Origin of the sequence: Martinezella multihospitum, from assembly GCF_900094585.1 — a bacterium.
Classification (GTDB): Bacteria; Pseudomonadota; Alphaproteobacteria; order Rhizobiales; family Rhizobiaceae; genus Rhizobium; species Rhizobium multihospitium.
Map to the genome: position 1 here is coordinate 1 of NZ_FMAG01000006.1, position 55,541 is coordinate 55,541.

Here is a 55,541-nt window from a genome sequence, read left to right on the forward strand (position 1 = left end):
TGCATGAGCTCAAAGCCCTTGTTGATGTCTTCGAGCGGCATGGTGTGGGTGATCATCGGATCGATCTGGATCTTGCCCTCCATGTACCAGTCGACGATCTTCGGAACATCGGTACGGCCACGCGCGCCGCCGAAGGCCGTGCCCATCCACGAGCGGCCCGTCACCAGCTGGAATGGACGCGTCGAAATCTCCTGGCCGGCGCCGGCAACGCCGATGACCACGGACTTGCCCCAGCCGCGATGGCTTGCCTCCAGTGCCTGGCGCATCACCTTGGTGTTGCCCGTGCAGTCGAAAGTGTAGTCGGCGCCGCCGATCTGGTCGGCCCCACGCTTCGTCATGTTGACGAGATAGGGCACGATATCGTCGCCGACCTCCTTCGGATTGACGAAATGCGTCATGCCGAAGCGCTCGCCCCAGGCCTTCTTGTCATTGTTGAGATCGACGCCGATGATCATGTCGGCGCCGGCAAGCTTCAGGCCCTGGATGACGTTGAGGCCGATGCCGCCGAGACCGAAGACGATGGCGGTTGCCCCCATCTCCACCTTGGCGGTGTTGATGACGGCGCCGATGCCTGTCGTCACGCCGCAGCCGATGTAGCAGATCTTGTCGAAGGGGGCGTCGGGATTGACCTTGGCAACGGCGATCTCCGGCAGCACCGTGTAATTGGCGAAGGTCGAGCAGCCCATATAGTGATGGATCTTGTCCTTGCCGATCGAGAAGCGCGAGGTGCCGTCCGGCATCAGGCCCTGGCCCTGGGTCGAGCGGATCGCGGTGCACAGATTGGTCTTGCGGCTGAGGCAGGACGGGCATTCGCGGCATTCGGGGGTGTAGAGCGGAATGACGTGATCGCCCTTCCTGACCGAGGTTACGCCCGGACCGACATCGACGACGATGCCGGCGCCTTCATGGCCGAGGATGGCGGGGAACAGGCCTTCCGGATCGGCGCCCGACAGGGTGAAATCGTCGGTATGGCAGATGCCGGTCGCCTTGACCTCGATCAGCACTTCGCCGGCCTTCGGCCCCTCCAGCTGAACCGTCATCACCTCCAGCGGTTTGCCTGCCGCAACCGCGACTGCTGCTCTTACGTCCATGGCTTCATCCCTTCCTGCTATGATTTTGTTCCGGGCAACATTGGCATGGCCTCATAGAGAGACTCAAGCCAAAATCAGACACTTAGCGTCGCAATTATTATGTTTTAGCCGAGCAATCGCCACGCAGATTTTTCCATATGGCTGCGATGGCGAAGCTTCTCGATCAGGCGAATTCCATGATCACGGCGTCAACGGCGAGGCTTTCACCCGGCTTGGCATTGATCTTGCCGATAACCAGATCGCGTTCGGCTCGCAAAACGTTTTCCATCTTCATCGCCTCGACGATGGCGAGCGTTTCACCGGCCTTGACCTCCTGTCCCTCAGCAACGGCAATCGCAACAACCAGGCCCGGCATGGGGCAGAGGAGGAGCTTTGATGTATCGGGCGGTAATTTGACCGGCATCAGCTTGTCGAGTTCGGCCTGACGCGGCGTGAACACCCTAGCCCGCACAGAAATACCCTGCCAATCGATGCGCAGACCATTGAGCACGATGCGGATCTGAGCCGTCAGCTTGCGGTCGCCGACAGTGCCGACCCAAATGGAATCGCCCGGGCGCCAGTCGGTCGTAACCGTCACGGTTTTGCCGCCGATCTGCATGTCCATCTCGAAGGGAATGGTCACCACGCCTTCAAGCAATGTCACGGGCAGATAGTCCGCACCGAGCTTGACGACCCAGCTCTCCCGCAGCGGCGCGGCCGCGGAACGCAGCCGATCGCCATAACGTTCACGACGGTTGGATTCGATCAGGTTGCTGGAAAGGGCGATTGCCGACAGCAAAGCGGTTTGGTCCTCGTCCGGCGTCACCGGCGCGAAGCCATCGGGATATTCCTCGGCAATGAAGCCCGTGGAGAGGCGGCCCTCACGCCAGCGCGGATGCTTCATCAGCGCGGAGAGGAACGGCATATTGTGCTCGATGCCGTCGACAACGAAGCCATCCAAAGCTTCGCCCATTGCTTCGATGGCCTCTAGCCTCGTCGGAGCCCAGGTGCAGAGCTTGGCGATCATCGGATCGTAATACATGGAGATTTCGGCACCTTCGAAGACGCCGGTGTCGTTGCGCACGACCGATTTCTCCGTCTTGCCCTCGCGTGGCGGACGGTAGCGCGTCAGGCGGCCGATCGAGGGCAGGAAGTTGCGATAAGGATCTTCCGCATACAAGCGGCTTTCGATCGCCCATCCGTTGAGCTTGATATCCGCCTGCTTGAACGGCAGTTTTTCGCCGGCGGCAACGCGGATCATCTGCTCGACGAGATCGATGCCGGTGACAAGTTCCGTCACCGGATGCTCGACCTGCAGGCGGGTGTTCATTTCGAGGAAATAGAAATTCCGGTCGCGATCGACGATGAACTCGACCGTGCCGGCACTCTGGTAATCGACGGCCTTGGCAAGCGCCACGGATTGTTCGCCCATGGCCTTGCGCGTCGCTTCGTCGAGGAACGGCGAGGGCGCTTCTTCGACGACCTTCTGGTTCCGGCGCTGGATGGAGCATTCGCGCTCGCCGAGATAGACGACATTTCCGTGGGCATCGGCCAACACCTGGATCTCGATATGCCTGGGGTCGACGACGAATTTCTCGATGAAGACGCGGTCGTCGCCGAAGGAGCTTTTTGCTTCCGAACGGGCGCGCTCGAAACCGTCGCGCACCTCATCCTTGCTCCAGGCGATGCGCATGCCCTTGCCGCCACCGCCGGCGGACGCCTTGATCATGACGGGATAGCCGATCTCGGCAGCGATCCTTTCCGCATGATCCGCGTCATCGATGATGCCGAGATAGCCCGGAACGGTGGAAACCTTGGCGGCATTGGCGAATTTTTTCGATTCGATCTTGTCGCCCATGGCTTCGATCGCCTTCGGCTTCGGGCCGATGAAGACGATGCCTTCCTTCTCCAGCGCCGCACAGAAGGAGGCGCGCTCAGAGAGAAAGCCATAACCCGGATGGACCGCCTCGGCACCGGTCTCTTTGCAGGCGGCAATGATCTTGTCGGCGACGAGATAGCTTTCGGCTGCGGGCGCCGGGCCGATATGGACTGATTCATCGGCCATTTCGACATGCAACGCATCCCGGTCGGCATCGGAATAGACGGCGACCGTCAGAATGCCCATTCGTCGCGCGGTCTTGATGACGCGGCAGGCGATCTCGCCGCGATTGGCGATCAGGATTTTCTTGAACATGCAATCTCCGCCCAAATACCCTATTCAGTCAGTGTTTTAGCCACAAATTGCACTGCGGGTCCATGTGCAAGATATCTGCGCTCACGCGGTTTTTTCCAATCTCGATTGGACACGCTCCCGCCAGATGATGAAGAGGCCGGAGCTGACGATGATGGCGATGCCGATCCATTTGGAAAGATTAGGGAAATCGCCGAATATCGCGTAGCCGAGGACGGTGGCGGAAATGATTTCGAAATATTGGAACGGGGCAAGCAGCGAAAGCGGCGCCAGCCGGAAGGCTCTGACGACGAGCATATGCGCATAGCCCGATATCGAACCCAGAATCAGCAAAAGGACGAGCCCAAGCGTGGAGGCGGGCAGCGAAGGTTCGAAATCGGCAATAGCGGCAGATGCTCCCGCCAGCAGGGTGACCGACATGAATAGCGTGCCACCTACGCCGGCCATGACCTGCATCGTCATCGGCGAATCCGCCTCGCCGACCGCCCGGTTCATGAACAGATAGAGCGCGAAGAGGAAAGCGCAGGCAACGGGCAACAGCGCCTTCAGTCCGAAAATCTCGAAACTCGGCTGGATGACGATCATCGCACCGACGAAGCCGATGACGATCGCCAGCCAACGCCTCCAGCCGACCTTGTCTCCGAGAAACAAGGCCGAAAGCGCTGTCAGCATAAAGGGTTCGACGAAGTAGATCGCGAAGACATCGGCAAGCGGCATGTATTTGACCGCTGCGAAGAAGAGCAGACTGGCAGCCCCGTGCAGCGCGCCCCGCAGCAGGTTCATCCAGGGGCGCTTTGCCGAAAAGGCCGACCGTCCGGCGACGGTCGCCAGCAGCGGCAGCATGCAGACAAGTTGAAAGAAGAAGCGATAGAAGGTCACCTGACCGGGCGACATGCCTTCGAAGCTCGCCATGTATTTGGCGATCGCATCCATCGTCGGCAACAGGATCATGGCGCTTGCCATGATCGTCATGCCTCTAAGCGGATTTTGCGGCGTGGAAACGGCGGAAGAAACGGACATGCACGAACATCAAACACAGGAACGGCATGCAATCAAGGCGCGATCAGGAGTGGGTTGGAAGTCTCGACGAGAGCTCAGCGGAAAACGTCACACTTTTCCAATTGGGACAGATCGCCATGGCGAGATGACGCCCTTAGACCTATCTGGAGCTTTGGAAACAGCTAAAACATGAATGCGCGGCACAAAATTGCCGGCGCGACCAGGAAAGGGATCGCACCGATGTTCAAACCAGAACAAGAGACGACCGTTTTTTCGGACGAAGGCGGTGATACGCTTGGAGGGCGCTTGTCCATGGCGCGCGACGCCGCGGGAATCAGTCTCGAAACGCTGGCCAGGCAGCTTGGCGTCAGCGAGGAGACAATGCTCGCGTGGGAATCCGATCGCGCCGAGCCCAATCCCTCCGCGCTGGCCAAGATGTCGGCTCTTTTCGATGTTTCTCCAGTATGGTTGATGACCGGATCGGGCGACGGGCCTGGAGAGGACAGCGACGAGCGTGCCCTGGAAGCCGTCAGGAACGAACTTTCGCGGCTGCGAACGGCCTATCAGGAGATGGGCCGGCTGATAGAGACGACGACAAACCAGCTAGAACGCCTCGACCATCAGATCAGGCTGCGCAATCTCAGCAAGGATGTGGCGCATTGAGCGCTCCGCCCTTCGATGTTCATGGCGCCGCGCTGAGCCTCTCTAGCTGAGGCGGGCGATCGTATCGTCGAGGTTGTCGATTGCGAGCTGCTCGCGGGCGATCATGCCGTCAAGATCGATATCCTGACTAGCCCCTTTTGTATTTGCGTCCTGCATCTTCATCGCCAGCAGTTCGTTGCGATGGGCGATCTTTTCGCCTCTGATTTTGATAAGCTTCAAGCGAAAATCATCATTCATCTCCAATCCCTCCGTTGGAATGAGTTATCCGCTGTTTCGAGCTGTCATTCGTTTTCCAGGCTTATCTCGGCCTGTCTCAATCGTGCCCGCGTCCACGATAAGTGGTGGGAACGCCGGCCTCCTCATGGCATTGCGCAAGAATTTCCAGCCATGCTGCCAGTCCGTCCGGCACTTCGGCATTCCCAGCCTCCATAGCCTCCACCCATGACAGGTCGCATTGCAGGGCGCTCGCCAGATTGATCGGCGTCCAGCGGATATGCAAAAGGCATTCGGAAAAGCGTTCTGGCGTCATACATCCTCCTATCTCAGAAGAAGTTTCACGGTGCCAGAGGGGCGCGCGAAGTCAAGTGATCATGAAAATCCGGCCGCTTTTGCCATCAAAGGCGAGGAAGGCGAATTCGCTTGGATTTCAGTCTCCGCTTTGATTATTTTCGTTTCTCCCGTTTTGGATGAAGCCGCTTCGCTCACACGGCTGATATGCCGATGGTCGGTAGCGCGTCTGCTTGCTGTCCCCAAGCACACCTCTGCCGGCCTCATCGTTATGGTGGAAAGGTCCATCAACGAAGTCAGGTTAAAAAGGGCATGATATCGACGCCGTCGCCGGGAAAGACGGTAATATGGGGGTGGTCCTGGAAAAGCCTTGCGGCGGATTCTGCGGTTTCAGCCTCGACCACCAGGTAGCCGCAGAATGGATTGACCGCGTCGGCGACGCCGTTCCTGGTGATGCGCGTCGTCTTTCCCACCATGCCGCCACGATCAAGGATAGAGGCAGCGTTTCTTTCCTCCCATGCCGACCACTGTGCGATGCCGATAGCATCGACAGCATCCTGCTCCGCTTTGGGTAGGCTTCGAAAAGACGCGAGGTCTTCAGGCTTCATGGTGTAAACGGCAAGGAAACGGGGCATGAGCCACCTCCAAGGTTTTCAATGATTGCCAGCTTACACGCCGCGCGCCTGAAAACATCCATGGAATTCTATCGTGGTGCGAAGCATCGAATGGAACACGACCCGCGTTTTCGTCACCGTCGTCCACTGCCTTCACTTCCCGCCGCATCATCCTGATGGACGGGCAGGGCATTTACATCACCCTAAATCGGAGACCGGATTCCGTCATCGCTATCCGCGAGAAAGCGAGAGCGGCCCCTAAACGAAAGAACCCGTTCGCGAAAGCCCTGGAACTCTTCGCCAGCCACTTCCCCGTCGATGTTATGGTTTCCGCATGACCGACTCGCTTCACATCTACACCGACGGCTCCTTCAACGCCGCCTCCCGCTCCGGAGGATGGGCGTTCGTGGTCTATGAAGGCGACCGACAGTTATATGCCGGTTGTGGCAAGGAGGCCGGCACATCGAACAACAGGTTCGAAGTCCTCGCGGTTCTGAACGCAATGGCCTGGATCGCCTCGGAGGCTTCGGCACAGCCGGTCACGCTCCGGACGGACGCCGCCTACGTCATAGAAGGCTGCTGTCGGTGGAGAGCAATCTGGCGCACCAACGGCTGGAAGCGGATTACTCCGAACCCGCACACTCGACGCCGTCGGATCCACGACATGGAGATCTGGCAACAACTCGACCGCCTGCTCGAACAGCATCCGAATGTGGTTGTGGAATGGTGCAAGGGGCATTCAGGAGCCGCAGGCAACGAGCTCGCCGACATCCTTGCGCGCGATGCCGCGTGCTCAGCGGTGACTTAGCCGGCGCCCCTCAGTCGCAGAGCGCGATCTGCCGCTTGTAGATGATCGGGTCGCCCTTGGTACGAGCAGTTTTCCAAATTCTGTACCCAGGACTGAAGATCCATTTGGAGGGCTGCAACACGAGCGCCCAAAAGGCGCAGACCTTTGTCATTTCGCCAAGGGCCAAAAACAAAAAACCCGGCCAAAGCCGGGTTCTTGGTGCGGTCGAGAAGACTCGAACTTCCACGGGTTGCCCCACAGCGACCTCAACGCTGCGCGTCTACCAATTCCGCCACGACCGCATCGTGGTAGGCCAGATTGCTCCGGCGCGGCTGCATGTAGCAAAAGCATTCGGGGGGCACAAGAGCGATATGTCAGTTTTTTTAAATTCCTTCACAGCTCCTCCGATCGAGCTGGTCCGGATGCGGCGGAAACGCCTTACATGTTTGAATTCCCGCCCGAATAGCGCCATATGTGGACAACCCACCGGCGCGCAGGTTTTCCACACATGCGGCCGGCGCGGCGCGCAAAGGACTGCCATATGCTTCGCACCGAACTTTCTCACCAGATGTTTCCCGTTCAAGGCACGCCGCCCGTCCGCTGGCGGATCAGCGATGGTCTTGTGCCATATGAAGAGGCCGTAGCCACGATGGAGGCGGAAGTGGCAGCGATTGCCGAGGGGCGGGCGCCGGAGCTCGTCTGGCTGGTCGAACATCCGCCACTCTATACAGCGGGCACCAGCGCCAATGCCGCCGATCTGATCGAGCCGGATCGATTTCCGGTCTTTGCGACCGGACGCGGCGGCGAATATACCTATCACGGGCCGGGTCAACGCGTGGCCTATGTCATGCTGGACCTCAAGTGTCGGCGGCAGGATATCCGTGCCTTCGTCGGCGCGCTCGAAGAGGTCATCATTCGCACGCTCGAATCGATGAATGTGCGCGGCGAGAGGCGCGAAGATCGGGTCGGCGTCTGGGTCAGGCGCCCGGAGAGGCCGATTCTGGCTGACGGCACCGTGGCCGAGGACAAGATTGCAGCCCTCGGTATCCGCGTGCGCAAATGGGTGACGTTTCACGGCCTTTCGCTGAACGTCGACCCCGATCTCGGGCACTTCACCGGCATCATTCCTTGCGGAATCTCGGCCTATGGCGTCACCAGCCTCGTCGATCTCGGCTTGCCGGTCATGATGGCGGATGTCGATATCCGCCTCCGTGAGGCGTTCGAACAAGTCTTCGGTGAAACGATCAATGACGTGTGAAGCCGATCGGTGATCGCCTGAAGACGATCCCGGATGCTACGTTGAATTCCAATGCTAAGCAGGACAGGTCAGGCGGCCTGTCCGATCCATTGCGAAAAAGCTGCTATCGCTCACAAGGAAAGGTCTTCGGCGTCCTCTGCCACGGGCACTTCCAATTCATCCAAAGCGCGCCGTTTCGATTTCTCCAAAAGATCTATTTTGTCTTCTGCCTTGAGAAGATCATGCAGTTTCTGATCGCTCAATATATTGTCGTGATTGTTATGCGAGGTCATGCGGGTAACTCCTTGACCTCTGCAGGCGAGAGTGCGTTGTCTCTCTCAGCCGTTGGCGCCTACGGATTCGGTAGCCGACGGTAAAAATAGCCTACGCCCATTTGGAGGATGTAGCGAATCATTTGGTGCGATGGTCCATTTTCACTGCACGCCCGGCACGACAGGAGAAGTGCCCTGAAAGAAAAATGCCCTGGAAGGGAGAGCATCCAGGGCACAGAGAGGGGAACTGCACTAGAAAAGCTAGGGCGATGCGTCTGCACTTCAAGGTCCAAGTTTCAGGGTAGGTTGCATCCGTTCCGCAATCGCTCACATTCCTCGCGAAACAGTGATCGCCGACGGTCTTTGATAGGGTCCTAACGACTTTTTCCCTCTGCGCAGTGGTGATATCGTCGGTCAGTAAGTCGGACGAAAATCCCGATGGTTCCCAGCCATTATGCCGAGCCGACGCGCGCGATATTCCGTTCATCTCATGGCTAGAAATTGCGGACGGGAAAGGTTTCGCAACAGACGGAGAAACGGAAGAAACATTCCGAAACTAGAATTCATTCCCAAAGAAAACTGCAGAATGGAGTAAGGATATGAGAGCCGTTTTTGGCCCGACCCGTTATTGGAAGGCAGGCTTCGAGGCGTTGTTCCTCCTTGCCGTGTCCGTCCCGCCGGTCATGGCGCAGACCACTGGTAACAACCAGAATGCCCAGAATTCGGCATCGAGCTTCAGCTATCGGCGTGCGGATCTTGGTAGCGGCTATTCCACCTCGAGCATTCTGAAGATGCCGAACAATTCATCCTATTTCGTAACGTGCAATTGCGACGACCGGACATTGCAGGACATGACGTGCCCGACCCAGTCTTATGCATGCACCTGCGTTCCGCACGCCTATCTGATGTGCCAATAGGAAAGGTGGGCGCGAGATATGGTCAAATCGTCTTCAAGGCTATTGCTTGCGATCTGCGGTGTGCTCTGCTTTCCATTCACAACATTCGCTCAGGATAATTCGCCGCCGCAAAGCTCCGCCTCGACCTATTCCTTCAGCGTCGGGTCTCGCCCGGCCGATATCGGCACCGGCTTTTCGATCTACAGCGCGACGTCGGCGACGGCAGATCAACAATTTCACGTCCAATGCAATTGCCAGGATTTCAGCCTTGCAACCGCAACATGCCCAGCTCCCCGTTACGAGTGCTATTGCAGCCCGAGCGCATCGCTGACCTGCGAATAGCAGAATCGGGCCTACCAATGTGCCAGATCGGGGCTGCGATCTCTTTCTACCTCCGGCTGAGCTCAGCGCACCGGCGAACCACCATCAAAGATTGTCAACTCAGCCAAGCCACTCTTTTTGATGGCTATTTTTGTACAGTTTGCGTTCATGTTCGTCCGCATATGGTGTCTTCCGTCGCCCCCAGATCGCGCGTCGATTGACAATCGATATGGACGATACGATTAATAGTTTCGACATTCGTCATAGAGCGGAGGATATGCCAATGACAAGTCGTGCCATCCTGTTGATGTCTCTTGCGTCTCTCACAGTTGTAGGCTCGATGGGCCTCGCTTCTTCGGCTTCTGCGCTAACCATGAAAGAGTGCAGCGCCAAATACCAGGCTGCCAAAACCGCTGGTACGTTGAACGGCCAAAAGTGGAATGACTTCCGCACAACGCAGTGCAGTGCGGACGCCAGCGCCACGACGACGACCACCGCTCCCGCAACCACCGCACCGGCGGCTACGACGCCTGCCAAGCCGGCGAAGACCACTGCGGCAGCCAAGGTCGATGCCAGCGAACCCGACGCCACCAAGCCGCCGGCAGCAGAGCCGGCAAAGCCGACGATGGCTGCTCCGGCTGGCGTAACCTTCCCGGCAAAGGTCGATCCCAAATATGCTACCGAGACGCCCGGCAAGGGCCGCTTCCACACCTGCGTCGATGCATACAATGCCGCAAAGACCAAGAATGCACTCGGCGGTCTGAAGTGGATCCAGAAGGGCGGCGGCTACTACAGCCTCTGCAACACCAAGCTCAAGGGCTGATTGCCGAGTTTAGCGATGACAGGACGGGCGCTTTCGGGCGCCCGTTTTCTTTTGCGGATTTCAATCCCGGATCTTCTCCCATTTTTTGACAAGCCGGTCGCGCTTGAGCTTGGAAAGCCGCTGCAGCCAAAAAATGCCGTCCAGCTGGTCGATCTCGTGCTGAATGCAGATGGCCAGAAAGTCGTGCGCCTCCGCTTCATGTGTTTCGCCGGCGATATCCTGATAGCGAAACCGGATCGATTTCGGCCTGACGATCTCCTCCGTCGCTCCGGGCATGGAAACGCTGCCCTCCATATGCCGCATGGTTTCCGGCGACGACCATAGGATTTCCGGATTGATATAGGTGCGCACGCCATCCTCGCGGCTGAGTTCGATCACGACGACTCGCTTGAGGATGCCGATATGCGGGCCGGTGATGCCGACGCCGGGCGCCGCCCGCATCGCATCCAGCAGGTCGTTGACGAGCGCTCGCAGATCGTCGTCGAAGGCGGTGACGGCAGCGCAGGCGGTTCGCAATAGCGGATCAGGAAAGCGGATAATGGGGCGGGCGGACACGGTACTCTCTATCGGATGGAGGATATGGGTAGGAGGCTGCCAGGATAAGGGGAAGATGATGGTAATGCCACCGTCTCGATGGCCGGCTTTCTCCATGAGCTTTTTCCATCATCCATCTGTTTTTATATCGATTTCACGCGAACCCAATCAGTGGCGTCGGGCGAACTGGAGGCCTTTTAGCCGAATGACGTCTGCCGTCATTGAAGGTACAATCGCTGCATTCCAGCATTTCGTACTTCCATCGCATTGATTCGTGCATCAAATCACTGAGGTGTCAGCTGTCTTGTGATCATTCCTATCGAATTTGCGGGAAATTTTGCCCTCTCAGGCCTTGCGAGCCTGTGGTTTTGTGCGGCATTGGCGGGTCGGGAACTGACCGCAACCCGTAAAAATTGACTATTACGTAAAAGTCAATATTATCATGGGCAGCAGATAGGGGCGGATTCTTGGTCGACGGATATTATAGCATAACGGAGCTTACTCGGGAATTCGGAGTTTCGACCCGGACTTTGCGGTTCTATGAGGATGAGGGCCTTATCCATCCCGAGCGCAGAGGTCGCACACGTCTGTTCCGGGCAGCTGACCGACGTCTCATCATGGAAATCCTCCGCGGCCGTCGCATCGGCTTCACCATTGCCGAGATTCGCGAGATCATTCAGGTCTATAAAGAGCCTCCGGGCGAAATCGGCCAGCTTAAGCTGCTGATGAAGCGCGTCGATGAAAAGCGCGACGAGCTGCGCCAGAAGCGCAAGGATATCGACGATACGCTAAGTGAACTCGACAATGTCGAAGAGGCCTGTCTCGGCCGCCTCGCCGAAATCGGCGTCGGCACTTAATCGGCAAAATGCTTGCCGATCATCAAAGCCAGCGGCGGGTGCGCTTGCAGTAAAATTCGAATTCGCAGCCGAATCGGGAGAGGAGATGCATCTCCTCGCAACGGATGACGAGCAACGTCGTCAAGGCGGCTGCCGCGGCCGCCATCGCCAGGAACCAGAGATTGCCGATCAGCAGGCCGAGGCCTGCGGTCAGCAAGGTATAGCCGAGATAGGTCGGGTTGCGGGTGAAGCGAAACGGACCTGTGGTCACGAGATGCGCCGTACAGCGCTGTGTCAGAACGGTCGTGCGGCGTTCCATCAACGTTTTGACGGCCCAGACGTTCAGCGTCACGGCGAAGGCGGTCAAAAGCGCGCCGAAAACCCACGAAACCAGCGCCCAGACAAAGGGTAAAGGCAAGGGATACACCCGCTGCAGATACAGCGCCACCATGACGGCGAGGCTATAGAGCAGCGGCGGCCACGGAAAACTCAGCGACTTCGAACGATAGGCATTCATAGAATAACCCTGTCATTGCGCTTCATCCGTGCATTGTATCGCGATTCGGCTTACACGTTCATCGCTATCTGCTTTGATCGCTCCGGATTCCAATGGTTTGAAAAGATCCTGAGCCTGCAGCTTATCGAGCGTGCATTGGCAGAAGCTGCGGCACATGGCTTCGCTGCCCGACCGCGTGCAGGAGGCCACGCATTGCCTGATATAGCCGACGGTCGGGTCCTGTAGCGGAGCCGGCGCGACCAGCGACAAAAGATAGACGAGGCCGAACAGCACAGGCTGGTGAAGCAGATAGAAGATCAAGCTGTGCCGGCCGGCGCGGGCAATGAGATTGCGGCCGGGGCCGAATTTTGCCAACGACTTAAGCCAGCCGCGGGAAATTGCCAATTGCGCCGCGCCGAGGCCGAACAGGAATGGCGTCAGCCATGGGAAAAGCGGCACATAGTCATTCGAGCGCTGGATGTTTTCCGAAAGCCCCACCCACCAGAGCCAGGGCGCGTCGAAAAATGTCGAATGCAGCGATAGCGGCGCGACGACATTGTCGACGACGATGCCGACCGCCAGTAATGCGGCGATTAGAAGGGTGGCGAATGCCGGCAAGCGCAGGAACAGGAGCCCGATGAGGCTCGCCGCCGCGATGCTGTGCAGGATGCCGAAGAATATCCATTCGTCGCGCATGCCGATGAAGGTGACGAGGGAGATGGCAGCGGCCGCCGCGACGATCATGCCCAGTCGCCGCCAGTAGGAGCGCCAGCGAATCTCCGGCGTATTCGCGAGCACAAGGCTGCAGCCTGCCAGAAATAGGAAGGTGCTGGCGATGACGCGGGCATAAAGCTTCAGCCAGCCTGTTTCCGCCGTGCCGGAATCGAGATAGCCGAAGAATTCGAAATCCCAGGTGCAGTGATAGCTTGCCATGGCCAGGAGTGCGACGCCGCGCGCCGTGTCCAGAATGCCGATGCGGGGCGTCTTTTGCGGTGCATCGGCGCTCTCGGCGATAGCGACCATTGGCGGGTCCTTCCAGGCATGAAACTCAGATCACGAGCACCGCTTGAGACGGCGCGAGCATGTCATGGCACATCGCTATCCATAATGGCCAGACGGGCATCGGAAAAAAACTGCCGGCGGACCAGCACGATGATGATGAACATGGTCGTGACCATGAAAACGTAAGGGCTCAGAAACCAGCCGAGATAGCCAATCGATAGGAAGATGGCTCGCAGGCCGGAGTTGAAATTCCGGGCTGCGATGATGTTCATGCGGATGACCCGCTCGGCGGCGCGTTCGGCGCGCACGGGATCACGAATGGCATCTTCCAGCATCGGCAGGGAGCCGAAGAGAATGGTGCAGTAGTTGAACAGGCGATAGGCCCAGCCGAACTTGAAAAAGGCGTAGCCAAAGAGACAAGCAAGCCCGGCCACCTTGATTTCGAAAGCTGCCCGACCGCCGTTGAAGATGAAGGGCATGTCGGAGAAGAAGGCATTGATCTTATCTGTGGCGCCGAGCAGCGCAAAGCAGCTGCCGATGGCGAAGATCGAGGTAGAAGCGAAGAAGCCGGTGCCGTTTTGCAGGCCTGAGAGGATCTGTGTGTCGATCATCTTCAGGTCGCGGCGAAGCGAGTTGTAGATCCATTCTCGCCGGCGTTCGTTCATCGCCAGCGTCAGGCTGGTACGATTGAAGAAGCTGGCGCTGCTGACGATCCAGTTCAGCGCGACCCAGAGAAAGATGAAGAGGGCGAGGGCGACATAGTCGGCAGTCGTCATAAAGGGAGATTCTCCAGATCAATCCGATGTGGACTGTAGCTCAGCGCGAGCTGCGCGCAATGGCCTTCTGTTTGCTTCCCCCAATGCCTATATGTAATGTCGCTGCCATGAAATCCGATGTCGGCCAATCGCCGTGCAAGCTTGCCCCGATAGCGTAGCCTTGCCGGAAATCGATTTGCCTGGAGGCACCAAAGGTCCATGTTTCTTTCAGTTTTCGACGTGTTCAAGATCGGTGTGGGACCATCCAGCTCGCATACGATGGGGCCGATGTCGGCCGCGAATCGTTTCCTCGACCTCGTGCTTTCGAATGAATGGCCGCGCCCGTCTTCGAACGTGCATGTCGAGTCGATCAAGGTCAGCCTGCACGGCTCGCTCGCCCATACGGGCATCGGGCATGGAACGGGCAGGGCGGTTATTCTCGGCCTGATGGGCGAGAGGCCCGATGGCGTCGATCCCGACCACATGGATGCCATCATCGACGAGGTCGAGCGTAGTGGGCGCATCACGCCGCCGGGCCATCCGGCCTATCGGTTCCAGCCGAAGACCGATCTCATCTTCGACAAGAAGGTGCCGCTGCCCGGTCATGCCAATGGCATGAGCTTCTCCGCCTTCGACAAGGATGAGCGCCTGCTGGTCAAACGCATCTATTATTCCGTCGGCGGCGGCTTCGTCGTCACGGATACCGAACTGGAGCAGATGAAGGCCGACCGGAAAAAGCCGGCCCCGGCCGGCGAGCGCGTTCCGTTCCCTTTCGCCAGCGCCAAGCAGATGCTCGAAATGTCCGAGCGTTCCGGCCTTTCGATTGCGCAGATGAAGCGCGCCAATGAAGAGACGCATATGAGCGCCGAGGAGCTGGATGCCGGCCTCGACCGCATCTGGGCGGCCATGAGCAGCTGCATCGATCGTGGCCTCAAGGTCGATGGCATCATGCCTGGCGGCCTGAAGGTGCGCCGACGTGCGCGTGCCATCCATGATAAATTGCAGGAAGAGTGGCGCAGCAACCGCATCAACCCGCTGCTCGCCAACGACTGGCTCAGCGTCTACGCCATGGCCGTCAACGAGGAGAATGCGGCCGGCGGCCGCGTGGTGACGGCGCCGACCAATGGCGCGGCCGGCGTCATCCCGGCAACGATCCGCTATTATCAGCATTTCCACGAGGATTGGGATCAGGACGGCATTCGCAACTACCTTCTGACGGCCGCCGCCGTCGGCGGCATCATCAAGCACAATGCCTCGATCTCGGGCGCAGAAGTCGGCTGTCAGGGCGAGGTGGGTTCGGCGGCCGCGATGGCGGCTGCGGGGCTTGCCGCCGTCATGGGGGCGACGCCGGAGCAGATCGAGAACGCAGCGGAAATCGCGCTCGAACATCATCTTGGCATGACGTGTGACCCGATCGCCGGCCTGGTGCAGGTGCCGTGCATCGAGCGAAATGCTCTCGGCGCCGTCAAGGCGGTCACCGCCGCTTCGCTTGCGATCAAGGGCGACGGCCAGCATTTCGTGCCGCTCGACGCCTGCATCGAGACCATGCGCCAGACTGGCTACGACATGAGCGAGAAATACAAGGAAACCTCGACGGGTGGCCTCGCCGTCAATGTCGTGGAATGCTGATGCGGCCCAAGGTCGAAACGCGACCTTGGGAGAAGATCATTTGCTTATGGGAGTGGTGACGGGGATGCCGGCTATGCGGCTTCCCAGAAGCATGGCTTGCAGTTGCTCGATTTGAGCGCTGCTTGGCCCGTTATTGGCGTCGCTTACTCTGTGAACCAAGACCGTCGCTATGTCCGGAAACATCATGAGATATTGGTTTCCCATGCCGGATGCCCAGTAGAATGGCTTGTCTCTGACGACTTCGCCGCCAGGTACCGTTGGCGGCTGCAGTGCGTATCGTCCGATCCACCAGCTATAGCCGAAACCTGCACCGCGCCCGAGATTCGTATAAGGCACGATGCTTCTGCGGATCCATTCCGCCGGAATGATCTGCGCACCACGCCATCGGCCGTCATTTACCAGGAGCACGCCTAGGCGTGCCAGGTCACGCGCGGACATTCTGATCTTGTAGGCAGGGTGGACCGATTGAGGAATCGTCTTGAAATAGAAGTGTTCCGGCCGAAAATCCTGCATCTGGAGCGGAATTGCAATACGACGGAAAAAATCCTCGGCGATCGGAACGCCGCTCAATTGCTGGAGGAGGATGCCCAGGACATTGAAGCTCCAATTGTTGTAGAACCATTGCTCTCCCGCAGCATGGATACCTCGGGGAGGCAAGAGGGCCGGGTCCTGATCGGCGGCGGCATGATAGACACCCGACCTCGACATCAGAAGATCAGCGATCGTCGCCTGCTTCTCCTTCACTGTCAGCGCCGGTTCGCAGTCATCGATAGCCAGATCGGCCAGAGTCATTGCCAGATCGATCGTACCCTCGATCTCATGAATGCCGATCAATGCGCTCAGCAGGCTTTTGCGCATGGAGGCGATGCCGGTCACGTCGGCAATCTTACCCCATGAACTCACAATCAAGCCATCTTGCACGACCATGATCGCGGACGATCCGATCGATTGCGCATAACGGTAAGCATTCGCAAGAGCAGCGCTGGACCAGCCGAACCGGCCGGGATCATTCACTGTTATCCACTCATTGGACGGGTAATCCGATGCACTATCCATAATCGCCTCCGAGAATCACCTCTTGCGCTTTCGGGTGATGTTACCCACTCTGTGGATGTCCGCAGTGAAAAGCTTGACGCTGCCGGTCAAAAGGACTTCAACGGCATTATGGCTTTGCATCTCATTAAATTGTGCGTGGGCGCGGATTCGCTGGATGATCTGCGCGAATGGGTTTCCGAGCGGGCAATGAATGCCATTGCTGCTGGGCTCGAGCCGCATACAACCCATACGACGCGCATGGTGCCGAAGCGGGTAGACGAGCTATTGGACGGAGGCTCGCTTTATTGGGTGATCAAGGGGCAGGTGCAAGCGCGGCAGAAATTGCTTGGCATCGAGACCTTTACCGACGCGGACGGTATTCAGCGCTGCCGCCTTATTCTCGACCCGAGCGTTGTCGAGACAACGGGCCAGCCGAAGCGGCCGTTTCAGGGCTGGCGGTACCTGCCGCAGGACGACGTACCGCGCGATCTCGACAGTCTCGGCGCGGCAGCCGAATTGCCCGCCGATCTGCGGCGGGAACTTTCCGAACTTGGTTTGCTTTAACGCAGCCGCATCATGATCGGCGCACGGCCGGTCGGAGCGGTGATGTGCAGATGAATATGCGCTTCCGGCTGCGAATAACGCCAGGCGCGTGCGCCATGGCAAAGCAGGATGCCGATCAGGTCTTTCGTCTTGTTACGCGAGCGCGAACGGCTGAGACCCAGGTCCGCCAGCCGCATCGCCGCCTCATGCAGCGGATGAAGAGCAAAGCCCTTCTGTTTCATCTTGCCCCCGCCGTCGAGCGAGAAACCGGGAAAGTTCTCGTTCATTGCCATTTCAAAACCCCGTACACGTTACAAACTCAGGGCCGGCCCGTTTGACATTCGGAACCGGAAGATCGGGCGCAACAGAAGGCCCGACCAATCTTCACATCATGCGGCGCGAAAACACCGGCCACATTCTATTCCATGCTCGCCCAGCACTTCACGCCGGCGCGCTTGAGCGCCTTGCAGGCATTGAGGGCTTCGTTCTGATCCTCGAACCCGCCGAAGCGGGCGCGGTAGCCGCCATCGAAGGCGACCGCATAGGGCTTGGCCGAACGCAAGGCCTTGCCACCCTTGTTCTTCGCCGTATCAAGCAGGTCGGTCGCGCCATTCTTACTGGAGGAAATACCGATCTGAACGACCCAGCCAGTCGGCCCGCGCTCAGCTTTTTCAGCCTTTGCGACCTTTTCGGATTTCTCGGCCCGCTGCAGCTTGACGAGTTTCGTATCGCTCTTGGAGGTCGATGCGGTCGTTACGGTATCGACTTCGTCCTCATCAGCGTCGTCTGAAGGCCCAGTGGAGGCTGTTTCATCATAGGCGGGGCGCTGAACGGGCTTTGCTGAGAGCAACGGATTGCTCGACTGCGACGTCACCGCTGCAAAAGCCGCCGCGCTGGATGGGCTGGAATCGGCGACTTCCGTCGTCCCGTCATTCCTAATCTTTGCGCGCGTGATATCGGCCATGCGTGCGCTGGCTGCCTGCACGTTTGGCGTTGCAGCCGGCACCTGTGCGATTACATTGGAAGCAATGTGCTTTGTCGATGCCGCGGGCAGATAATCAGCGATCAGCTTACGCATCTGATTGTCGCGAGCCGGTGTCGAAGCGCCGCCAAGGACGACGCCGACGATGGAGCGACCATCGACTTTCACCGAAGTCGCCAGATTATAGCCGGCAGCGCGCGTGTAACCGGTTTTAATACCATCGACGCCGCGCACGGAGCCGACCAGGCGATTGTGACCGAGGATCGTGCGGTTGCCGAGCCGGAAGCTCGTTTCGGAGAAGAAACCGTAATATTCCGGGAAATGCTCGCGCAAGGCGATGCCAAGGCGGGCCTGATCGCGTGCCGTCGTCATCTGCGCTGTGTTCGGCAGGCCGTTCGGGTTGCGGTAGGTCGTGCGCGTCATGCCGAGCGCTCGCGCCTTGTCGTTCATCATGCGGGCGAAGCCTTCCTCCGAACCGCCAAGCATTTCGCCAAGCGCCATTGCGGCATCATTGGCAGACTTGGTGACGATGCCGAGGATCGCCTCGCGAACAGTCACAGAGCGGCCGGCGCCAATACCGAGCTTGGTCGGAGCCTGTGCTGCAGCGTTCTTCGAAAACACGACGGGGGTATCGAGGGTGATGCGGCCAGCTTCAAGCGCCTCGAAAGTCAGATAGACCGTCATCATCTTGGTCAGCGAGGCCGGATAGTGCAGCGTGTCGGCGTTTTCGCTGTAGAGAACGTTGCCGGTATTGGCATCGATGACGATGCCGGCATATTTCGGACCGGCCGCGCTCGCGTCAATGACAGTCACAGTGACCGTCGCCGTTGCGATCGAAAAACCAAGAAGCGCTCTCGCCAGAATCTTACCGGTTTGAGACGACGAAACGGAAAGAATAGATCTGGACACTAAATCACTCTCTGCTTGCATTTACATTCTCGATTATCCGGCCGCCGCCTCCATGAACGGCCATTCCGTTCGACAGTAGAGGCTTAGCGTTACCAATCGGTTTATGATGAACAGTTGGTTTCAGGTTTCTGTGCCATTTTAGCGGCCGCCCACGGCTGTCGACACAGGCACGGTATTATCCACAAGGCGCGTTTTGACGAAGTTCTGGACAGCGGCATCCATGGCGCGCCAATCACCCAGCTGATTGCTGGAGAAGCGGTAAAGAACACTTAAATCCTTACCGACCTTGATGTCCCTCTGACAGTCGCCGCTGGTTGCCAGCGCGGGCGAGGAGGGCAGGATGCATCGCACAACGTAATCGGTCTCGCCGGGCCGCGGCGCCGTCAAAAGGATTTCGTCGTTATAGCCGGCATCCGTACGAAGCCGATGCGCCGTCAGGCCGAAGGGGCCGGCATAAGCGGCCCCATCCATCAGCTGCGAATAGATCGGACCGAGCCGGCCGGACATGTCATGGGACATGGTGCTCTGGCTGATTTGCAGGAAGATTAGAGAGGACGACTGCGAGATATCGTCGAAGCGCATCCGATCGGTTTCACTATAACCCTGCATCTGCGGCCAGGTCAGATAGAGATCGACGCGCTCGGCCGTACCGTCCGAACGCTCGCTTGGAAAGCGGATGGTATTTGCGGCCAGACGCATCGTGTCGTCGCCGATCGTGACAGAGATAGGCTTGATATCCGTCGTATGGCCTGCAAGCGAAATTTTCTCGCCAAGCCAGTGCCCACCAACCGATATGGCGACAGTCAAGGCTGCCAGAACGGCAACACCTGCCGTGAGCCGATAGACAAAGCCGCTCGATATCAGCGGTCTTTCTTCGATCATTGCGGCGGATGACAGAGGAGGAGCCATACTCTTGCCTTCATTTCCTTCCGCTCCGGTCGCCATCATCGATGGCAAAGCCTCGCGGCGTCTGACTTTTTTGAGTCTCGTCGGAAATGATGATTGGCGCCACGATAGTTAACCGACAGTTAAATATGCATCGCAAGCCATGCTAATGGCACACTTAAATTCTCGGGATATTTTCAGCGCCTGCCTTGAGGCCAGTCACCAAATGAAAAAGAGCCGTTCCCCGGGACAGTGGGAACGGCTCAGAGGCACCGGCCTGGACAGAAATCAGGGGACGAGACCGGGCCTCTGACTTTGACCATCGACGCTAGGTCGCCGATGATCCTGTGTGGAAAACGCTTATTTCAAGCTGCCGACCGCGACGGCGCGGCCATCCTGAATCTTGACCCAGCGGGCCGGATGGTCGGCGGACTGGCGCTTGAGGAAGGTATATTCGGTCTCGGACCAGAGCTTCACCTTGTTGCGCATGTTATCGAGAATGAAATCGCCACGATCCGTGCGTACCGTCAGCACGGCATGACCTTCGCCGTTCGGCTGCAGCACGACGGTCATAAGCAGATCGGAAGGCGAGAAGCCGGCATCGATGAGCTGCTTGCGCTTCAGCAGCGCAAAATCTTCGCAGTCGCCGGCGGTGGTCGGGATCGCCCACTTCTCTTCGACGCCGTAGAGTTCCATATCGGTCATCGGCTTGATGGTCGTGTTGACCGTGTAATTGATCTTCAGGATCGTCTTCCAGCTATCCTGGTTAAGGATCATCGGGCCTGCGTCACCGCCGGAATAAGCGCATTCCCGCGGATTTTCCTTGCAGAACTCATAGTGACCGATCGGAGGGGCGGCGTCGCCGGTGATCGTCATGTTGGCGGGTGCTGCCTGAGCAAGACCGAAGAAGCCAAGAGTGGAAAGCGCCAGAGCGGCAAAGCCGCGAAGTACGATTTGAAAGTTCATGTCCCTGTCCCTGTTTTTATTGGGATCAGAATGACACGCGTGATTTTACCTGACGCAAAATTGCACAGTCAAATTAATGGCTTAGTTGAATCAAATCTGGAGAAAATTCTCATAAAACACGCAGAAAACTTGATTCAAGTTCGCGGCAAATTCGATTAAAATTTGAGGAATATCAGTATGGAATGCTGCGATGCAGGAATTTGATATCCGGCTGTTTCGCAACGGTTTTCAACAATGAGGATCGTTAACGTCCGGGCACAGATCTGGGCAGCAACCGTATCGTATTGATACAGAACACGCCTGGCGATGAGCCTGCCAAGTGCTGGAAATGACCGCAAGAACCTGAACCTGTCCCATTTTGGGAAAGCCGGCTCAAAAAATATTTTTGATTTTTATTGCTTGAAATCGCGGCATAGCCCGTCGGTTGCGCGGATGATCGCGGCAGCCATCTCCGCGACCGCCGGCGAGTGGGCCGCGTTCGCGACGACCACCAGTTCCGCCCGTGGCCATGCTTGCGACAATTCCCACGCGGTTACCAGCGGCGCCTCGAGATCCATGCGGCCCTGGATCATCGTACAGGGGATACCGGCGAGCCGGTGGATATCGCGCAGGATCTGCCGCTCCTCGAGCCAGCCCAGATGGTGGAAGTAGTGCGTGATGATCCGGGCACGGGCCGTCAGATAGCGAGGATCGGACCACCGGGACGGCAGAGTCTCGCGCGGATCGATCAGGATCGAGGCGCCTTCCCATTCGTGCCAGTCTCTGGCAGCTCTCACATGGATTGCGGGATCTGGATCAAGCAGAAGGCGATAATAGGCAGCGACGAGATCGCCATCGCGATCCTCTTCAGGCACGGCAGCCCGAAAACGTGCCCATTGCTCCGGAAAGAAACGACCGAGACCTTGATAGAGCCAATCGATTTCCGATTGTCTCGTCATGGTGATACCGACGAGGAGCAAGCTTTCCACTCGTTGCGGATGAGTTTCGGCATAGGCGAGCGCAAGCGTGCAGCCCCAGGAGTTGCCGAATATGATCCAGCTTTCAATACCGAGGCGCCACCGCAATTGCTCGATATCAGCAATCGTGTGCCATGTCGTGTTGGCCGAGAGATCGATCGCCGGTTCCGACGCGTGCGGAAGGCTACCGCCGCAGCCGCGCTGGTCGAACTGAATGATCCGATAATAGTGCGGATCGAAATAACGGCGCGTTCCAGCGGAGCTTCCTGATCCCGGGCCGCCGTGCAGGATAAGGACAGGCACACCCTCCGGGTTGCCCGATTGCATCCAGTAAACCCTGTGGCCGTCACCGACCTCAAGCAGGCCTTCGTCAAAAGGAATTGTGTGCGGGTAAAGCATTGTGCCGTCACGCGTTGAGGAGAAGACAGGCGTCGCTATTTCGCGATGCCGCGTGACAGGAGGATGACAATATCAGAGAAATTCGCGCAAGGTCTCGCGCGATTGCAGCGAAAGGAATTCGATCGCCACGCCTTCAATGAAGTGGCGGACGACGCGGCCACGCATATTGCCGAGGCGCACCGGCGTCCCGATCGTGGGGCGTATTTCGACATCGACCGCTGCGCCCGAGAGCGAGAGGTCCATGATGCGGCAGACATATCGCGTACCGTCGTCGAGCGTGAGCTCGCTGCGGGTGTTGCGCGGCGTCAGGCGATCATGGCGGCGATCTTCCGGCAGGCCGAGTTCGTGCTTGTTGGCAAGCCAGGTCAATTGGGCAGCAAGCTTTTCGCGTTTCCGCTCGGTCGCATTGATCGACATGGTGAACCCGCGGCCATCGACGGCAACGACATTGCCTTCGACACGGCCAAGGTGATCGATATAGGCGATGACGCGCTCGTCGGCGCGCGGACGTCCCAGGCAGGTGACATGAAGGTCCCCCGGCGACATCTCGGTGACCAGGCACTCGAATTCCTCGTAGTTAGCCAGCATCAGGCGACCTTGCATATTGATCGGAACCCGTTGAAAGGTCCGCTGATCATTGCGAACAGCATTGCCTGTCATTTGGTTGGGCCGTGTCGCATGGGCCGGCTGGAATGAGTGCATGAAGCGTCTTGAACCCTATTGCGTCTCGTCCAACTATTAGCCGCAACTCCTTAAAGTAAGGTTGTCTTTCCCAAGGCATGACTTAGAGATGATCGTCGATTTTGTTCCGAGCTGGGTCAATTCCGGCTCTCTCGCGCCCATTTTTTGCTTGAATTAACTTTCGACGCATCCATTCGCCCAGGCTGGCGCTTCCCTGATGCGGCAGAAGATCTGTCGGATCGGGATGGGGCGGCGTATCCGCGAGGCGGGCAGGGCGGTCGCGAAGCAGGCGGCTGCGGTCCAGCGCCAGAAATTCCAGGCGCTCGTTGCCGAGCCATGTCGCGTAAACGGTAGGCGTCAGACAGCCGAGCAGTCTGTCGCAGGTGTCGCTCGATGTGCGAACCGGCAGCAATATCAGCTCGAAGGTCATGCTGCGGCCGCTGATGCAATAACCCGTCGCATGGATCGATGCGGGAACCACGTGCCTCATCACGCCGGCGGCGATGTGCACCGGATCGTCCTGCTGACTGCCTGCCCAGAGCGCTGCGAAATTCTCGCCGCGAATCTCGCGCCCCATGAGGTTGCAGATCGCTGTGCCGGCCAGCCGGAAGCGTGGATTGTCGTCTGCCGTGTTTTCCAGGATGAACAGCTCGGGAAGAATATGGCCGATCGCCGATGGCTGTATCAAATTGCGCAAGGGGGCATCCGCGTTGCCGCGTATGTGCTCCCAATAGGTAAATATATCGATGCTCGTCTTTTGGCGCATAATGCGTCCGTGTCCCATTTCATTTCAAATACAAAGGCATTCATTGCCTTCGACTCCAACCTTGCGAATTCCATGCCAGAACCGGGTCGTTAGGGTTAACAAGGAGTTTCGGTTGCTCCGCCGGCTGGTCGGTGTAAGGCTTTGTTCATCACTTCACCAAGTGACCTTCAGCACGAATTTCCCGGGCGCCGGACGGACCATCGAGGTCCAATCCGGAGAGGAGCATCCCGGCACGCCGCCCCATACTGCGGGGCGGCTTTTTTTTTGATTTTCGCTGCGCTATGTGTCGAAGACCTCTATTGATAAGCCGAGCAAGACATGGACGATGAACAGCTGCCGCGCCCAGAGCCGGAAAATCCGCGGCCGCAGCAGCATGTGCCCGCCTTCAACCTGCCTCCTGCGATTCTGGCGAGCCTTGCTGTCCTGATCGTCATCTTCGCGGTCATGAACCTGCCATGGTGGTCGGACGATACGCTGAACTGGATTTATTTCGCCTTCAGCTTCATCCCCGCCCGCTATGCCTTTCCCTTGTCGCAGCAGGGACTGGAATGGCTTTGGACGCCGGTCACCTATTCGCTGCTGCATGGCGGGATCGAGCATATCGTCTTCAACAGCCTCTGGCTGATGGTCTTTGCCGCGCCCGTGGCGCGACGCATCGGTGCCCTGCGCTATGTGATTTTCTGGATTTTCTCGTCCGCCGCTTCCGCCTTCCTGCATGCGGCGCTCTATTGGGGAGACCAGACGCTTTTGATCGGGGCATCCGGCGTCGTCTCGGCGCTGATGGGGGCGGCTTGCCGCTTTGCGTTTCCGGCCATGGACGGTCGCAGGGTTTCCATGCGGCAGGCGCATCTCAACCCGCGCCTCAGCATTTTGGAGTCGCTTCGAAGCCGCACCGTGGTCGCTTATATCGTCATGTGGGTCGCCGGTAATGCACTCGTCGCCTTCGGCATCAACCTTGCGGGCGACAGCTCGCAGCCGGTGGCCTGGGATGCTCATATCGGCGGTTTCCTGTTCGGATTCCTGCTTTTTGCACCCTTCGACCGGCAGCCGCCCGTGGAAGCTCAGGAAGCTTTACCACTCGATGAATGAGCTGTTGCTTTCTTACTGACACAGGCGCACCATTGCTATCCGTCGATCGTGGGATGAGGAGATCGACCGACCGACGGGCAAAGCGCCGGTTTGAGCTCCGGGGTAATTTCGGAACATATCGGACGCTTCAAGTGTTCATCATGCTTTCGAGATGGGAGGATCGAATGTCAGTTTCCGTAAAGGCCATACTTGAAGCCAAGGGCCGCGACGTCGTGACGACGGGCGGTAATACGACCGTTGCCGAGGCCGCGAAGATTCTCAACGAGAATCGCATCGGTGCCATCGTGGTGGTCGGACCGGGCGGCAAGATTTCCGGCATCTTCACCGAGCGGGATGTCGTCAATGCAGTTGCCAAGCATGGGCAGGAATGCCTCGACAAGCCGATTGCATCGATGATGACGGCCAAGGTGCACCGCTGCAAGGAAGATACGACGACCGACGAATTGATGGAGCTGATGACGATGCGCCGCTTCCGTCACGTTCCTGTCGAGGAGAAGGGCAAGCTTTCCGGCATCATCTCAATCGGCGACGTCGTCAAATGGCGCATCCGCGAGATCGAGATCGAGGCCGAGCAGATCAAAGCCTATATCGCCGGATAAGGGTGGTTACGCACTCTCGAAGCAATCGACCCGAGCTCAAAGCAAAGCGGCGCCGATTGTGCGGCGTTAGAGCGATACCAGGAAAAGTGCGTAGCGGTTTTCCGTCCGGAATTGCGTGAAAACAAAGAGATAGAGCGGTTCGGAGATTCCGTGAAAAGTTGAACCGCTCTAGCAGCGCCTCTTCTCGGCGCAGGGGTCTACATGAGCTGTCAGTTTTTCACAGTTTAACGCGCGTAGGCTTCTTGCATGCGCCGGATTTCGGTCAATCTTGCCGATGCCTCTTCGTAGCCGCGCTCTATTGCTTCGCCAGCACGATGAAATTCCGAAAGGCCGATATCGCTGAGGCGCGGATGCAGCCCCAGATCGGGCGGGTCGCCGGCAAGGCGCGCACGCGCAATTCTATCCTGTATTATGTTGAAAGCCTGTACCATGACACCCGTCATGCCGAGTTTCATGGCGGGCGCATCTTCGCGGCGAAGCAGATCGCCGTTGGGCGAGCCGACATTGTGTTTGACTACCGCGGACCGGCCATAGAGATCGTAGTGCAGGTTTACCGCAACCACCAAAGGCTGTTCATAAGTTCGGCAGACCGAAACCGGCACCGGATTGACCAAGGCGCCATCGACCAGCGTACGGCCGTTGGAGCGCACCGGCTCGAAGATGCCGGGCAGGGCATATGATGCCCGCAGCGCAGTGATGAGAGAGCCGTTGGCAATCCAGACTTCATGGCCTGTGTTCAACTCCGACGCGACCGCGACGAAGGGACGGTCGAGATCTTCGATGGAAAATCCTTCCAGATGCTCCTGCATACGCTTGGTGAGTCGCATGCCGCCGAACAATCCGCTTCCGCCGATGGTGAGGTCGAGCAGGCTGGCGATGCGTCTCATGGTCAACGAACGCGCAAAAGCTTCGAGTTCGTCCAGCTTGCCCGCAAGATAGCAGCCACCGACGAGGGCACCGATCGACGTGCCGGCAATCATGCCGACTGCGATGCCGGCTTCATCGAGCGCGCGCAAAACACCGATATGCGCCCAGCCACGCGCAGCGCCACCGCCGAGCGCCAAGGCAATCTTCACTTTTTTAGGAGGGGCAGGAGGGAGAAGCGGGGTAGACGTATCCTGCGTAAGGCCTGAACCGGTCGAGCTCTGTCCGCCGATGTGACGATTCAACCCCCAATTCAGCATTTTTACGCCTCCTCCGAGGCTCCGTGTGCCTCGGCTAAAATACTGTCCCTTTTTCGTTTCCAAATCGTATACTGATTGTGGCTTGTTGAAACACCATCACCGATAGGTCTACTGCTTGTAGACTTCTTCCGGATTGAAATGCAGGTGATCGTCGACCACGCTCAGCACCGGCTTCCCATCTTCGAGCTCAACCGTGCGATAGAAGCAGGAACGGCGGCCAGTATGGCACGTCGCATCATGTCCGGCGACCTCCACTTTCAGCCAGATTGCATCCTGATCGCAATCCGTTCGGATTTCCTTCACCGTCTGAAGGTTTCCGGAGGTTTCGCCCTTTTTCCAGATTTTCCCGCGCGAGCGGCTGAAATAGTGCGCCGTGCCGGTCTTGATCGTCAGCGCGAGCGCCTCGGCATTCATATGCGCGACCATCAGCAATTCGCCATCATGCGCATCCGTCACGATCGCGGTGATCAAGCCGCGATCGTCGAAACGGGGCGTGAAGTCGCCTGCATCCTCCAGCTCGGATTTATCTTCGGAAGAAGCATTGAAAATCAGGTTCATTTCCGGCTCTTTCGTTGAAGCCCGGTCAGCGACCCCGGACCAAGGACATGAAACGGGCCTGCTCGGCTGGATCGGCCTTGAAGGCACCCGTGAAGGTCATCGTCAGCGTCGAGGAACCCTGCTTCTTTATGCCGCGCATGGACATGCACATATGTTCGGCATCGATCATCACGGCAACGCCACGCGGACGCAGCGACTCGTCGATCGCATTGGCGATCTGGGCCGTCATGGCTTCCTGCGTCTGCAGGCGGCGCGCAAAAATATCGACGACACGGGCGATTTTCGACAGGCCAAGCACACGACCGCTCGGCAGATAGGCGACATGCGCCTTGCCGATGATCGGCACCATATGATGTTCGCAATGCGAGTAGAACGGGACGTCCCGCTCAAGAACGATGTCGTCGTAGCCCGAGACTTCTTCGAAAGTGCGGCCGAGCACATCCTCGGGATTCAGCTCGTAGCCGCCGAACAGCTCGCGATAGGCCTTGGCAACGCGCGCAGGCGTATCGAGCAGGCCTTCGCGACGCGGATCATCGCCGGCCCAGCGAAGGAGAACGCGGATTGCGTCTTCAGCTTCCTGCTGCGACGGGCGTTCGGAATCAGTGACTTGCGGAAAGTTCTTTACAATGGCGTCCATTACCTGTGGTTCTCCTGATCCGCTATGCGGATATCATCTTGTCGGACTCGCCACTGGCATTCCCCGAGGTACGGAGATTTTGTACCTTTGGCGGGCTCCGGGGCGTTCTGGCTGGCGGACAAGCCTGCCGTCCTGCACGGTTTCCCATCAAACTTACAGAAGACCATTGCATTTCGATGGTCTTCGAACGACATACATATAGTATGGCATTGTCCCTGTGAAAGTGTCCTAAACGGACACGCTGTGTTTTTTGTTACGAAACACTAGAGCCGGATGATTTAGGTTTGTTCGACCTAAAATCTAAATCCGCTCTAGAGTCAAATATGTAGAGCATGATGTCGTCCGAAAACCGCCTACACTTTTCGGCATCATGCTCTAGCGGGTGCATCGGAGCAAAATCTGTTATGGACGACATCTACAACAGCAAAATCCTAGAGTTTGCCGGCAATATCGGCCGCATCGGCAGTCTTTCTGACGCCGATGCCAGCGCCCAGGCCCATTCCAGACTGTGCGGTTCTCGCGTAAAAATCTGGCTGAAAATGGACGGCGATGTGGTGACCGATTTTGCCCATGACGTCAAGGCCTGTGCGCTCGGCCAGGCGTCATCCTCGATCATGGCGCGTCATGTCGTCGGCGCCAGTGCGGATGAGGTGCGCAAGGCCCGCGAGGACATGCTCGCCATGCTCAAGGCCGACGGCGAGGGACCAGACGGCCGCTTCGAGGACATGCGCTATCTGAAGCCGGTCAGAGATTACAAGGCCCGTCACGCTTCGACCATGCTGACATTCGATGCCGTTGTCGATGCGATCGGGCAGATCGAGGCGGCGCGGACGGGCGGAATCGCCAAGACTGCGGAAGCTGTTTGATCGGGGCTTCGCGCGATGTGCCAATTCTGTCTCATGCAGGACGACGATGAAGATGAGGGTGGTGCCGCTCCCCCAAGGCACGCTCGTCGAGACATATCACCGTCCGGCGACAAGCCGGCCAGATCGCGCAATTATTCCGGCCCGTTCCGCAAGACGCCGGACCGGCTTTTGGGCATGGGTCTTATTCGCCTCTATCAACTGACGCTCTCCGGATTCATCGGCAATTCCTGCCGCCATATCCCGACCTGCTCGGAATATGGCTATGAGGCTGTTGCCCGCCACGGACTTTGGGCTGGCGGCTGGATGACGCTCTTCCGCGTCGCGCGCTGCGGACCGGGAGGGACGAGCGGGCTCGATCCGGTGCCCGGCGATCTGGAGCGCCGCTATCACTGGTGGACGCCCTGGCGCTATTTCCGTCTTGGGCAAAAGGCTGCCTGACCGCATGACCATTTACGTGGCGCTGCTTCACAGCATCGTGCTCGGCGCCGGCAGCAGGGTGGTGATGAGCGATCTGAAGGCGATGGCGGAACGACTTGGCTTTCGCAATCCCCGTACGCTCGTTGCGACTGGTAATCTGGTTTTCGAGAGCAGGAAGCAGTCAATCGCGTCTATCGAAGCGAAACTCGAGGCCGGTTTTGCCGCGGCTTTCGGCAAGCATGTCGATATCATCGTCCGCGATGCCGATACATGGTTGAGGCTTGCCGACGGCAATCCCTTTCTCGACGGGATCGGCAGCGAGGTCATCGTCCGGGTGATGCGGCAGCCGCTCGAACCCGAAGTGCTGGATACGCTTGCGAAATACCGCCAAGCCGAGCGCCTGGCCGTTGTCGCGGGCGATCTATGGATCGATTTTGGCCTCAAGGCCAGCGAGACGAAAATGTTGCCGGCTTTGACGACAAAGCGGCTCGGCATCGGAACGATGCGGAACTGGAACACCGTGCGTGGTTTAGCTGAGATGATCGGCCGCTAACGCCGCTTTTCCTTTACTAGAATACGAAATACAGCTATCAGGCGCGCGGACATAAGTAAGCATTTACTTAGTCCGTAACTTTCGAAACCACCCGCATTCGTTGGCGGGACTGGACAAGGAGAATATAGATGTCCCAATCCGTTTCCCTGACATTTCCCGATGATTCCGTGCGCAGCTTCGCTGCCGGCACGACCGGGCGCGATGTCGCCGAATCCATTTCCAAGTCGCTGGCCAAGAAGGCCGTCGCCATTGCCATCGACGGCACCGTGCGCGACCTTTCCGATCCCGTAACCGATGGCAGGATCGAGATCATTACCCGCTCGGACGACCGCGCGCTGGAACTGATCCGCCATGACACCGCACACGTTCTCGCCGAAGCCGTTCAGGAGCTCTGGCCGGGAACGCAGGTGACGATCGGCCCGGTCATCGAAAATGGCTTCTACTACGACTTTGCCAAGAACGAGCCCTTCACGCCCGATGATCTTCCGGTCATCGAGAAGCGGATGCGCGAGATCATTCAGCGCAACAAGCCGTTCACCAAGCAGATCTGGTCGCGCGAAAAGGCCAAGGAAGTCTTCGCTTCCAAGGGCGAGCGTTACAAGGTTGAACTGGTCGATGCGATCCCCGAGGGTCAGGATCTGAAGATCTATTACCAGGGCGATTGGTTCGATCTCTGCCGTGGTCCCCACATGGCTTCAACTGGCCAGATCGGCAACGCCTTCAAGCTGATGAAGGTTGCCGGTGCCTATTGGCGTGGTGACAGCAACAATCCGATGCTGACCCGCATCTACGGAACGGCGTTTGCCGAACAGGCCGACCTCGACAACTACCTGCATATTCTTGCCGAAGCCGAAAAGCGCGATCATCGCCGTCTCGGCCGCGAGATGGACCTGTTCCATTTCCAGGAAGAAGGCCCAGGCGTCGTCTTCTGGCACGGCAAGGGCTGGCGCATGTTCCAGACGCTGGTGTCCTATATGCGCCGGCGGCTGCAGGGCGACTATCAGGAAGTCAATGCGCCGCAGGTGCTCGACAAGTCGCTTTGGGAGACTTCTGGTCACTGGGGCTGGTACCGCGACAACATGTTCAAGGTCACCGTTGCCGGTGACGATACCGACGACGATCGCGTCTTCGCGCTGAAGCCGATGAACTGCCCGGGCCACATCCAGATCTTCAAACATGGCTTGAAGTCTTACCGCGAACTACCGATCCGCCTTGCGGAATTCGGCGCCGTGCATCGCTACGAGCCTTCGGGCGCGTTGCATGGCCTGATGCGCGTACGCGGCTTCACGCAGGACGATGCACACATCTTCTGCACCGATGAGCAGATGGCTGCCGAGTGCCTGAAGATCAACGATCTCATCCTGTCTGTTTATGAGGACTTCGGCTTCAAGGAGATCGTCGTCAAGCTCTCAACCCGCCCGGACAAGCGCGTCGGTTCGGACGAGCTATGGGATCGCGCCGAAAGCGTGATGATGGACGTGCTGAAAACGATCGAAGCTCAGTCCGAAGGACGCATCAAGACCGGCATTCTGCCGGGCGAGGGTGCGTTCTACGGTCCGAAGTTCGAATATACGCTCAAGGACGCCATCGGCCGCGAATGGCAGTGCGGCACGACGCAGGTCGATTTCAACCTGCCGGAGCGTTTCGGTGCATTCTACATCGACCAGCACTCCGAAAAGACGCAGCCTGTCATGATCCATCGCGCCATCTGCGGCTCGATGGAGCGCTTCCTTGGCATCCTGATCGAGAACTTCGCCGGCCATATGCCGCTCTGGGTCTCGCCTCTGCAGGTGGTCGTGGCAACCATTACCTCTGAAGCTGATGCCTACGGCGAAGAAGTTGCGGAAGCCCTGCGCGATGCCGGCCTCGATGTCGAGACCGACTTCCGCAACGAGAAGATCAACTACAAAATCCGCGAGCACTCGGTGACGAAGGTTCCGGTGATCATCGTCTGCGGCAAGAAGGAAGCCGAAGAGCGTTCGGTCAACATCCGCCGCCTCGGCAGCCAGGCGCAGACATCGATGTCGCTCGACGAGGCGATCGCATCGCTTGCTCTCGAAGCGACGCCGCCGGATGTTCTGCGCAAGCGGGAAGCAAGACGCGTCAAGGCCGCTTGACGGCCCTTATATCTGGCGGCACCTTCAGGGTGCCGTCAGAGAACTGACATACAGCTTTCATATAGTTGATGAATCAACGCGTTGCTGTGGCTGCAGCATGGGACGCAACTGAACCATAGGAGCGGGGCAGCCCCGTCGCGCACTTGGAATTCAAAGAATTATCCTACGCCAACGAGCGGGACACGCGGATCAAGCGCTGGTTTATCCGCTCCATCGAAGGCCTTTCCGGCCGAGACCGTTACGCCCGGCTCTACGATATCTGGCGCACCGATATCGTCGGCAAGAGCGAGCGGGTTTTCGGCAAGATGCTCGATCTCATCGATGTACGCCTGCTCATCAAGGGCGAGTGGCCGCCGAACCAGATCCCCGAAGCGCCGATCGTCATCGTCGCCAATCACCCCTATGGTATCGGCGACGGGATCGCGGTTTTGGCGCTTGCCGAACAATTGGGGCGCCCCTTCAAGGTCCTCATCAACAATGAGTTGCTGAAAGTGCCCGAGATGCACGACTATTCGCTGCCGGTTTCCTTCGAGGAAACCAAGGAAGCGATGGCGATCAACATGAAGACCCGGCACGAGGCCGTTCGCCTGCTCAAGGAAGGCACGACCATCATCGTCTTTCCAGCCGGTGGCGTCGCAACCGCCAGGAAAGGTTTCGGCCGGGCAGAGGATCTGCCCTGGAAGATATTCCCGGCAAAACTCATTCAAGCGGCACGCGCGAGCGTCCTTCCCATCTATTTCGAGGGACAGAACGGCCGGCTGTTCCATCTGGCGAGCCGCATCTCGATGACTTTGCGCATCTCACTGCTGATCCGCGAATTCCGCCGTCTCTCCGGCAGCACCATCACTGCCCATATCGGCGCTCTCCGAAGCTGGGAGGCGCTGAGCGAAGGCAGCGATCGCAAGGACCTGCTGACGAAGCTCTATGGGGCTGTCTTTTCCATGGCACCCCCTAGAAAGGTGCTGCGGCGCAGGGCTGGATGAGCGGAAAGAATACCGATCTTTCTCCCACTGAGCGGTGACTGCTGAGATAGCTGCAGCCGGCGACCAAACCCGGGTCTCTGCCGTCAATCCATGCTATCGCCGTCGTCGCCGCCAGCGGCAGGCGCCAATTGTTCATAGGTGGGCAGCGGCTGCTGGTTGGTCGTTGCCGGTGGCGTCTGGCTCTGGCGCATTGGCGGCATCTGGATCGGCAGCTGTCGGGCCGACTGTTCGGTATCGGCATCCTGCGGCTGCTGCTGTTTCATCAGCACTTCCACATCCGTATTCATGCCGGCGGCGACCGTGAAATCACGCTGATAGATCTTGTCCTTGTTGCGGGCGACGGCCGTATAGCGGCCTTCTGCAAGCACCATGGTCGGAAAGGCGCTGACGCTTTCCCCGACGATATCGCCCGCAGATGTCAGGATCGACCAGGCAGTATCAGCTATCGCCTCGCCGCCGGCATCCGAGACCAGCTTGAACGTGATCTTTGCCGCCCTGTGTTGAATGGTCGCCTCAGTCACCTTGCCGGCTTCCACTTGGATGTCGGCACGGATGACAGCATTGACCTCGCCATATTCGGAAACGACATGATAGGTGCCGGCGCTGAGGCCAACCAGAGTGTTCGGCTTGACGTCGTCCATGACAAGACCGCGTTCGCCGTCCTCCTTGGCTTCGCTCGAGTAGATCGAGAAGCTCAGCTCGTTCGGAGGAATGCGGACATCGGGGCCGGATACGGCGTTCAAGACCATGCCACCGGCATCGAGAACCATCGTCTGCTTCTGGGTGTCGCCGCTTTCAGGCACGCTCAGCCGCTTGGTAACGCCAGCGCGGCCGAAAGAGACATTGACGAAATAGTCGCCCGGCAAAAGGTGGAAGGAGGCCGAGCCTCCGCGCGAACTGGCGACCAGCGGCAGTTTGCCGTCGGCCCCCGCTATCGGGCTGAAGACATACCAGGCAAGGCCTTGCTGCTGCGGGCCGCTCTGAGGCGTGAGCTTGGCTTCCAGGGAAACGTCACGCAATGCGCGCGCAGGCGAATTCTCGCCATTCGGCGCTACGAAAGCATTGAGCTTCGGCATCTTGACGCTGCCGTCGAGCTGCTTGAACTCCTTGAAGGCATCCTGTGCCGAGACGGCGGTGCTCATGCTCGCAAGCATCGCGAAAACCGCGCTCAATCGGCGAGCGGATGAAATGCCTGACATGGATACCAACCGATTGACTTCCGATAAAACACACGCCACTTCAAAACCAATGCGGTGGCAAATTCAAGACCTCATCATACCACAAGCCAAAATGAAGGCAGTTCCTCAATGAAAACCGATATCAAGCTGGTCGACTATCTCGCGGTGCGCCGATCCATCCCTGCGTTCCAGATGTCGGAACCGGGACCAGGCAAGGCCGAAATCGAGGAGATTCTCCGGCTGGCCTCGCGCGTACCGGACCATGGCAAGCTCGCTCCCTGGCGCTTCATCGTCTATCGTGGCGAGGAACGTGCGCGTATCGGCGAGGAGCTGTTGAAACTGGCGCTGGAAGCCAAGCCGGACCTTTCCGATGAGATGATTCAGGTCGAGAGGACCCGCTTCACCCGCGCTCCGGTCGTCATCGCCGTCGTCAGCAAGGCGGCGCCGCATTTCAAGATTCCGGAGTGGGAGCAGCTGATGTCGGCCGGTGCGCTGTGCATGAACCTGCTAATTTCCGCCAATGCCCATGGCTGGGTTTCCAATTGGCTAACCGAGTGGTTCGCCTTCGACGAGCGCGCCTATCCGTTGCTCGGCGTCAAGCCGGACGAAAAGGTGGCTGGCTTCATCCACATCGGCTCGACAAGCTTCCCGCCGGTCGAACGCCCACGCCCGGAACTTGCCGAAACGGTAACATGGGTCGGCGGCGAGGACGCATAATGTTTTATACGACGGACACCAATCGTCATGGTTTGGCGCACGATCCTTTCAAGGCGATCGTGGCGCCGCGGCCGATCGGCTGGATCGGCAGCAAGGGCAGGGACGGTTCGCTGAACCTGTCCCCCTATTCCTTTTTCAACGCCGTCAGCGACCGGCCGAAACTGGTGATGTTTTCTTCCGCCGGCAGAAAGGACAGCGTGCGCAATGTCGAGGAAACCGGCGTCTTTACCGCCAATCTCGTCAGTCGCCATATCGTTGAGAAGATGAACCATTCATCGATTGCCGTCCCCTATGGCATCAACGAATTCGAGCTTGCCGGACTGACGGCAAAGCCGGGAGAACTGGTCGACGCGCCCTATGTCGCCGAGGCTTTTGCCGTGCTCGAATGCCGGGTGACTGAAATTCTGCAGCCCAAGGGTCTCGATGGTGAGGCATCGGAAAACATCATGGTGATCGGCCAGGTCGTCGGCATCCATATCGACGAGACGATCATTCGCGACGGCAGGCTGGACATGGCGCTGGCGCGTCCAGTCGCGCGCATGGGAATATGGATTATAGCGAGGGCAGCGACGTCTTCGAGATGATCAGGCCAAAGGCGCCCTGATGGGCGCCGTTCGTGCCGATAGGCGAAAGGTTAATAAGCAAGGTAAACGTCCCGTAAACCTTTGCCCGATAACGTGAAGCATATGAATTTGCGGGGCAAGAATCGCCTCGTCGATATCGGGGCGTTACGTGATCATAGAAGCATTCCTTCGCTGGGCTGAAACGGCCAAGGCAGAAAGCAGAACCCGGGCCGCCAACGCGCTCGGCAGGGCCTATCTGCAGTCGGAGATGCCAAAAGAAGAGCGTGACGCCGCCGAGATGGCGATGACATACCTGCTGGACGATCCATCTCCCCGCGTGCGGCTGGCGCTTGCTGAAGCCGTCGCCCATTCGGCTGGCGCGCCGCGCAATGTCATTCTGTCCCTTGCCCACGATCAGCCTGAAATTGCAGGGCAGATCATCCTGTTTTCGCCCGTGTTCACTGATGCCGATCTCGTCGATCTTGCATTGCATGGCAGCGATGTGGCACGGATTCTCATCGCCTCCCGCGGGCAGGTGCCGCGTGCAGTCTGTGCCGCACTTGCCGAGATCGGCGGAGAAGCCGAAATTCTGTGTCTGTTGGAAAATGACGGTGCATTGCTTTCACAGGCTTCGCTCAAACGCATCGCCGAGCGCATGGGTGATTGCGCCGAGATACGCGGGCTGCTTCTTTGCCGCGATATGCTGTCTTCCGACATCAGGCATCTGCTGATGCGTCAGGTCAGCGACGCGCTTTCGGAATCGGCGCTCGTCCAGAACTTTGTCGGCAGCTCCAGGCTGCAGCAGGTGACACGTGAGGCGACTGAATCCGCAACCGTTACGATTGCGGGAACGGCGCAGCACGAGCAATTGCCGGATTTGGTCGAGCATCTCAGGCGGAGCGGCTGGCTGACGCCTGCATTCCTGATGCATGCGCTGTGCTCCGGCAAGGTCGATTTCTTCGCCTGCGCGATCACCAATCTTTCCGGCTGCGACGAACGGCGCGTGCGCTCCATCATCTCCAGGGGCCGCGTCTACGCCATTCGCGCGCTCTACGAAAGCGCTGGACTGCCACGGGATATCAGCACCATCTTCGTCGAGGCGACGATGATATGGCGTGAATCTTCCCGCAAGAACGGCAGTGCAATGCTGGAAGATGTCTCTTTGCGCCTGCTGCGCAAGTTCCGCCTCGCGGAGCCAGCTCCCGCCGCTGCGACACAGCTCCTCGACATGGTGGAGAAGCTTGCGAATGCCGAACGGCGGCAGGCAGCACGGAGTTTCGCCGCACTGGCGACGCTCGCTGCCGCGTGATATCCAGCAGGCGTTCTATTGTCCGAGGTTTATCTTGTCACTGACGATTGCTGTCGAACCCCCGCGTCAGGAGGGCGTCATTCGCCTTCTCGACATGTCGAGCGCCTATGTGGAATCGCTCTATCCGCCTGAAAGCAACCATATCCTTGATCTGTCTTCGCTGGAGAAGGCGGAGGTGACCTTCTGGGTTGCCAGGGTAGGGGGTGCGATCGTCGGATGTTGCGCCTTGGTGGAAGCCGGCGATGGTACCGCGGAGATCAAGCGCATGTTCGTCGATCCGGCTGCCAGGGGCCGCAGTGTCGCACGCAAGCTCATGGAGACGCTCGAAGCGGCGGCGCTCGAAAGAGGCCTTTCGGCAGTCCGATTGGAGACCGGCATATATCAGCCGGAAGCGATCGGCCTATACCGGAAATTCGGATATCTCGAAATTCCCGCATTCGGCAGCTACCAGCCGGACCCGCTCAGCCTGTTCATGGAAAAACGGTTGGAACAAACCGGCTGAGCAATCAGCCTTCGGCAGCATCCCGAACATGCAGTTGCAGCTCGGGTTCCTGCGCCTGCTGTTCCTCGGTCAATTCGGCCTCGCGAATCCATTCGCGCCAGATGGCGACGATGATCGCCATCAGGACCGGACCGATGAAGAGCCCCAGGAACCCCATGGTCTTCACGCCGCCCACCAGGCCGAAGAAGGTGGGAAGGAACGGCAGTTTGATCGGCCCGCCGACAAGCTTGGGGCGAAGCGTCTTGTCGACAATGAAAAGCTCGATCGTGCCCCAGAGGAAGAGAGCGATACCCGCCCAAAGCGAGCCGCTGGCGACAAGATAGATCGACACAAGCGACATCGACAGCGGAGCGCCACCGGGCACGAGAGCCATGACGCCAGTCAGCACGCCGAGCGTGATTGCGGACGGAGCACCGGCGATCCAATAGGCCACACCAAGAACGATGCCTTCGCCAATGGCGATCAGCGTCATGCCCATGACGGTGGAACTGATCGTCGCCGGTACGACCCGCGAAATCCGCTCCCAGCGATTTGGGAGAATCTTCTCGCCGAGCAAATCGACCTGGCGAACGAAGGTCGCGCCGTCGCGATAGATGAAGAACAGCGCAATCAGCATGAAGAGCAAGGTCAGCACGACGTGGAAAGCACCACCGCCGGCTGCAAGCACCGCTCTATAGATATTGCCGATATGGGCGCCGCTTACGAGTTGTGCCAACTCGCCAAGCGAGCCCGGGCTGCCGACATATTGCGTCCACTGCTCGCCGAGCCAGGCGCCGACGACTGGCAAGGCCAGAATCCATTGCGGCGGCGGCGCCCCCTCGCGGTTCACATGGATCGCCCAGCTGAACCACTCGCGCACCTCGCCAGCCATATAGATGGCGGATAGGACGATGGGCAGGACGAGGAAGGTGACGATGAATGCGATGGCGATGGTGGCGGCAAGCGTCGTATTGCCGCCGGTACGGCGCACGATATCGCTATAGAGCGGCCAGGTGGCAAAGCCGATCACCGCTGCGGCCAGGACCGGAACGAGAAAGCCGTAAAAGAAATAAATGCCGGCGATGGCAATCAGAATCAGCAGCCAACGCGCCGCGGAAATGGATGGGATCAAAGGCATGCGCGCATGCGCGCTTGGCCCCAGCCACCGATGCTCCCTCGGCTTATGACGTTCAAATACACCCACCGGTCTTACTTCGCCCCTCTTTACTAGATCATCCGGTTATGGGGTATGATCTAGGCCGTTTCAAGAGCAACGGCTTTAAAGCCTCTTTATTATGCGGCCATGACATTAGCACGACTGGAGCGAGATATCAGGAGGGGCGCCTGATCACCTTGAACGCGAAAAACTGCGTCTTCTGTGCCGGATTGAAATTATTGTCGGCAACCAGGATCAGCAGATCGGTGCCGTCCTTCGCCTTGCCGAAGGTAATGCCTTCGATATTGTCGGGGGCAAGGCCGAGAGCACGCAGATCCATGATCTGCGTTTTGCGCACCGGCACAACGCGCTGATCGGTCTTCGCAAGCGACGGAATATTGGCGACGTCGGTGGCACCATCGACGTCGACCATATTGATGACCACCGAATTGCCGATGCCTTGCGCAAAGCCTCGCTCGATCGACAGAAGATGACGATCATCGAGTGCCATGATCTCGGACAGGCCGAAGTCATTCCAACCGTTTGCCATGGGCGGCGCCTGCGGAATGGGCGGGATCGGATAGACATATTGCGCTTTCTGCTGGCCGGTCGTCCCGTCATAGCGGATGAGACGTGCAAGTGCACCATTTGTCAGCGTCGTGATGGGGCCGTCCTGATAAAGCGCCGATTCCGTGCCGACGAGAACGTCTCCGTCTGCGAGGAGCGTAATGCCCTCGAAGGCGAGATTATCGCGGATACCCGCGCTCTTGTCCGCGGTCGGCGCAAAACCGTCAGGCAATGAGAACTCGCGAAGGAAGCTGCCGTCACGATTGGCGACGCGCACGAAGGGCGGCAACAGCGCCTTGCCGTCGCCTTCGCTGGTCCAATAGATACCGTCCTTGCCCAGACGAATGGACTCGCCATCCACTTTCTTGATGGCAAAAGGCTGGCCATCCTTGTCCTTCAGCGTGACGTGATCGACAACCGCGACACCCTTCAGGCCGTTTGCATCGACATCGATGTCGAGATCGTAGAACCGGGCCGGTGCCTTTTCGGAGCGGTCGTCGCTAATGGCGATATAGCGGCCGGTCGAGGGATCGAAATCGATGCCCGAGAGGCCGCCGACTTCAACGCCGTTTTCCATAAAGCCGGTCGGAATATCGTAATTGCCGAGATAGGAGAGGCTGATCCCGGCCTTGCAGTCGCCGAAGGGGCAGGGGACGTCGATGGCCGTTCCGATATCCAGCGCATAGGCGGAATGGCCAAAGAGGAGAACGGCAGCAGTCGTCAGAAATGGCTTCAACATGGCGAAATCGTCAACCCGAATGGTAAAATGGCGGCATCTAAGGCAATGCCGTCATCTACACATTCATCCATGACGCCTTCGTAACGAATATCCGACAATCCGATAAAATATCGCGAGATCGGCCGAGCGCGGCAATCGGCGGTTGGTCTGACGTCAGATATCGAGATCCTCGGCGAAGGCGGCCCGCTCCTGAATGAAGCGGAAGCGGGCATCGGCCTTGGTTCCCATCAGGTTGTCGACGGCATCGCGCGTTCCCTCGAAATCCACTTCGTCGATCTCGACGCGCAGCAGCGTGCGCTTGGAGGGGTCCATCGTCGTTTCCTTGAGCTGGGCCGGCAACATTTCGCCCAGACCTTTGAAGCGGCTGATCTCGACCTTGCCTTTGCCTTTGAATTCCGTCGACATCAGCTCCAGCCGGTGGGCGTCATCACGGGCATAGATGGATTTCGAGCCCTGGGTGATCTTGTAGAGCGGCGGGACGGCCAGGAATAGATGACCCTGGCGGATCAGCTCCGGCATCTCCTGATAGAAGAAGGTGATCAGCAGCGAGGCAATGTGGGCGCCGTCGACGTCGGCATCGGTCATGACGACGATGCGCTGATAGCGGAGATCTTCTTCGCGGTATTTCGTGCGGGTGCCGCAGCCGAGCGCCTGGACGAGATCGGTGATCTGCTGGTTGGCCGACAGTTTTTCGCGACCGGCGCTGGCGACGTTCAGGATCTTGCCGCGCAGTGGCAGGATCGCCTGGTTCGTACGGTTGCGCGCCTGCTTGGCCGAGCCACCTGCCGAATCGCCCTCGACAAGGAATAGTTCGGCACCTTCTGCCGCACTCTGCGAACAATCCGCCAGCTTGCCCGGCAGGCGCAGCTTGCGCACGGCGGTCTTCCGGTTGACTTCCTTTTCCTTGCGACGGCGCATGCGCTCTTCCGAGCGCTCTATCACCCAATCCAGCAGCTTCTCGGCCTCGGCCGGATTGTCGGTAAGATAATGATCGAAAGGATCGCGTAGGGCATTTTCGACGAGGCGCTGGGCTTCGACCGTTGCAAGCTTGTCCTTCGTCTGGCCGACGAACTCAGGTTCGCGGATGAAGATAGACAACATGCCGACACCCGAAATCATCACATCGTCGGTGGTGATATTGGCCGCGCGCTTGTTCTGGGTGAGGTCGGCGTAGTTCTTCAGACCCTTGGTCAGCGCAATGCGGAAACCGGCTTCATGCGTGCCGCCCTCGGGCGTCGGGATCGTGTTGCAGTAGGAGTGGATCTGCGGGTCGCCGCCGTACCAGGTGATCGCCCATTCGAGCGAACCGTGGCCGCTCTCCTTTTCCGACTTGCCGGCAAAGATCTCGCGGGTAACGGTGAACTCATTGCCCATCGTTGCCTTGAGATAATCCTTCAGGCCGCCCGGGAAATGGAAGACCGCCTTTTCCGGAACGTCGGCGCCTTCCGGCGCCAGCTCTGGATCACAGCTCCAGCGGATTTCAACGCCGCCGAACAGATAGGCCTTGGAACGGGCCATGCGGAAGACGCGGGCGGGATCGAAGCGGGCGTGATCGCCGAATATTTGCGGATCGGGATGGAAGCGGACGCGCGTGCCGCGGCGATTATGCACATCGCCCAGTTCTTCGATGCCACCGACCGGCAGGCCGCGTGAGAAGCGCTGGCGATAGAGCTTGCGGTTGCGGGCGACCTCGACTTCCAGATCATCCGACAGCGCATTGACGACGGACACGCCGACGCCATGCAGACCGCCAGAGGTCTCATAGGCCTTGCCGTCGAACTTACCGCCGGCATGGAGCTTGGTCATGATGACTTCGAGCGTCGACTTGCCAGGCACCTGCGGATGGTTTTCCACAGGGATGCCACGGCCGTTGTCCGTGACGGTCAGGTAACCATCGCGATCGAGATAGACCTCGATGAAATTGGCGTGGCCGGCCACCGCCTCGTCCATGGAGTTGTCGATGACTTCGGCGAAAAGGTGGTGCAGCGCCTTCTCGTCGGTGCCGCCGATATACATGCCGGGGCGCATGCGGACGGGCTCGAGCCCCTCGAGAACGCGGATGGAGCTTGCGCCATATTCCTCCGACGACGAAGTCGCCGGAGCCGCGCGCTGTGCGGGCGCAGGGGCTGGCTTTTCCGGCTTTGCGGCCGGCTTTTCCGCTGCTTCCGGTTTCGGCGAGCGGGGGAGGCCGGAGAAGAGATCGTTGCTGTTATCCATAGAATTTCAAGCTGCTCAGATTTGTTCTGGTGGGGCCAGACCCCTTTATTATCGCATTTGTCGCCGGTATTCGCGAATCACCGTGATTCTGCCAGAAACGGCGCACAAGAGCGATGGCACCCCGAGACGGGGCGGATTTATGAAGAGATTTGCGTTGCCGGGTGACGAATGGCAAGCCCAGTGGCCGATCGGAGGAAGTATACGCATGCGAATGTCCACAGCTCATTTGCCTATCCTGTCCGCAATCTCGGCCATTTTGCTACTGGCGACGGGGCAGACCGCCTCGGCAGATATGTTGAAGCCGTTCAAGGACGAGCTGTTTTCCAATCAGACGGTCATCGAAAGCCACGACAACGGCGCGTTTCAGACGATCGATTACCAGGAAATGCGGGATATCAACGGCCGCGACCAGATCCCGGAAAAGCGCGTCAAGCCGGCCTATGTCGATACCGCTGTGCGCTGGAAAGCCCAGGACGACGAAACTCTGCAACTGGGCGACCGCAAGGTGGATGTCACCCGCATAGGCCCGGCATCGAAGCAGGCATTTACCGTCATCTTCATCCATGGCCGCGGCGGCGACCGCAGGCTTGGTTCCAACGACTATACGTTCGGCGGCAATTTCAACCGGCTGAAAAACCTCGCCTACCGCAATGGCGGCACCTATTACGCGCCGAGCGTCAAAGGCTTCGATAGCAACGGTGTTGCCGATATCGCGGCGCTGATCCGCTACTCTTATGAGCAGTCGGGCGGCAAGCCCGTCATCCTGACCTGCGCCTCCATGGGCAGCTTCATCTGCTGGGGCATTACCCGCGATGCCGAGAGCGTCAAGCGCCTGAAGGGCATGGCGATCCTGAGCGGCGTCACCGATCTGGATTTCACCAAGAGCGCTTTCTACAAGGCAAAGCTGCCGCTCTGGTTCACGCATGGCAGCAAGGATCCGGTCTATGCGGCTGCGGACCAGCAGGCCCTGTTTGAGAAGCTTTACAAAGCGCATTATCCGACACGCTTTACGCTTTTCGAGACCGGCAATCATGGAACGCCGGTGCGCATGACCGATTGGCGCAAAGTGCTCAACTGGATCGTTGATCCGCAAGCGTCATAAACGCTCGCGCAATCCGACTTATTTTCCGGATAAGCATTTTTCAAACGATTTGAGCCCGTTTCGGCCGCATTCGATAACTTTCCTTTCCCTTTCCTTTTTGTTAGTCCGAAGCTGGATCAAGGGGGAGAATATCGGAATGACGAAGACCATACGGCCGCTTCTGGCCGGAAACTGGAAGATGAACGGCACGCGCGCGAGCCTGGATCAGATCAAGGCGATCGCGGACGGCGTCAAGGCGCCGCTGTCGGAGAAAATCGATACGCTGCTCTGCCCCCCGGCAACCTTGCTCTATGTCGCGACCGCGCTTTGCGACGACAGCCCGCTCGCCATCGGCGCCCAGGATTGCCACCAGCAGGTCAGCGGCGCACATACCGGCGACATTTCGGCCGAAATGATTGCCGACTGCTTCGGGACCCACGTCATCGTCGGCCATTCAGAACGCCGCAGGAATCACGCGGAAAGCGATATGCTGGTGCGCGCCAAGGCTCAGGCGGCGCATGATGCTGGCCTCATCGCCATCATCTGCATCGGCGAAACGGCCTACGAGCGCAACAGCGGCCAGACGCTAGAGGTATTGAAGCGGGAACTTGTGGGCTCCATTCCGGACGGCTCAACGGCGCAGACGACCGTGATCGCCTATGAGCCAGTCTGGGCGATCGGCACCGGCGTTGTCCCGACCCAGGAGAACGTGGAGGAGGCACATGCCTTCATCCGCGCCGAACTCATCGAACGCTTCGGTAAGGAGGGCGCGAATATGCGAATCCTCTACGGCGGATCGGTCAGCGGCGCCAATGCACGCGACCTTTTGGATGTTCCGCATGTCAACGGTGTGCTTGTCGGTGGCCAGAGCTTGAAAGCGACCGATTTCCTCGCCATTTATGCCGCATTCGAACGGCAGTTCGCCTGAAGCAACAACTTGCCCGGAGTTCCGACCTTAAAAGGGCTTGGAATAGGCGAGAGCCTCATGTAAAGAGCCGCGAGCTTTTATTTTTGATGCCCGCACCGGGCAGGACTGGATCTATGCAAACCGTACTGCTTGTCATCTATCTCATGATTGTCGTCGCCCTTATCGGCGTGGTGCTGATTCAGCGCTCCGAAGGTGGCGGCCTCGGCATCGGCGGCGGATCGGGCTTCATGTCTGCGCGCGGTACGGCCAACGCGCTGACCCGCACCACGGCGATCCTCGCAGCGCTCTTCTTTGCGCTGGCGCTCGGCATGAACGTGCTGTCCCGCTTCGAAGCTCGCCCGACCGATATTCTCAATCGTATCCCGAGCACGGCCGGCCAGGGTAACGGCATTCTCGATTCGCTCGGCGGCCAGAAGGGTGCAGCTCCGGCCACGACCCAGCCGAAGCCGGCCGACAATAGCGGCGTTCCGAACAGCGGTGCCGTCGCTCCGCAGTCGCAGGCGACACCGCCTGCCGCGACGAATCAGACGGCACCTGCCCAGCAGGCTCCGGCCGCAACCGGTCAGCAGACCGCACCGGCGACGACCACTCCCGCGCCAGCCGACAACGGCAGCGTCCCGACCGGTAAGTAAATCCGGTCGCTGAAGATCATCCCCGGCAGGTCCTCGGATCTGCCGGTTTTGTTTTGTCTATATTCCGTCTTCTGTGCCCAATATTCCGGAAACGAATTTTAGGGCTAGCGGAATCATTTGTGAAAAGGTATCCGGTGACTCCCATGGCGCGATATGTATTCATCACTGGCGGCGTGGTTTCTTCCCTCGGAAAAGGAATTGCGGCTGCGGCTCTCGGAGCGTTGTTGCAGGCTCGTGGTTATCGAGTCCGCCTGCGCAAACTCGACCCCTATCTGAACGTGGATCCGGGCACGATGAGCCCGACCCAGCACGGCGAGGTCTTCGTCACTGACGACGGAGCGGAAACCGACCTCGATCTCGGCCACTATGAGCGCTTTACCGGCCGCTCGGCCACGAAGACCGACAACATCACCACCGGTCGCATCTACAAGAACATCATCGACAAGGAACGCCGCGGCGATTATCTGGGCGCCACCGTCCAGGTCATTCCGCACGTCACCAACGAGATCAAGGATTTCGTGACCGAAGGCAATGACGAGTATGATTTCGTCATCTGCGAGATCGGCGGCACGGTCGGCGATATCGAAGCGATGCCCTTCATGGAAGCGATCCGCCAGCTCGGCAACGATCTGCCGCGCGGCACTGCGGTCTACGTTCATCTGACGCTGATGCCTTATATTCCGGCTGCCGGCGAGCTGAAGACCAAGCCGACGCAGCATTCGGTCAAGGAACTACAGGCCCTCGGCATTCACCCGGACATCCTGCTCGTCCGTGCGGATCGCGAAATCCCGGAGGCCGAACGCCGCAAGCTTTCTCTGTTCTGCAACGTGCGGGAATCTGCCGTCATTCAGGCGCTCGATGTCGCGAACATCTATGACGTGCCGATGGCCTACCATAAGGAAGGCCTTGATAACGAGGTCCTGGCCGCCTTCGGCATCGAGCCGGCTCCGAAGCCGCGCCTGGAGCAGTGGGAAGAGGTCTGCAATCGCATTCGCACGCCGGAAGGCGAGGTAACGATTGCCATCGTCGGCAAATATACCGGCCTGAAGGATGCCTATAAGTCGCTGATCGAAGCGCTGCATCACGGCGGCATTGCCAACCGGGTCAAGGTCAAGCTCGAATGGATCGAATCCGAAGTCTTCGAAAAGGAAGATCCGGCCCCGTATCTCGAGAAGGTTCACGGTATTCTCGTCCCCGGCGGCTTCGGCGAGCGCGGTTCTGAAGGCAAGATCCTCGCCGCCCGTTTCGCGCGCGAACGCAAGGTGCCGTATTTCGGCATCTGCTTCGGCATGCAGATGGCCGTCATCGAAGCGGCCCGCAATCTGGCCGGCGTCGAACATGCATCGTCGACGGAATTCGGACCGACCAAGGAGCCGGTCGTCGGCCTGATGACCGAATGGCTGAAAGGTAATGAGCTGCAGAAGCGCACGGCCTCCGGCGACCTCGGCGGCACCATGCGTCTCGGCGCCTACAAGGCGGCCCTGAAGAAGGGCACGAAGATTTCCGAGATCTACGGCTCCACCGATATTTCGGAGCGCCATCGCCATCGCTATGAAGTCAACATTGACTACAAGGACAAGTTGGAAGACTGCGGCTTGACCTTCTCCGGCATGTCACCGGATGGTGTTTTGCCTGAGACGATCGAGTATGCAGATCATCCGTGGTTCATCGGTGTCCAGTATCACCCGGAACTGAAGTCCCGTCCGCTGGAGCCGCATCCGCTGTTCTCAAGCTTCATCGAAGCGGCGACGGAACAGAGCCGGCTGGTTTGAGAGCTGCAAATCGCTTGCGGTAGTCGCTCGGACTGACCGCAAGCCTCTCTCGAAAATGATGGCGCATGGTGGCGAGCGATCCAAATCCGCTCGCCACTGCCACGTCATCCAATGAAATGGCCGTTTGCTTTTCAAGCAGATCGCGAGCCCGTCGCAGTCGCTCGCTGAGCAGCCATTCGCCCGGCGCCATGCCGGTGGTCGCCTCGAAACGACGCTGAAAAGTCCTCATGCTCATACCCGCCCGCGCCGCCAGCGCAGCAATGGGCTGCTCCTCCTGCAGGCGCTCGCGCATCCATTCAAGCAGGGGCCCCAAGCGGGCGCCTTCGCGCTGTCGCAGAACCGGCGTCTCGATATATTGTGCCTGGCCACCCTCGCGATGGGGCGGCACCACCAGACGGCGCGCGACGCTATTGGCGATCTCAGGTCCGAAATCCCGCCGCACGACATGCAGGCAGAGATCGATGGCGGCGGCACTGCCGGCGGCGGTCAGCACCTTGTCTTCATCGACATAAAGAACATCCGCATCAACAGTGATGTCCGGATAGCGGGCGGCGATGGAATCGACATAGCGCCAATGCGTCGTCGCCTTCCGGCCCGCGAGCAAGCCCGCAGCAGCAAGGACCGCGACGCCGGAGCAGAGCGACATGATGCGAATGCCGCGGCGGCTCGCCGCCTGCAGTTCGGCAATCAGCGGGGCAGGGACAGCCGTTCCTATGCCGCGCCAACCGGGCACGACGATCAGATCGGCATCGGCAATAACCTCAAGGCCATGATCGACCTGTACCGTCAGCCCGCCCGCAGCACGCAGAGGGCCATCCTCGATAGCGCAGGCGGAAAAGCGATACCAGTCCTCACCCATCTCCGGACGCGGCAGGCCGAAGATCTCGTAGGCGACGCCAAATTCGAAGGTACAAAGTCCGTCATAGACGAGGGTGACGACATGGGGGCCTAGAAGATGGGGACGATCAGAGTTTGGCATGATTTTGACGTTATATGGCATTTCGGCCAATTTCAACGGTGGGATCGCTCAGGCATGAATGCGCCGAACCAAAGAAGGAGCACTCCATGTCCCTAGTCAGTGAAATCCCCGCCGCAGACCCCAGTCTCGTCGCCGAGCATTATGCCCGCAAGCTTGCCTTCGAGACCGATTGTTCCGACGTCTATCTGTCCATGACCTCAGGCAATGTCGATTTCGTCCTGCTCGACGTTCGCGGGCCGGCCCTGTTCCAGCAACAGCATATTCCGGGTGCGATCAACCTGCCGCACGGCAAGATGACCGCACGGAAGATGGCGGAATGGCCAGACGATACGCTGTTCGTCGTCTATTGCGCCGGGCCGCATTGTAACGGCACCGACAAGGCAGCCTTGCGGTTGGGCACGCTCGGCAAGCGCGTGAAGGTCATGATCGGCGGTATCACCGGCTGGGCCGATGAGGGTAACCCGTTCGAGATAGGCTAAGAGCGAGGGCAGATCTGGTATATACAGGATCTGCCCAATTTTGCGACACTGCGAAAAACTTCGGCATCTACGTCAATTGACTGTCGCGTCGCCTCCGTTTCCGTGACACTGTGCGAGTAAGCATAACGGGAACAAAAGTATGATCCTCAATCCATTTGATGATGGCGTCGAGCGGCCGAGGGCCAAGATCGCCATCACCTTCACGCTGTTGATTGTTTTCAATATTGCCGCATGGATCTGGGCCTGGGTCGCCTTTGCCGACAGGCCCTCCCTCCTGGGCATTGCGCTTCTTGCCTATATGTTCGGCCTACGCCACGCTTTCGATGCCGATCACATCGCCGCGATCGACAATGTCGTGCGCAAGCTCATTCAGGAAAAGAAGCAGCCCTACGCCGTCGGCTTCTTCTTCTCGCTCGGTCATTCCTCCATCGTCGTGATCGCCTCCATCCTGATTGCCGCAACGGCCGCCGCCATGCAGAGCCAGCTCGATTCCTTTCATGATATCGGCGGCGTCATCGGCACGACGGTTTCGGCGGTTTTTCTGCTATTGATCGGCATTGCCAATCTCTTCGTCCTCAAAGGTATCTGGTCCGCCTTCAGAAGAGCGCAGAGGGGTGAAAGGATCGCAGAAGATGATCTCGACACGCTGCTTGCCGGTGGCGGCTTTCTGGCGCGCATCTTTCGGCCCATGTTCAAGGTCGTGACCCGCTCCTGGCACATGTATCCGATCGGCTTCCTCTTCGGCCTCGGCTTCGATACCGCAACGGAGATCGGGCTCTTGGGGATTTCCGCCGCTCAGGCCGCGCAAGGCATGTCCTTCTGGACCATCCTCGTCTTCCCGGCACTGTTTACGGCCGGCATGTCGCTGATGGACACGCTGGATAGTACCCTCATGACCGGCGCCTACGGCTGGGCCTTCGTCAAGCCTGTACGCAAGCTCTGGTACAATCTGACCATCACCGCAGCTTCGGTCGTCGTCGCCGTCTTCATCGGCGGCATCGAGGCCCTGGGGTTGATTGCCGACAAGCTTGGTCTCGAAGGGAGATTCTGGAACTTCATCGCCGAACTCAATGATAATCTTGCCAATTTCGGTTTCGCTGTCGTCGGCATTTTCCTTTTGAGCTGGGTGATTTCGAGCGTGCTCTACAAGGCGAGAGGCTACGACAACTTGCAGATCAATCGCTCATGACGCATCATCCCCCCAGGGATCGAACACGCCATGACTGGAAATCGCCGCAGGTGGCTCCAGTTACATGCGATGAGGGGCCACAATCATGATCCACGCTAGCAATATTCGCGGCCTGGCGCTGGCAGCAGGCAGCCTATGCATCATCAGTGTCGGCACGGCTTCTGCGCAAGCCGTCGCAAATTGCCCGTTGCAGCCAGCTGTCAGCGCGACGCGCCAGACCTTGAATTGCGAGGCTGGGCTTAGCGTCATCGTCGAGCGCGGCGCGCATTACCGGTTTGCAGACCGAAACCATGATGGCCGGGCGGATGCTCTCATACTCGACAGCAAGGCAGCACTGGTTGATGTCGATCGCAACCGTATTAAGGGCGGCTTCGAAGTGGTGACGCCGCAGGCGATCGCCGCCGTGCGCGGCACGCGATGGGCTGTTGATGCCCAACGCGGCAAGACATCCGTACTTGTATTGCGCGGCCGTGTTGCTGTTAGCAAGATATCGACCGGACAGGGGGTGACGCTTGGGCGAGGGCAAGGTGTCGATGTTGATCGCACCCGCACTAGCTTGCGCGTCAATGCATGGGCCCAATCGCGCATAAACGCCCTGATCGCGCGCCTCGCCCAGTGAGATCCTGACGTCCATGCGCAGACCGCCGCTGCAGACGCTGATTGCACTTTTCTTGACTGCTGTCTGGGGGTTGGGCTTGGGCGTCGCGCATCTGCGCGGTGACATTCCCTTTGTCGACGGCGCCGAAGCGACGCTCACGAACCTCCGCAATACGCTCGGCGGCAGCTTCCAGCCACCCGATCTCGTCACGATCGTTGCCATAGACGATGAGACGTCGCGTATGGCGGGACACTATCCTTTGCCTCGCGCCACGCTTGCCAAAATGATCGATGCCATCGCCGCACTGGGGCCGAAAGCTGTCGCGCTCGACCTGCTTCTGGTCGATGCCGGCGACGAGGCCGGCGATGCGGCATTGGAACAATCACTCAAACGGACCAAGGTTGTTCTGGCTGCGGCCGGCATCTTTCCCGAAAGCCATCAGCGCGTCACAGAAGATAGCAAGGAACCTCTCGCCCGCGTGCCCAGTGCGCTGCAATTCCTCGAACCACAGCAGCGGTTCGCCGATGTCGCAAGCTATGGCATCGTCAATGTGCAGACCGACAAGGCGGGCACGCCGCGTTTCGTGCCGATGCTGTTTCGCAGCGGTGAGCGCATCGAACCATCCTTTTCGCTGCGTGTCGTTTCCACCGCAACCAACGAGCAGACAACCGTCATCTCCGATCATATCAAGATCGGTGACCGGTCCGTCCTGACCGATACCGGCTATCTCTTGCCGCTCACGTTCTACGGTCCGCGCGGAACGATCCGCACCGTCAGCGCCGGCGCTGCGCTCAATGGGCAATTGCCGGAGGCTGCGATCAGGGACCATATCGTCATTATCGGCGCGACCGTTACCGGCGGCGGCGATGTCTTTCCAACGCCTTTCGATCCCGTTCTGCCGGGTGTCGAAGTTATCGCGACCTCGATCACGCATCTGATTGCCGGAGACGGTCTGGTACGCGACCGCAACGTTCGTTTCATCGACCTTTATTTCGCCGTCGGCCTGCCGCTGCTCGTCGTTTCCCTTCTCTCCTGGTGGCGCAGCACCATTGGCCCGATAACGGTGCTCGGCGTCATGCTTGTCTGGTTCGCAGTCAATGTCAGCGCATTCAAGCGTGGGATATGGCTGAGCGCGGCTCTGCCGATTGCTGCGACCGTACCGCCGATGCTGCTATTTGGCGCAGCACAGCTTTGGCTCGACCGTAGGCGAGCCACGCGATTTGCCGAGCAAAGCGAGCTCCTGCAGCGCATCGAGGCGCCCGGCCTTGCCGAATATCTTGCCCGCGACCCCGATTTTCTCGCAAGTCCGGTACAGCAGGAAGCGGCCGTCGTCTTCATCGATATCAACGGCTTCACGGGGCTTAGTGAGGCGATCGGCCCGGCCGCCGTGCGGGAACTACTGAGCGGCTTCTACAATCTCGTCGACGAGGAGGTAACCGCATCCGGCGGCGCCATCACCAGCTTCATGGGCGACGGAGCGATGATCCTTTTCGGCCTGCCGCAGCCGAAGCCGAGCGATCCCGCCAATGCGGCGCGCTGCTGCATCCGTCTGGCCGCGCGGATGAAGGGCTGGCTCTCAGCGCTGCCGGAGACGGTCGCGTCCCGCATCGGCTTCAAGATCGGTGCGCATTCCGGCACCATCGTCGCCTCTCGGCTGGGCGGTGGAGGACGCCAGCAGATCACCGCAACCGGCGACACCGTCAACGTCGCAAGCCGCCTGATGGAGGTCGCCGCCAGCAATCGCGCCGAAATCGCCATCAGCCATGAGCTGCTGCTCTCCGCCGGTCGGGACAGCTCGCCTTTCAGTGAGGGGAGCCTCGATGGCCCGATCGAAACAGGCTTGCGTGGTCGCGCCGGGACCTTGACCATATGGCTCTGGCGCAGCCGGCCGTGATCAAACCAGCCTCCGTCTGCCTGGTTTCACTCGCCCCACATCGGAATGATCGAAATCACCAGGAGGCAGGCAAGAGAGATATTGACCGCGCGCCACTGCCATGCCGTTTTCAGCAGACGCCCGAGCATCTGCCCGAGAAGGCACCATACGGCGAGCGAGAAGGCTGCGATAAGGCAGAAGGTCATACCGAGCAGGATCGCGAGTCTGACGGGACTTTCCGCCAACGCAGCGAAAGAAGCAGCGGCCCCCATCGTCATCGCCCAGCCCTTGGGATTGTGCCAGAGCATCCAGAGGCCGGCGATGAAGCCGGTGGGTCTCGCCATCTGTCCGGTCGTGCTCGGCGGGCCGCTCCTACCGATCCGGATGGCAAGCCAGATCAGGTAGAGCGATCCAAGCGTCTTCATGCCGATCTGCAGCGTCGGCAGAGCCAGTAATACACCGCCAAGGCCTGCAGCCGTCGCGCCAGCCATCGAACCGAGACCAACAGCGAAGCCGGCCATGACCGGTATCGACCGACGAAACCCGAAATGTGCTCCGGACGCGGTCGCAAGCGTCGTAGCACCTCCCGGCGTTATCGTCGAAACCAATGCGAAGAGGATCAGCGGCAATAGGGTTTCGATTGTCATCTCCAACCTTTCTCGATTTTGAGACAAGGGATAGAGAGGCGACCTTCATCAGCAAAACGAATATTGAAGGATCGCGGCATTAGCATTTATAATGCTGAGATGATCCGAAACTTCGATATTGCCCTCATCAGAACCTTCGCCACCGTTGCCGACCAGGGCAGCATGACGATATCGGCCAATATGCTGCACATGACCCAGGGTGCCGTCAGCCAGCAGATCAAGCGGCTGGAGGACATGCTCGGCTGCGCCCTGTTCGAGCGTGACAGACGCGGATTGCGGCTGACCGAAGCCGGAGAACGGCTGCGCGGCAATGCCCGCCGCCTGCTTGTCTTGAATGACGAGATCTGGGACGACATGACGGAAAGCACTGTCCGCGGCGGTGTCCGGCTCGGCGTTCCCTATGATCTTGTTGGAGCGACGCTGGCACCCGTGCTCAAATCCTATTCCGAGCGCTATCCGCAGGTGGAGATTTCGCTGGTCTGCGCATCGTCGCCGGAATTGCTGGAAGAATTGGGGAAGGGAGCTGTCGACCTCTGCGTGGTGGAGGAACCATACGGCACGTCACAAGGCGAATGCCTTGCTGTGGAGCGGCTTGTCTGGGTCGGCGCGAAGGCCGGCAATGCCCATCGCAAAGTACCGCTGCCGATCTCGATGGTCGCCGATACCTGTGCCTTCCGGTCGTCCGTCTTTGCGGCACTCAGCAAGGATGGCCTGCGCTGGCGGACGGTCTTTGAGAACGGCAATATCGAGGCGACCACGGCAACGGTGCGTACGGATCTGGCTGTCACCGCCTGGCTTGCCTCGACCGTTCCCGCCGATCTCGATATCCTCACCATCGAGCAGGGCCTGCCCGAACTGCCAATCTTTGCGATCAACCTGCATTTGCCGAAAGGCAATGCGACGCCGCAAGCGCTCGAACTGGCCCGTCACATTCGCGAGGGCATGATGCGGCCGCGCCAATCCGCGGCCGCCTAAATTCCATCTTCTGGCAGAGCCGTCTATGCGGCCTTCGGCAGCGGACCGACATAACGCGATTGCGGCCGGATCAGGCGGCCGTCGAGCGTCTGCTCGCGGGCGTGGGCGATCCAGCCGACCGTGCGGCCGATCGCGAAGACGCCGGTGAACGAGCTGCGCGGAAAGCCGAGAGCGTCGAGCAGCAAGGCGGTGTAATATTCGACGTTGACGTCGAGGGGGCGATCCGGTTTGCGCTCCTTCAACAGCGCCAGTGCCGCCGCTTCAATAGCTTCCGCCAGAGCGATGCGCCCGGCATCCGCCTGTCCCGTAGCAAAAATTGGCTTCAATGCCGTCTTCAGGGCATCGGCGCGGGGATCGCGAACGCGATAGATACGATGACCGAATCCCATCAACCGCTCGCCATGATCGAGCGCGTTCGATAGCCAGGCACGCGCATTTTCGGGCTTGCCGACGCCGTCGAGCATATCGAGGACAGGGCCGGGGGCGCCGCCGTGCAGAGGGCCTTTGAGGGCGCTGATTGCCGCCAAGACTGACGAGGTCAGGCCGGCATGGGTCGAGGCGATGACGCGCGAGGCGAATGTGGATGCATTCAAGCCGTGATCGGAAATCGTCACCAGATAGGCATCGAGGCCTGCCGTCTGCTCCGTCGTCGGCACTCGACCCGTCAACATGCGCAGGATATCGGCCGATTGCGAGAGTGAGGCATCCGGCGCGATCGGCGCGTCGCCCTTTTGCAGCCGTAAGACAGCGGACAGGAAGACGGCGGGCGCTGCCATCAGGCGGATCGCCGTTGCAAAATCCTCGCCGTCGGCAACGCGTGCCAGCAAGGCACGTACGGCATCCACCGGCGGCAGCGCGAGGATGGCGGCATCGGCTGCCTTCACATGCGAGAAAAGCGCAACGCGGGCAGCACCAAGTTGCTTGCGGATGGAAGCTGCATCGATATGTTCGTCGAACAGACCATCGAGCAGCAGTGCTGCGACATCCTCGAAACGGCTGGTCGCGACCAGATCATCGAGCGACACGCCGCGGATGATCAGGCGACCGGCAGCGCCGTCGACGTCGGATAGCTTGGTTTCTGCGGCAATGACATCTTCAAGACCACTTTTCATTACGGTTCTCCTTTGACTATCCGATTAGATCGGATCTATTCCTATTGACGTCAATCTTGATGCAATTGATCAATATGAGAACCGATGAGCTGGCTGACGGCAGAGCAGGCACTGAACCTGCTGGGAACGAAATCACAGACGCTCTACGCCAATGTTAGCCGCGGGCGCATTCGGGCGAAAGCCGATCCCGCCGACACGCGGCGCAGCCTCTATTTCGCCGATGACGTCAAGCGATTGGCCACCCGCCATGCCGGAAGGCGCAAGACCGAGGCGGTGGCCGCCGAGGCCATTCAATGGGGTGATCCTGTCTTGCCATCGGCGCTGTCGACGGTTTCGAGCGGCAGGCTTTTCTATCGCGGCAAGGATGTGGCGATGCTTGCCGAAAGCGCAAGCCTCGAAGATATCGCGCTGCTGCTTTGGGATATGAAACGACCGTTGCGATTCCAGCAAAGCGCTGCACGGCAAAAACTTCCGTCCCTGGATGCCGCGTTTTCAGCATTGGCAGAGCGCATAACAAGCGACCTGCCATCACTCGGACGCTCGCTTCCAGCCCTGCAAAATGAAGCCGAAAGCGTGCTCGGTACGGTGGCTGAAGCCCTGGCCCCGGGCGCGTGGAACCAACCGCTGCATCGGCGCCTCGCGGCTGCCTGGAACCGCCCCGATGCCGCCGATGTGATCCGCCGCAGTTTCGTCTTGCTTGCCGATCACGAGTTGAACGCTTCGACCTTCACTGCGCGGATCACGGCATCCGCCGGCGCCACGCTGTCCGCCGCCACTCTATCCGGCCTCTCCACGCTGACGGGTCCGCTGCATGGCGGTGCATGGCAGAGCGTGCGCACGCTGATCGCGCGGGCAGCCACGACGGGGGTGGATGAGGCGGTCCGCAGCTATCTGGCGGAAGGACGGCCACTGCCGGCTTTCGGCCATCAACTTTATCCTGACGTCGATATCCGCGGAGAGGCGTTGCTTGGTTGCTTCACGCTGCCGCCGCTCTTCGCCAGGGTTCGCGATGTCGGCGAACAGCTGGTCGGCGAGCGGGTCAATGTTGATTTCGCTTTGACAGCGATGACCCACGCCTATCATCTCCCGGAGGATGCGCCGCTGATCATCTTTGCGCTGGCACGGACGGTCGGCTGGCTTGCGCATGCCATGGAGCAGGCGACCAGCGGCAGGCTCATTCGGCCGCGAGCGCGCTATGTAGGTCCGCCGGTACCATGATCTCATTCTTATCGGACATAGGGCGTTTTTCGCTCAAATCACCGTCAGGTGACAAACGGCTTCGATATTGTGGCCGTCAGGATCGAGAATGAAAGCGCCATAATAGTTCGGATGATAATGGGGGCGAAGACCGGGAGCACCGTTATCGGTGCCGCCGGCGATGATCCCGACCCGATGGAAGTCATCGACGAGCTCTCTGTTTGGGGCGGCAAAGGCGATATGGGCGCCTGTTTGCAGAGCATCGCGCTGACCGATCCAGAAGAAAGCTTTCTGGCCAATACCGTAACCCGCAAATCTTTCGCCTTCAGCATAAAGACGCTCTATGCCGATGGAGCGCAATATCGTGTCGTAGAACATCTTCGATCGCTCGAGAT

58 protein-coding genes, 1 tRNA gene and 1 pseudogene (1 of these 60 running past the window's edge) are annotated in these 55,541 nt (G+C 59.2%); 29 read left to right on the top strand and 31 right to left on the bottom strand.

Translation table 11 applies throughout. The annotated features are described in order from the left end of the window. The 3 genes from GA0061103_RS22725 to GA0061103_RS22735 form a co-directional block, all read right to left on the bottom strand. Positions 1–1,091: S-(hydroxymethyl)glutathione dehydrogenase/class III alcohol dehydrogenase (locus tag GA0061103_RS22725; protein ID WP_092705913.1), on the bottom strand; the 1,091-nt coding region annotated here is incomplete at its 3' end. 163 nt (positions 1,092–1,254) lie between these two features. Further along, the gene (locus tag GA0061103_RS22730; RefSeq protein WP_092715226.1) at positions 1,255–3,264 is read right to left on the bottom strand and encodes an acetyl-CoA carboxylase biotin carboxylase subunit; all 2,010 of its coding nucleotides are present in this window, start codon (positions 3,262–3,264) and stop codon (positions 1,255–1,257) included. A gap of 81 nt (positions 3,265–3,345) precedes the next feature. Next, positions 3,346–4,281, bottom strand: a complete 936-nt coding sequence (locus GA0061103_RS22735; protein WP_092715228.1) for a DMT family transporter — start codon at positions 4,279–4,281, stop codon at positions 3,346–3,348. A gap of 219 nt (positions 4,282–4,500) precedes the next feature. On the opposite strand from GA0061103_RS22735, the gene GA0061103_RS22740 reads away from it, so the two are divergent. Further along, positions 4,501–4,923, top strand: coding sequence for a helix-turn-helix domain-containing protein (locus tag GA0061103_RS22740; protein ID WP_092715852.1), 423 nt, complete (start codon positions 4,501–4,503; stop codon positions 4,921–4,923). Positions 4,924–4,965: 42 nt separating this feature from the next. Here GA0061103_RS22740 and GA0061103_RS22745 read toward each other — a convergent pair whose 3' ends face one another. The 3 genes from GA0061103_RS22745 to GA0061103_RS22755 all read right to left on the bottom strand — a co-directional run bounded on the left by GA0061103_RS22745 (position 4,966) and on the right by GA0061103_RS22755 (position 6,065). Next, positions 4,966–5,160 (bottom strand): hypothetical protein, encoded by a 195-nt coding sequence (locus tag GA0061103_RS22745; protein WP_092715230.1) that lies wholly within the window; start codon positions 5,158–5,160, stop codon positions 4,966–4,968. Positions 5,161–5,236: 76 nt separating this feature from the next. Continuing rightward, entirely contained in the window at positions 5,237–5,452 is a 216-nt protein-coding gene (locus tag GA0061103_RS22750; RefSeq protein ID WP_092715232.1) for a hypothetical protein, read from the bottom strand. A 274-nt stretch (positions 5,453–5,726) separates the two neighbouring features. Next, positions 5,727–6,065 carry a hypothetical protein gene (locus GA0061103_RS22755; RefSeq protein WP_167376633.1) on the bottom strand — a complete coding sequence of 113 codons (339 nt, stop codon included), beginning with the start codon at positions 6,063–6,065 and terminating at the stop codon, positions 5,727–5,729. 313 nt (positions 6,066–6,378) lie between these two features. Here GA0061103_RS22755 and GA0061103_RS22760 point away from each other — a divergent pair, with 313 nt between their 5' ends. Further along, positions 6,379–6,852: a ribonuclease H family protein gene (locus GA0061103_RS22760; protein WP_092715234.1), complete on the top strand. Its 474-nt coding sequence runs from the start codon at positions 6,379–6,381 to the stop codon at positions 6,850–6,852. A 196-nt stretch (positions 6,853–7,048) separates the two neighbouring features. On the opposite strand, the gene GA0061103_RS22765 is transcribed toward GA0061103_RS22760, so the two are convergent. Beyond that, positions 7,049–7,133, bottom strand: a tRNA-Leu gene (locus GA0061103_RS22765). 239 nt (positions 7,134–7,372) lie between these two features. Here GA0061103_RS22765 and lipB point away from each other — a divergent pair. Further along, complete coding sequence (lipB, locus tag GA0061103_RS22770) at positions 7,373–8,089, top strand: lipoyl(octanoyl) transferase LipB (protein WP_092715236.1); 717 nt, start codon at positions 7,373–7,375, stop codon at positions 8,087–8,089. A 110-nt stretch (positions 8,090–8,199) separates the two neighbouring features. Here lipB and GA0061103_RS35100 read toward each other — a convergent pair whose 3' ends face one another. Then, on the bottom strand, positions 8,200–8,361 hold the full coding sequence (locus GA0061103_RS35100) for a hypothetical protein (protein ID WP_167376634.1): 162 nt from the start codon (positions 8,359–8,361) through the stop codon (positions 8,200–8,202). Between the two features lie 578 nt (positions 8,362–8,939). Here GA0061103_RS35100 and GA0061103_RS22775 point away from each other — a divergent pair. Together GA0061103_RS22775 and GA0061103_RS22785 are read left to right on the top strand one after the other, a co-directional pair. Continuing rightward, positions 8,940–9,257, top strand: coding sequence for a hypothetical protein (locus GA0061103_RS22775; RefSeq protein WP_092715238.1), 318 nt, complete (start codon positions 8,940–8,942; stop codon positions 9,255–9,257). 583 nt (positions 9,258–9,840) lie between these two features. Then, positions 9,841–10,380 (top strand): hypothetical protein, encoded by a 540-nt coding sequence (locus tag GA0061103_RS22785; protein ID WP_092715241.1) that lies wholly within the window; start codon positions 9,841–9,843, stop codon positions 10,378–10,380. A 60-nt stretch (positions 10,381–10,440) separates the two neighbouring features. On the opposite strand, the gene GA0061103_RS22790 is transcribed toward GA0061103_RS22785, so the two are convergent. Beyond that, complete coding sequence (locus tag GA0061103_RS22790; protein ID WP_092715855.1) at positions 10,441–10,935, bottom strand: peptide deformylase; 495 nt, start codon at positions 10,933–10,935, stop codon at positions 10,441–10,443. A 446-nt stretch (positions 10,936–11,381) separates the two neighbouring features. Between GA0061103_RS22790 and GA0061103_RS22795 the strand changes: the two genes are divergently transcribed. Then, on the top strand, positions 11,382–11,771 hold the full coding sequence (locus tag GA0061103_RS22795; RefSeq protein ID WP_047633442.1) for a MerR family transcriptional regulator: 390 nt from the start codon (positions 11,382–11,384) through the stop codon (positions 11,769–11,771). Positions 11,772–11,793: 22 nt separating this feature from the next. Here GA0061103_RS22795 and GA0061103_RS22800 read toward each other — a convergent pair whose 3' ends face one another. From GA0061103_RS22800 to GA0061103_RS22810, 3 genes are all read right to left on the bottom strand, one after another. Beyond that, a complete protein-coding gene (locus tag GA0061103_RS22800; protein WP_092715243.1) occupies positions 11,794–12,267 on the bottom strand; it encodes a methyltransferase family protein in 474 nt (157 codons plus the stop codon). Between the two features lie 12 nt (positions 12,268–12,279). Beyond that, positions 12,280–13,269 (bottom strand): acetyltransferase domain-containing protein, encoded by a 990-nt coding sequence (locus GA0061103_RS22805; protein ID WP_092715245.1) that lies wholly within the window; start codon positions 13,267–13,269, stop codon positions 12,280–12,282. Between the two features lie 62 nt (positions 13,270–13,331). Continuing rightward, on the bottom strand, positions 13,332–14,024 hold the full coding sequence (locus GA0061103_RS22810; RefSeq protein ID WP_092715247.1) for a DUF599 domain-containing protein: 693 nt from the start codon (positions 14,022–14,024) through the stop codon (positions 13,332–13,334). A gap of 198 nt (positions 14,025–14,222) precedes the next feature. On the opposite strand from GA0061103_RS22810, the gene GA0061103_RS22815 reads away from it, so the two are divergent. Further along, the gene (locus tag GA0061103_RS22815) at positions 14,223–15,632 is read left to right on the top strand and encodes an L-serine ammonia-lyase (protein ID WP_092715249.1); all 1,410 of its coding nucleotides are present in this window, start codon (positions 14,223–14,225) and stop codon (positions 15,630–15,632) included. 36 nt (positions 15,633–15,668) lie between these two features. Here the strand turns inward: GA0061103_RS22815 and GA0061103_RS22820 are convergent, their stop codons facing one another. Continuing rightward, positions 15,669–16,688: a serine hydrolase domain-containing protein gene (locus GA0061103_RS22820; protein ID WP_092715251.1), complete on the bottom strand. Its 1,020-nt coding sequence runs from the start codon at positions 16,686–16,688 to the stop codon at positions 15,669–15,671. Positions 16,689–16,796: 108 nt separating this feature from the next. On the opposite strand from GA0061103_RS22820, the gene GA0061103_RS22825 reads away from it, so the two are divergent. Then, positions 16,797–17,231: a DUF1489 family protein gene (locus GA0061103_RS22825; protein WP_092715857.1), complete on the top strand. Its 435-nt coding sequence runs from the start codon at positions 16,797–16,799 to the stop codon at positions 17,229–17,231. Here the strand turns inward: GA0061103_RS22825 and GA0061103_RS22830 are convergent. From GA0061103_RS22830 to GA0061103_RS22860, 7 genes are all read right to left on the bottom strand, one after another. After that, positions 17,228–17,503: a hypothetical protein gene (locus GA0061103_RS22830; RefSeq protein ID WP_092715253.1), complete on the bottom strand. Its 276-nt coding sequence runs from the start codon at positions 17,501–17,503 to the stop codon at positions 17,228–17,230. The two genes, GA0061103_RS22825 and GA0061103_RS22830, sit on opposite strands and share 4 nt — an antisense overlap. A gap of 125 nt (positions 17,504–17,628) precedes the next feature. After that, entirely contained in the window at positions 17,629–19,122 is a 1,494-nt protein-coding gene (locus GA0061103_RS22835; RefSeq protein ID WP_092715255.1) for a D-alanyl-D-alanine carboxypeptidase, read from the bottom strand. Positions 19,123–19,239: 117 nt separating this feature from the next. Next, positions 19,240–20,010 (bottom strand): hypothetical protein, encoded by a 771-nt coding sequence (locus GA0061103_RS22840; RefSeq protein WP_092715257.1) that lies wholly within the window; start codon positions 20,008–20,010, stop codon positions 19,240–19,242. A gap of 336 nt (positions 20,011–20,346) precedes the next feature. Next, a complete protein-coding gene (locus GA0061103_RS22845) occupies positions 20,347–20,952 on the bottom strand; it encodes a transglutaminase-like cysteine peptidase (RefSeq protein ID WP_092715259.1) in 606 nt (201 codons plus the stop codon). A gap of 392 nt (positions 20,953–21,344) precedes the next feature. Continuing rightward, positions 21,345–22,307, bottom strand: coding sequence for a prolyl aminopeptidase (gene pip, locus GA0061103_RS22850; protein WP_092715260.1), 963 nt, complete (start codon positions 22,305–22,307; stop codon positions 21,345–21,347). Between the two features lie 72 nt (positions 22,308–22,379). Next, positions 22,380–23,009: a PilZ domain-containing protein gene (locus GA0061103_RS22855; RefSeq protein WP_092715262.1), complete on the bottom strand. Its 630-nt coding sequence runs from the start codon at positions 23,007–23,009 to the stop codon at positions 22,380–22,382. Positions 23,010–23,091: 82 nt separating this feature from the next. Next, positions 23,092–23,772: a PAS domain-containing protein gene (locus tag GA0061103_RS22860; protein WP_092715264.1), complete on the bottom strand. Its 681-nt coding sequence runs from the start codon at positions 23,770–23,772 to the stop codon at positions 23,092–23,094. A 300-nt stretch (positions 23,773–24,072) separates the two neighbouring features. Here GA0061103_RS22860 and GA0061103_RS22865 point away from each other — a divergent pair, with 300 nt between their 5' ends. Both GA0061103_RS22865 and GA0061103_RS22870 read left to right on the top strand, forming a co-directional pair. Next, complete coding sequence (locus tag GA0061103_RS22865) at positions 24,073–24,843, top strand: rhomboid family intramembrane serine protease (RefSeq protein WP_092715266.1); 771 nt, start codon at positions 24,073–24,075, stop codon at positions 24,841–24,843. 164 nt (positions 24,844–25,007) lie between these two features. Beyond that, complete coding sequence (locus GA0061103_RS22870; protein ID WP_092715268.1) at positions 25,008–25,442, top strand: CBS domain-containing protein; 435 nt, start codon at positions 25,008–25,010, stop codon at positions 25,440–25,442. A gap of 224 nt (positions 25,443–25,666) precedes the next feature. Here GA0061103_RS22870 and GA0061103_RS22875 read toward each other — a convergent pair whose 3' ends face one another. The 3 genes from GA0061103_RS22875 to folE form a co-directional block, all read right to left on the bottom strand. Further along, positions 25,667–26,626 (bottom strand): patatin-like phospholipase family protein, encoded by a 960-nt coding sequence (locus GA0061103_RS22875; RefSeq protein ID WP_092715270.1) that lies wholly within the window; start codon positions 26,624–26,626, stop codon positions 25,667–25,669. A 108-nt stretch (positions 26,627–26,734) separates the two neighbouring features. Beyond that, positions 26,735–27,184 carry a phosphoribosyl-AMP cyclohydrolase gene (gene hisI, locus GA0061103_RS22880; RefSeq protein WP_092715272.1) on the bottom strand — a complete coding sequence of 150 codons (450 nt, stop codon included), beginning with the start codon at positions 27,182–27,184 and terminating at the stop codon, positions 26,735–26,737. A 25-nt stretch (positions 27,185–27,209) separates the two neighbouring features. Then, positions 27,210–27,821 (bottom strand): GTP cyclohydrolase I FolE, encoded by a 612-nt coding sequence (gene folE / locus GA0061103_RS22885; RefSeq protein ID WP_075856928.1) that lies wholly within the window; start codon positions 27,819–27,821, stop codon positions 27,210–27,212. Positions 27,822–28,225: 404 nt separating this feature from the next. On the opposite strand from folE, the gene GA0061103_RS22890 reads away from it, so the two are divergent. From GA0061103_RS22890 to GA0061103_RS22910, 5 genes are all read left to right on the top strand, one after another. Beyond that, a complete protein-coding gene (locus GA0061103_RS22890; protein ID WP_092715274.1) occupies positions 28,226–28,687 on the top strand; it encodes an iron-sulfur cluster assembly scaffold protein in 462 nt (153 codons plus the stop codon). A gap of 15 nt (positions 28,688–28,702) precedes the next feature. Further along, positions 28,703–29,125 carry a membrane protein insertion efficiency factor YidD gene (gene yidD, locus GA0061103_RS22895; RefSeq protein WP_092715276.1) on the top strand — a complete coding sequence of 141 codons (423 nt, stop codon included), beginning with the start codon at positions 28,703–28,705 and terminating at the stop codon, positions 29,123–29,125. Between the two features lie 4 nt (positions 29,126–29,129). Then, positions 29,130–29,657 carry a DUF1697 domain-containing protein gene (locus tag GA0061103_RS22900; RefSeq protein WP_092715278.1) on the top strand — a complete coding sequence of 176 codons (528 nt, stop codon included), beginning with the start codon at positions 29,130–29,132 and terminating at the stop codon, positions 29,655–29,657. A gap of 128 nt (positions 29,658–29,785) precedes the next feature. Further along, positions 29,786–31,774: a threonine--tRNA ligase gene (thrS, locus tag GA0061103_RS22905; RefSeq protein ID WP_092715279.1), complete on the top strand. Its 1,989-nt coding sequence runs from the start codon at positions 29,786–29,788 to the stop codon at positions 31,772–31,774. A 143-nt stretch (positions 31,775–31,917) separates the two neighbouring features. Then, a complete protein-coding gene (locus GA0061103_RS22910) occupies positions 31,918–32,757 on the top strand; it encodes a lysophospholipid acyltransferase family protein (protein ID WP_092715281.1) in 840 nt (279 codons plus the stop codon). An 83-nt stretch (positions 32,758–32,840) separates the two neighbouring features. Here the strand turns inward: GA0061103_RS22910 and GA0061103_RS22915 are convergent, their stop codons facing one another. Beyond that, positions 32,841–33,911, bottom strand: coding sequence for a hypothetical protein (locus GA0061103_RS22915; protein WP_092715859.1), 1,071 nt, complete (start codon positions 33,909–33,911; stop codon positions 32,841–32,843). Between the two features lie 153 nt (positions 33,912–34,064). On the opposite strand from GA0061103_RS22915, the gene GA0061103_RS22920 reads away from it, so the two are divergent. The 4 genes and pseudogenes from GA0061103_RS22920 (at position 34,065) to GA0061103_RS22935 (ending at position 37,026) form a co-directional block, all read left to right on the top strand. Continuing rightward, complete coding sequence (locus GA0061103_RS22920) at positions 34,065–34,652, top strand: nitroreductase family protein (protein ID WP_092715283.1); 588 nt, start codon at positions 34,065–34,067, stop codon at positions 34,650–34,652. Next, positions 34,652–35,256, top strand: a pseudogene (locus GA0061103_RS22925) (flavin reductase family protein). The gene GA0061103_RS22920 and the pseudogene GA0061103_RS22925 overlap by 1 nt, the downstream one beginning before the upstream one ends. A 113-nt stretch (positions 35,257–35,369) precedes the next feature. Continuing rightward, entirely contained in the window at positions 35,370–36,524 is a 1,155-nt protein-coding gene (locus GA0061103_RS22930) for a DUF2336 domain-containing protein (RefSeq protein WP_092715285.1), read from the top strand. A gap of 34 nt (positions 36,525–36,558) precedes the next feature. Continuing rightward, positions 36,559–37,026: a GNAT family N-acetyltransferase gene (locus GA0061103_RS22935; RefSeq protein ID WP_208603557.1), complete on the top strand. Its 468-nt coding sequence runs from the start codon at positions 36,559–36,561 to the stop codon at positions 37,024–37,026. A gap of 4 nt (positions 37,027–37,030) precedes the next feature. On the opposite strand, the gene GA0061103_RS22940 is transcribed toward GA0061103_RS22935, so the two are convergent. The 3 genes from GA0061103_RS22940 to parE form a co-directional block, all read right to left on the bottom strand. Next, positions 37,031–38,209, bottom strand: a complete 1,179-nt coding sequence (locus tag GA0061103_RS22940) for an AI-2E family transporter (RefSeq protein WP_092715287.1) — start codon at positions 38,207–38,209, stop codon at positions 37,031–37,033. Between the two features lie 127 nt (positions 38,210–38,336). After that, complete coding sequence (locus tag GA0061103_RS22945; protein ID WP_092715289.1) at positions 38,337–39,467, bottom strand: esterase-like activity of phytase family protein; 1,131 nt, start codon at positions 39,465–39,467, stop codon at positions 38,337–38,339. Positions 39,468–39,620: 153 nt separating this feature from the next. Further along, complete coding sequence (gene parE / locus GA0061103_RS22950) at positions 39,621–41,684, bottom strand: DNA topoisomerase IV subunit B (RefSeq protein WP_092715290.1); 2,064 nt, start codon at positions 41,682–41,684, stop codon at positions 39,621–39,623. Between the two features lie 205 nt (positions 41,685–41,889). Here parE and GA0061103_RS22955 point away from each other — a divergent pair, with 205 nt between their 5' ends. From GA0061103_RS22955 to GA0061103_RS22970, 4 genes are all read left to right on the top strand, one after another. Further along, positions 41,890–42,786, top strand: a complete 897-nt coding sequence (locus tag GA0061103_RS22955; RefSeq protein ID WP_092715292.1) for an alpha/beta hydrolase family protein — start codon at positions 41,890–41,892, stop codon at positions 42,784–42,786. Positions 42,787–42,922: 136 nt separating this feature from the next. After that, positions 42,923–43,693, top strand: coding sequence for a triose-phosphate isomerase (gene tpiA, locus GA0061103_RS22960; protein WP_092715299.1), 771 nt, complete (start codon positions 42,923–42,925; stop codon positions 43,691–43,693). Positions 43,694–43,806: 113 nt separating this feature from the next. After that, positions 43,807–44,325, top strand: a complete 519-nt coding sequence (gene secG, locus GA0061103_RS22965; RefSeq protein WP_092715301.1) for a preprotein translocase subunit SecG — start codon at positions 43,807–43,809, stop codon at positions 44,323–44,325. 134 nt (positions 44,326–44,459) lie between these two features. Further along, complete coding sequence (locus GA0061103_RS22970) at positions 44,460–46,097, top strand: CTP synthase (RefSeq protein WP_092715303.1); 1,638 nt, start codon at positions 44,460–44,462, stop codon at positions 46,095–46,097. Here the strand turns inward: GA0061103_RS22970 and ftrA are convergent. Beyond that, positions 46,060–47,097 (bottom strand): transcriptional regulator FtrA, encoded by a 1,038-nt coding sequence (gene ftrA, locus GA0061103_RS22975; RefSeq protein WP_092715304.1) that lies wholly within the window; start codon positions 47,095–47,097, stop codon positions 46,060–46,062. The two genes, GA0061103_RS22970 and ftrA, sit on opposite strands and share 38 nt — an antisense overlap. A gap of 65 nt (positions 47,098–47,162) precedes the next feature. Here ftrA and GA0061103_RS22980 point away from each other — a divergent pair, with 65 nt between their 5' ends. The 4 genes from GA0061103_RS22980 (at position 47,163) to GA0061103_RS22995 (ending at position 51,236) form a co-directional block, all read left to right on the top strand. After that, positions 47,163–47,555 carry a rhodanese-like domain-containing protein gene (locus GA0061103_RS22980; RefSeq protein ID WP_092715306.1) on the top strand — a complete coding sequence of 131 codons (393 nt, stop codon included), beginning with the start codon at positions 47,163–47,165 and terminating at the stop codon, positions 47,553–47,555. Between the two features lie 139 nt (positions 47,556–47,694). Beyond that, complete coding sequence (locus tag GA0061103_RS22985; RefSeq protein WP_092715308.1) at positions 47,695–48,744, top strand: HoxN/HupN/NixA family nickel/cobalt transporter; 1,050 nt, start codon at positions 47,695–47,697, stop codon at positions 48,742–48,744. Between the two features lie 85 nt (positions 48,745–48,829). Further along, a complete protein-coding gene (locus GA0061103_RS22990) occupies positions 48,830–49,363 on the top strand; it encodes a FecR domain-containing protein (RefSeq protein ID WP_092715310.1) in 534 nt (177 codons plus the stop codon). 13 nt (positions 49,364–49,376) lie between these two features. Beyond that, positions 49,377–51,236: a CHASE2 domain-containing protein gene (locus tag GA0061103_RS22995; protein WP_092715312.1), complete on the top strand. Its 1,860-nt coding sequence runs from the start codon at positions 49,377–49,379 to the stop codon at positions 51,234–51,236. 26 nt (positions 51,237–51,262) lie between these two features. Here GA0061103_RS22995 and GA0061103_RS23000 read toward each other — a convergent pair whose 3' ends face one another. Continuing rightward, positions 51,263–51,862 carry a LysE family translocator gene (locus GA0061103_RS23000; protein WP_092715313.1) on the bottom strand — a complete coding sequence of 200 codons (600 nt, stop codon included), beginning with the start codon at positions 51,860–51,862 and terminating at the stop codon, positions 51,263–51,265. 99 nt (positions 51,863–51,961) lie between these two features. Here GA0061103_RS23000 and GA0061103_RS23005 point away from each other — a divergent pair, with 99 nt between their 5' ends. Beyond that, positions 51,962–52,837 carry a LysR family transcriptional regulator gene (locus GA0061103_RS23005; RefSeq protein WP_208603559.1) on the top strand — a complete coding sequence of 292 codons (876 nt, stop codon included), beginning with the start codon at positions 51,962–51,964 and terminating at the stop codon, positions 52,835–52,837. A gap of 23 nt (positions 52,838–52,860) precedes the next feature. On the opposite strand, the gene GA0061103_RS23010 is transcribed toward GA0061103_RS23005, so the two are convergent. Then, positions 52,861–53,949 (bottom strand): citrate synthase/methylcitrate synthase, encoded by a 1,089-nt coding sequence (locus tag GA0061103_RS23010; RefSeq protein ID WP_092715316.1) that lies wholly within the window; start codon positions 53,947–53,949, stop codon positions 52,861–52,863. A gap of 84 nt (positions 53,950–54,033) precedes the next feature. Here GA0061103_RS23010 and GA0061103_RS23015 point away from each other — a divergent pair, with 84 nt between their 5' ends. Then, complete coding sequence (locus GA0061103_RS23015) at positions 54,034–55,167, top strand: citrate synthase (RefSeq protein WP_092715317.1); 1,134 nt, start codon at positions 54,034–54,036, stop codon at positions 55,165–55,167. A gap of 33 nt (positions 55,168–55,200) precedes the next feature. Here GA0061103_RS23015 and GA0061103_RS23020 read toward each other — a convergent pair whose 3' ends face one another. Then, a protein-coding gene (locus GA0061103_RS23020; RefSeq protein ID WP_167376635.1) for a VOC family protein crosses the window boundary here: on the bottom strand, positions 55,201–55,541 show its 3' portion. It continues 31 nt past the right edge of the window; 341 of the gene's 372 nt are visible here — the last part of the coding sequence; the start codon falls outside the window, past its right edge; its stop codon occupies positions 55,201–55,203.

Excerpts from the sequence above, each read along its gene's own strand:
- GA0061103_RS22735 (WP_092715228.1), bottom strand. The coding sequence starts at position 4,281 with ATGTCCGTTTCTTCCGCCGTTTCCACGCCGCAAAATCCGCTTAGAGGC.
- GA0061103_RS22840 (WP_092715257.1), bottom strand. The coding sequence starts at position 20,010 with ATGGCTCCTCCTCTGTCATCCGCCGCAATGATCGAAGAAAGACCGCTG.
- GA0061103_RS22785 (WP_092715241.1), top strand. The coding sequence starts at position 9,841 with ATGACAAGTCGTGCCATCCTGTTGATGTCTCTTGCGTCTCTCACAGTT.
- pip (WP_092715260.1), bottom strand. The coding sequence starts at position 22,307 with ATGCTTTACCCGCACACAATTCCTTTTGACGAAGGCCTGCTTGAGGTC.
- lipB (WP_092715236.1), top strand. The coding sequence starts at position 7,373 with ATGCTTCGCACCGAACTTTCTCACCAGATGTTTCCCGTTCAAGGCACG.
- GA0061103_RS22900 (WP_092715278.1), top strand. The coding sequence starts at position 29,130 with ATGACCATTTACGTGGCGCTGCTTCACAGCATCGTGCTCGGCGCCGGC.
- GA0061103_RS22915 (WP_092715859.1), bottom strand. The coding sequence starts at position 33,911 with ATGCTTGCGAGCATGAGCACCGCCGTCTCGGCACAGGATGCCTTCAAG.
- GA0061103_RS22810 (WP_092715247.1), bottom strand. The coding sequence starts at position 14,024 with ATGACGACTGCCGACTATGTCGCCCTCGCCCTCTTCATCTTTCTCTGG.
- GA0061103_RS23005 (WP_208603559.1), top strand. The coding sequence starts at position 51,962 with ATGATCCGAAACTTCGATATTGCCCTCATCAGAACCTTCGCCACCGTT.
- GA0061103_RS22740 (WP_092715852.1), top strand. The coding sequence starts at position 4,501 with ATGTTCAAACCAGAACAAGAGACGACCGTTTTTTCGGACGAAGGCGGT.
- GA0061103_RS23000 (WP_092715313.1), bottom strand. The coding sequence starts at position 51,862 with ATGACAATCGAAACCCTATTGCCGCTGATCCTCTTCGCATTGGTTTCG.
- thrS (WP_092715279.1), top strand. The coding sequence starts at position 29,786 with ATGTCCCAATCCGTTTCCCTGACATTTCCCGATGATTCCGTGCGCAGC.
- GA0061103_RS23015 (WP_092715317.1), top strand. The coding sequence starts at position 54,034 with ATGAGCTGGCTGACGGCAGAGCAGGCACTGAACCTGCTGGGAACGAAA.
- GA0061103_RS22800 (WP_092715243.1), bottom strand. The coding sequence starts at position 12,267 with ATGAATGCCTATCGTTCGAAGTCGCTGAGTTTTCCGTGGCCGCCGCTG.
- GA0061103_RS22830 (WP_092715253.1), bottom strand. The coding sequence starts at position 17,503 with ATGGCAATGAACGAGAACTTTCCCGGTTTCTCGCTCGACGGCGGGGGC.
- GA0061103_RS22945 (WP_092715289.1), bottom strand. The coding sequence starts at position 39,467 with ATGTTGAAGCCATTTCTGACGACTGCTGCCGTTCTCCTCTTTGGCCAT.
- GA0061103_RS22745 (WP_092715230.1), bottom strand. The coding sequence starts at position 5,160 with ATGAATGATGATTTTCGCTTGAAGCTTATCAAAATCAGAGGCGAAAAG.
- yidD (WP_092715276.1), top strand. The coding sequence starts at position 28,703 with ATGTGCCAATTCTGTCTCATGCAGGACGACGATGAAGATGAGGGTGGT.
- GA0061103_RS22805 (WP_092715245.1), bottom strand. The coding sequence starts at position 13,269 with ATGGTCGCTATCGCCGAGAGCGCCGATGCACCGCAAAAGACGCCCCGC.
- GA0061103_RS22955 (WP_092715292.1), top strand. The coding sequence starts at position 41,890 with ATGCGAATGTCCACAGCTCATTTGCCTATCCTGTCCGCAATCTCGGCC.
- GA0061103_RS23010 (WP_092715316.1), bottom strand. The coding sequence starts at position 53,949 with ATGAAAAGTGGTCTTGAAGATGTCATTGCCGCAGAAACCAAGCTATCC.
- parE (WP_092715290.1), bottom strand. The coding sequence starts at position 41,684 with ATGGATAACAGCAACGATCTCTTCTCCGGCCTCCCCCGCTCGCCGAAA.
- GA0061103_RS22835 (WP_092715255.1), bottom strand. The coding sequence starts at position 19,122 with ATGCAAGCAGAGAGTGATTTAGTGTCCAGATCTATTCTTTCCGTTTCG.
- GA0061103_RS22820 (WP_092715251.1), bottom strand. The coding sequence starts at position 16,688 with ATGGATAGTGCATCGGATTACCCGTCCAATGAGTGGATAACAGTGAAT.
- GA0061103_RS22985 (WP_092715308.1), top strand. The coding sequence starts at position 47,695 with ATGATCCTCAATCCATTTGATGATGGCGTCGAGCGGCCGAGGGCCAAG.
- GA0061103_RS22995 (WP_092715312.1), top strand. The coding sequence starts at position 49,377 with ATGCGCAGACCGCCGCTGCAGACGCTGATTGCACTTTTCTTGACTGCT.
- GA0061103_RS22815 (WP_092715249.1), top strand. The coding sequence starts at position 14,223 with ATGTTTCTTTCAGTTTTCGACGTGTTCAAGATCGGTGTGGGACCATCC.
- GA0061103_RS22855 (WP_092715262.1), bottom strand. The coding sequence starts at position 23,009 with ATGCACTCATTCCAGCCGGCCCATGCGACACGGCCCAACCAAATGACA.
- GA0061103_RS22860 (WP_092715264.1), bottom strand. The coding sequence starts at position 23,772 with ATGGGACACGGACGCATTATGCGCCAAAAGACGAGCATCGATATATTT.
- GA0061103_RS22750 (WP_092715232.1), bottom strand. The coding sequence starts at position 5,452 with ATGACGCCAGAACGCTTTTCCGAATGCCTTTTGCATATCCGCTGGACG.
- GA0061103_RS22760 (WP_092715234.1), top strand. The coding sequence starts at position 6,379 with ATGACCGACTCGCTTCACATCTACACCGACGGCTCCTTCAACGCCGCC.
- hisI (WP_092715272.1), bottom strand. The coding sequence starts at position 27,184 with ATGAACCTGATTTTCAATGCTTCTTCCGAAGATAAATCCGAGCTGGAG.
- GA0061103_RS22890 (WP_092715274.1), top strand. The coding sequence starts at position 28,226 with ATGGACGACATCTACAACAGCAAAATCCTAGAGTTTGCCGGCAATATC.
- GA0061103_RS22920 (WP_092715283.1), top strand. The coding sequence starts at position 34,065 with ATGAAAACCGATATCAAGCTGGTCGACTATCTCGCGGTGCGCCGATCC.
- ftrA (WP_092715304.1), bottom strand. The coding sequence starts at position 47,097 with ATGCCATATAACGTCAAAATCATGCCAAACTCTGATCGTCCCCATCTT.
- secG (WP_092715301.1), top strand. The coding sequence starts at position 43,807 with ATGCAAACCGTACTGCTTGTCATCTATCTCATGATTGTCGTCGCCCTT.
- GA0061103_RS22980 (WP_092715306.1), top strand. The coding sequence starts at position 47,163 with ATGTCCCTAGTCAGTGAAATCCCCGCCGCAGACCCCAGTCTCGTCGCC.
- GA0061103_RS22775 (WP_092715238.1), top strand. The coding sequence starts at position 8,940 with ATGAGAGCCGTTTTTGGCCCGACCCGTTATTGGAAGGCAGGCTTCGAG.
- GA0061103_RS22730 (WP_092715226.1), bottom strand. The coding sequence starts at position 3,264 with ATGTTCAAGAAAATCCTGATCGCCAATCGCGGCGAGATCGCCTGCCGC.
- GA0061103_RS22755 (WP_167376633.1), bottom strand. The coding sequence starts at position 6,065 with ATGCCCCGTTTCCTTGCCGTTTACACCATGAAGCCTGAAGACCTCGCG.
- GA0061103_RS22990 (WP_092715310.1), top strand. The coding sequence starts at position 48,830 with ATGATCCACGCTAGCAATATTCGCGGCCTGGCGCTGGCAGCAGGCAGC.
- tpiA (WP_092715299.1), top strand. The coding sequence starts at position 42,923 with ATGACGAAGACCATACGGCCGCTTCTGGCCGGAAACTGGAAGATGAAC.
- GA0061103_RS22870 (WP_092715268.1), top strand. The coding sequence starts at position 25,008 with ATGTCAGTTTCCGTAAAGGCCATACTTGAAGCCAAGGGCCGCGACGTC.
- GA0061103_RS22865 (WP_092715266.1), top strand. The coding sequence starts at position 24,073 with ATGGACGATGAACAGCTGCCGCGCCCAGAGCCGGAAAATCCGCGGCCG.
- GA0061103_RS35100 (WP_167376634.1), bottom strand. The coding sequence starts at position 8,361 with ATGACCTCGCATAACAATCACGACAATATATTGAGCGATCAGAAACTG.
- folE (WP_075856928.1), bottom strand. The coding sequence starts at position 27,821 with ATGGACGCCATTGTAAAGAACTTTCCGCAAGTCACTGATTCCGAACGC.
- GA0061103_RS22825 (WP_092715857.1), top strand. The coding sequence starts at position 16,797 with ATGGCTTTGCATCTCATTAAATTGTGCGTGGGCGCGGATTCGCTGGAT.
- GA0061103_RS22875 (WP_092715270.1), bottom strand. The coding sequence starts at position 26,626 with ATGCTGAATTGGGGGTTGAATCGTCACATCGGCGGACAGAGCTCGACC.
- GA0061103_RS22845 (WP_092715259.1), bottom strand. The coding sequence starts at position 20,952 with ATGAACTTTCAAATCGTACTTCGCGGCTTTGCCGCTCTGGCGCTTTCC.